General features: G+C 66.6%; 66 protein-coding genes (2 of these 66 only partly in view). 45 read left to right on the top strand and 21 right to left on the bottom strand.

Annotation, left to right across the window (positions count from 1 at the left end):
* From WG901_RS12820 to WG901_RS12795, 6 genes are all read right to left on the bottom strand, one after another.
* Positions 1 to 156, bottom strand: the start of a protein-coding gene (locus WG901_RS12820) for a flagellar protein FlgN (RefSeq protein WP_339587459.1). The gene continues 186 nt to the left of window position 1, outside the view; 156 of the gene's 342 nt are visible here — the first part of the coding sequence; the start codon lies at positions 154 to 156; its stop codon lies off the left edge, out of view.
* On the bottom strand, positions 156 to 434 hold the full coding sequence (locus tag WG901_RS12815; RefSeq protein ID WP_339587458.1) for a flagellar biosynthesis anti-sigma factor FlgM: 279 nt from the start codon (positions 432 to 434) through the stop codon (positions 156 to 158). The genes WG901_RS12820 and WG901_RS12815 overlap by 1 nt, the downstream gene beginning before the upstream one ends.
* Positions 435 to 542: 108 nt before the next feature.
* The gene (locus WG901_RS12810; RefSeq protein WP_339587457.1) at positions 543 to 1,040 is read right to left on the bottom strand and encodes a flagella basal body P-ring formation protein FlgA; all 498 of its coding nucleotides are present in this window, start codon (positions 1,038 to 1,040) and stop codon (positions 543 to 545) included.
* A gap of 16 nt (positions 1,041 to 1,056) precedes the next feature.
* Positions 1,057 to 1,569, bottom strand: coding sequence for a hypothetical protein (locus tag WG901_RS12805; protein ID WP_339587456.1), 513 nt, complete (start codon positions 1,567 to 1,569; stop codon positions 1,057 to 1,059).
* A complete protein-coding gene (locus WG901_RS12800) occupies positions 1,566 to 2,231 on the bottom strand; it encodes a MotA/TolQ/ExbB proton channel family protein (protein WP_339587455.1) in 666 nt (221 codons plus the stop codon). Before WG901_RS12800 ends, WG901_RS12805 begins: the two co-directional genes overlap by 4 nt.
* A 27-nt stretch (positions 2,232 to 2,258) precedes the next feature.
* Entirely contained in the window at positions 2,259 to 2,396 is a 138-nt protein-coding gene (locus tag WG901_RS12795) for a hypothetical protein (RefSeq protein WP_339587454.1), read from the bottom strand.
* 31 nt (positions 2,397 to 2,427) lie between these two features.
* Here WG901_RS12795 and flgB point away from each other — a divergent pair, with 31 nt between their 5' ends.
* The 17 genes from flgB to WG901_RS12710 all read left to right on the top strand — a co-directional run bounded on the left by flgB (position 2,428) and on the right by WG901_RS12710 (position 15,113).
* Positions 2,428 to 2,775 carry a flagellar basal body rod protein FlgB gene (gene flgB, locus WG901_RS12790; protein ID WP_339587453.1) on the top strand — a complete coding sequence of 116 codons (348 nt, stop codon included), beginning with the start codon at positions 2,428 to 2,430 and terminating at the stop codon, positions 2,773 to 2,775.
* A gap of 3 nt (positions 2,776 to 2,778) precedes the next feature.
* Positions 2,779 to 3,180, top strand: a complete 402-nt coding sequence (flgC, locus tag WG901_RS12785) for a flagellar basal body rod protein FlgC (RefSeq protein WP_417602905.1) — start codon at positions 2,779 to 2,781, stop codon at positions 3,178 to 3,180.
* Positions 3,177 to 3,473 (top strand): flagellar hook assembly protein FlgD, encoded by a 297-nt coding sequence (locus WG901_RS12780; RefSeq protein ID WP_339587452.1) that lies wholly within the window; start codon positions 3,177 to 3,179, stop codon positions 3,471 to 3,473. The genes flgC and WG901_RS12780 overlap by 4 nt, the downstream gene beginning before the upstream one ends.
* Positions 3,474 to 3,496: 23 nt before the next feature.
* A complete protein-coding gene (locus tag WG901_RS12775) occupies positions 3,497 to 4,330 on the top strand; it encodes a flagellar hook-basal body complex protein (RefSeq protein ID WP_339587451.1) in 834 nt (277 codons plus the stop codon).
* 6 nt (positions 4,331 to 4,336) lie between these two features.
* Positions 4,337 to 5,086 (top strand): flagellar basal body rod protein FlgF, encoded by a 750-nt coding sequence (locus WG901_RS12770; RefSeq protein WP_339587450.1) that lies wholly within the window; start codon positions 4,337 to 4,339, stop codon positions 5,084 to 5,086.
* Positions 5,087 to 5,147: 61 nt separating this feature from the next.
* On the top strand, positions 5,148 to 5,936 hold the full coding sequence (flgG, locus tag WG901_RS12765; protein ID WP_339587449.1) for a flagellar basal-body rod protein FlgG: 789 nt from the start codon (positions 5,148 to 5,150) through the stop codon (positions 5,934 to 5,936).
* Between the two features lie 92 nt (positions 5,937 to 6,028).
* The gene (locus WG901_RS12760) at positions 6,029 to 6,688 is read left to right on the top strand and encodes a flagellar basal body L-ring protein FlgH (RefSeq protein WP_339587711.1); all 660 of its coding nucleotides are present in this window, start codon (positions 6,029 to 6,031) and stop codon (positions 6,686 to 6,688) included.
* A gap of 68 nt (positions 6,689 to 6,756) precedes the next feature.
* Positions 6,757 to 7,848, top strand: coding sequence for a flagellar basal body P-ring protein FlgI (locus tag WG901_RS12755; RefSeq protein ID WP_339587710.1), 1,092 nt, complete (start codon positions 6,757 to 6,759; stop codon positions 7,846 to 7,848).
* A gap of 1 nt (position 7,849) precedes the next feature.
* Complete coding sequence (locus tag WG901_RS12750) at positions 7,850 to 8,224, top strand: rod-binding protein (protein WP_339587448.1); 375 nt, start codon at positions 7,850 to 7,852, stop codon at positions 8,222 to 8,224.
* Positions 8,225 to 8,227: 3 nt separating this feature from the next.
* Entirely contained in the window at positions 8,228 to 9,583 is a 1,356-nt protein-coding gene (gene flgK, locus WG901_RS12745; protein WP_339587447.1) for a flagellar hook-associated protein FlgK, read from the top strand.
* Positions 9,584 to 9,591: 8 nt separating this feature from the next.
* Positions 9,592 to 10,503, top strand: coding sequence for a flagellin N-terminal helical domain-containing protein (locus WG901_RS12740; RefSeq protein WP_339587446.1), 912 nt, complete (start codon positions 9,592 to 9,594; stop codon positions 10,501 to 10,503).
* Between the two features lie 31 nt (positions 10,504 to 10,534).
* A complete protein-coding gene (motA, locus tag WG901_RS12735) occupies positions 10,535 to 11,398 on the top strand; it encodes a flagellar motor stator protein MotA (RefSeq protein WP_339587445.1) in 864 nt (287 codons plus the stop codon).
* 3 nt (positions 11,399 to 11,401) lie between these two features.
* Positions 11,402 to 12,244 carry a flagellar motor protein MotB gene (locus WG901_RS12730; RefSeq protein WP_339587444.1) on the top strand — a complete coding sequence of 281 codons (843 nt, stop codon included), beginning with the start codon at positions 11,402 to 11,404 and terminating at the stop codon, positions 12,242 to 12,244.
* A gap of 89 nt (positions 12,245 to 12,333) precedes the next feature.
* Positions 12,334 to 13,380: an NAD(P)H-dependent flavin oxidoreductase gene (locus WG901_RS12725; protein WP_339587443.1), complete on the top strand. Its 1,047-nt coding sequence runs from the start codon at positions 12,334 to 12,336 to the stop codon at positions 13,378 to 13,380.
* 49 nt (positions 13,381 to 13,429) lie between these two features.
* Entirely contained in the window at positions 13,430 to 13,705 is a 276-nt protein-coding gene (locus tag WG901_RS12720) for a metal/formaldehyde-sensitive transcriptional repressor (RefSeq protein ID WP_339587442.1), read from the top strand.
* Positions 13,706 to 13,713: 8 nt separating this feature from the next.
* Positions 13,714 to 14,622 carry a CDF family Co(II)/Ni(II) efflux transporter DmeF gene (gene dmeF, locus WG901_RS12715; RefSeq protein WP_339587441.1) on the top strand — a complete coding sequence of 303 codons (909 nt, stop codon included), beginning with the start codon at positions 13,714 to 13,716 and terminating at the stop codon, positions 14,620 to 14,622.
* A gap of 65 nt (positions 14,623 to 14,687) precedes the next feature.
* Positions 14,688 to 15,113 (top strand): nuclear transport factor 2 family protein, encoded by a 426-nt coding sequence (locus WG901_RS12710; protein ID WP_339587440.1) that lies wholly within the window; start codon positions 14,688 to 14,690, stop codon positions 15,111 to 15,113.
* Positions 15,114 to 15,405: 292 nt separating this feature from the next.
* Here the strand turns inward: WG901_RS12710 and WG901_RS12705 are convergent, their stop codons facing one another.
* On the bottom strand, positions 15,406 to 16,230 hold the full coding sequence (locus WG901_RS12705; RefSeq protein WP_339587439.1) for a flagellin N-terminal helical domain-containing protein: 825 nt from the start codon (positions 16,228 to 16,230) through the stop codon (positions 15,406 to 15,408).
* Between the two features lie 91 nt (positions 16,231 to 16,321).
* The gene (locus tag WG901_RS12700) at positions 16,322 to 16,516 is read right to left on the bottom strand and encodes a hypothetical protein (RefSeq protein WP_339587438.1); all 195 of its coding nucleotides are present in this window, start codon (positions 16,514 to 16,516) and stop codon (positions 16,322 to 16,324) included.
* Positions 16,517 to 16,535: 19 nt separating this feature from the next.
* Between WG901_RS12700 and WG901_RS12695 the strand changes: the two genes are divergently transcribed.
* From WG901_RS12695 to WG901_RS12605, 19 genes are all read left to right on the top strand, one after another.
* Entirely contained in the window at positions 16,536 to 17,837 is a 1,302-nt protein-coding gene (locus tag WG901_RS12695; RefSeq protein ID WP_339587437.1) for a sigma-54 interaction domain-containing protein, read from the top strand.
* Complete coding sequence (gene fliE / locus WG901_RS12690; protein ID WP_339587436.1) at positions 17,834 to 18,199, top strand: flagellar hook-basal body complex protein FliE; 366 nt, start codon at positions 17,834 to 17,836, stop codon at positions 18,197 to 18,199. Before WG901_RS12695 ends, fliE begins: the two co-directional genes overlap by 4 nt.
* Before the next feature lie 3 nt (positions 18,200 to 18,202).
* Positions 18,203 to 19,894: a flagellar basal-body MS-ring/collar protein FliF gene (gene fliF / locus WG901_RS12685; RefSeq protein WP_339587435.1), complete on the top strand. Its 1,692-nt coding sequence runs from the start codon at positions 18,203 to 18,205 to the stop codon at positions 19,892 to 19,894.
* Positions 19,891 to 20,919 carry a flagellar motor switch protein FliG gene (gene fliG / locus WG901_RS12680; protein WP_339587434.1) on the top strand — a complete coding sequence of 343 codons (1,029 nt, stop codon included), beginning with the start codon at positions 19,891 to 19,893 and terminating at the stop codon, positions 20,917 to 20,919. The genes fliF and fliG overlap by 4 nt, the downstream gene beginning before the upstream one ends.
* Positions 20,912 to 21,529 (top strand): FliH/SctL family protein, encoded by a 618-nt coding sequence (locus tag WG901_RS12675; RefSeq protein ID WP_339587433.1) that lies wholly within the window; start codon positions 20,912 to 20,914, stop codon positions 21,527 to 21,529. Before fliG ends, WG901_RS12675 begins: the two co-directional genes overlap by 8 nt.
* A 10-nt stretch (positions 21,530 to 21,539) precedes the next feature.
* Entirely contained in the window at positions 21,540 to 22,862 is a 1,323-nt protein-coding gene (locus tag WG901_RS12670) for a FliI/YscN family ATPase (protein ID WP_339587432.1), read from the top strand.
* Positions 22,862 to 23,287: a hypothetical protein gene (locus WG901_RS12665; protein ID WP_339587431.1), complete on the top strand. Its 426-nt coding sequence runs from the start codon at positions 22,862 to 22,864 to the stop codon at positions 23,285 to 23,287. Before WG901_RS12670 ends, WG901_RS12665 begins: the two co-directional genes overlap by 1 nt.
* A 32-nt stretch (positions 23,288 to 23,319) precedes the next feature.
* A complete protein-coding gene (locus tag WG901_RS12660; RefSeq protein WP_339587430.1) occupies positions 23,320 to 24,933 on the top strand; it encodes a hypothetical protein in 1,614 nt (537 codons plus the stop codon).
* 38 nt (positions 24,934 to 24,971) lie between these two features.
* On the top strand, positions 24,972 to 25,574 hold the full coding sequence (locus WG901_RS12655) for a flagellar basal body-associated FliL family protein (protein ID WP_339587429.1): 603 nt from the start codon (positions 24,972 to 24,974) through the stop codon (positions 25,572 to 25,574).
* Positions 25,575 to 25,585: 11 nt separating this feature from the next.
* Positions 25,586 to 26,479 carry a FliM/FliN family flagellar motor switch protein gene (locus tag WG901_RS12650; RefSeq protein WP_339587428.1) on the top strand — a complete coding sequence of 298 codons (894 nt, stop codon included), beginning with the start codon at positions 25,586 to 25,588 and terminating at the stop codon, positions 26,477 to 26,479.
* A 31-nt stretch (positions 26,480 to 26,510) separates the two neighbouring features.
* On the top strand, positions 26,511 to 26,789 hold the full coding sequence (gene fliN / locus WG901_RS12645) for a flagellar motor switch protein FliN (protein WP_264444039.1): 279 nt from the start codon (positions 26,511 to 26,513) through the stop codon (positions 26,787 to 26,789).
* 4 nt (positions 26,790 to 26,793) lie between these two features.
* Complete coding sequence (locus WG901_RS12640) at positions 26,794 to 27,087, top strand: flagellar biosynthetic protein FliO (RefSeq protein ID WP_339587427.1); 294 nt, start codon at positions 26,794 to 26,796, stop codon at positions 27,085 to 27,087.
* The gene (fliP, locus tag WG901_RS12635; RefSeq protein WP_339587426.1) at positions 27,084 to 27,905 is read left to right on the top strand and encodes a flagellar type III secretion system pore protein FliP; all 822 of its coding nucleotides are present in this window, start codon (positions 27,084 to 27,086) and stop codon (positions 27,903 to 27,905) included. Before WG901_RS12640 ends, fliP begins: the two co-directional genes overlap by 4 nt.
* 6 nt (positions 27,906 to 27,911) lie before the next feature.
* The gene (locus WG901_RS12630; RefSeq protein ID WP_339587425.1) at positions 27,912 to 28,184 is read left to right on the top strand and encodes a flagellar biosynthetic protein FliQ; all 273 of its coding nucleotides are present in this window, start codon (positions 27,912 to 27,914) and stop codon (positions 28,182 to 28,184) included.
* On the top strand, positions 28,181 to 28,963 hold the full coding sequence (gene fliR, locus WG901_RS12625) for a flagellar biosynthetic protein FliR (protein ID WP_339587424.1): 783 nt from the start codon (positions 28,181 to 28,183) through the stop codon (positions 28,961 to 28,963). The genes WG901_RS12630 and fliR overlap by 4 nt, the downstream gene beginning before the upstream one ends.
* Positions 28,960 to 30,099, top strand: a complete 1,140-nt coding sequence (locus WG901_RS12620; RefSeq protein WP_339587423.1) for an EscU/YscU/HrcU family type III secretion system export apparatus switch protein — start codon at positions 28,960 to 28,962, stop codon at positions 30,097 to 30,099. Before fliR ends, WG901_RS12620 begins: the two co-directional genes overlap by 4 nt.
* Positions 30,100 to 30,155: 56 nt before the next feature.
* Positions 30,156 to 31,619 (top strand): flagellar filament capping protein FliD, encoded by a 1,464-nt coding sequence (gene fliD, locus WG901_RS12615; RefSeq protein ID WP_339587422.1) that lies wholly within the window; start codon positions 30,156 to 30,158, stop codon positions 31,617 to 31,619.
* Positions 31,620 to 31,630: 11 nt separating this feature from the next.
* Complete coding sequence (locus WG901_RS12610) at positions 31,631 to 32,014, top strand: flagellar export chaperone FliS (RefSeq protein ID WP_339587421.1); 384 nt, start codon at positions 31,631 to 31,633, stop codon at positions 32,012 to 32,014.
* 122 nt (positions 32,015 to 32,136) lie between these two features.
* Positions 32,137 to 32,751, top strand: coding sequence for a response regulator transcription factor (locus WG901_RS12605; protein WP_339587420.1), 615 nt, complete (start codon positions 32,137 to 32,139; stop codon positions 32,749 to 32,751).
* 21 nt (positions 32,752 to 32,772) lie between these two features.
* Here the strand turns inward: WG901_RS12605 and WG901_RS12600 are convergent, their stop codons facing one another.
* Positions 32,773 to 33,495 carry an alpha/beta fold hydrolase gene (locus tag WG901_RS12600; RefSeq protein WP_339587419.1) on the bottom strand — a complete coding sequence of 241 codons (723 nt, stop codon included), beginning with the start codon at positions 33,493 to 33,495 and terminating at the stop codon, positions 32,773 to 32,775.
* A 92-nt stretch (positions 33,496 to 33,587) separates the two neighbouring features.
* On the opposite strand from WG901_RS12600, the gene WG901_RS12595 reads away from it, so the two are divergent.
* Both WG901_RS12595 and WG901_RS12590 read left to right on the top strand, forming a co-directional pair.
* Positions 33,588 to 34,151 carry a TetR/AcrR family transcriptional regulator gene (locus WG901_RS12595; RefSeq protein ID WP_339587418.1) on the top strand — a complete coding sequence of 188 codons (564 nt, stop codon included), beginning with the start codon at positions 33,588 to 33,590 and terminating at the stop codon, positions 34,149 to 34,151.
* Between the two features lie 13 nt (positions 34,152 to 34,164).
* The gene (locus WG901_RS12590) at positions 34,165 to 35,130 is read left to right on the top strand and encodes an alpha/beta hydrolase (protein ID WP_339587417.1); all 966 of its coding nucleotides are present in this window, start codon (positions 34,165 to 34,167) and stop codon (positions 35,128 to 35,130) included.
* 53 nt (positions 35,131 to 35,183) lie between these two features.
* On the opposite strand, the gene WG901_RS12585 is transcribed toward WG901_RS12590, so the two are convergent.
* Both WG901_RS12585 and WG901_RS12580 read right to left on the bottom strand, forming a co-directional pair.
* On the bottom strand, positions 35,184 to 36,659 hold the full coding sequence (locus WG901_RS12585) for an acyl-CoA reductase (protein WP_339587416.1): 1,476 nt from the start codon (positions 36,657 to 36,659) through the stop codon (positions 35,184 to 35,186).
* A gap of 8 nt (positions 36,660 to 36,667) precedes the next feature.
* Positions 36,668 to 38,116, bottom strand: a complete 1,449-nt coding sequence (locus WG901_RS12580) for a hypothetical protein (protein WP_339587415.1) — start codon at positions 38,114 to 38,116, stop codon at positions 36,668 to 36,670.
* Positions 38,117 to 38,351: 235 nt separating this feature from the next.
* Here WG901_RS12580 and WG901_RS12575 point away from each other — a divergent pair, with 235 nt between their 5' ends.
* Positions 38,352 to 39,023, top strand: coding sequence for a TetR/AcrR family transcriptional regulator (locus WG901_RS12575; protein WP_339587414.1), 672 nt, complete (start codon positions 38,352 to 38,354; stop codon positions 39,021 to 39,023).
* 23 nt (positions 39,024 to 39,046) lie between these two features.
* Entirely contained in the window at positions 39,047 to 40,108 is a 1,062-nt protein-coding gene (locus WG901_RS12570) for an aldo/keto reductase (RefSeq protein WP_339587413.1), read from the top strand.
* 130 nt (positions 40,109 to 40,238) lie between these two features.
* Here WG901_RS12570 and WG901_RS12565 read toward each other — a convergent pair whose 3' ends face one another.
* From WG901_RS12565 to WG901_RS12555, 3 genes are all read right to left on the bottom strand, one after another.
* Positions 40,239 to 40,682, bottom strand: a complete 444-nt coding sequence (locus WG901_RS12565) for a nuclear transport factor 2 family protein (protein ID WP_339587412.1) — start codon at positions 40,680 to 40,682, stop codon at positions 40,239 to 40,241.
* A 235-nt stretch (positions 40,683 to 40,917) separates the two neighbouring features.
* Entirely contained in the window at positions 40,918 to 41,499 is a 582-nt protein-coding gene (locus WG901_RS12560) for a TetR/AcrR family transcriptional regulator (RefSeq protein WP_339587411.1), read from the bottom strand.
* A gap of 47 nt (positions 41,500 to 41,546) precedes the next feature.
* Positions 41,547 to 42,347 carry an SDR family oxidoreductase gene (locus WG901_RS12555; protein ID WP_339587410.1) on the bottom strand — a complete coding sequence of 267 codons (801 nt, stop codon included), beginning with the start codon at positions 42,345 to 42,347 and terminating at the stop codon, positions 41,547 to 41,549.
* A gap of 96 nt (positions 42,348 to 42,443) precedes the next feature.
* Between WG901_RS12555 and WG901_RS12550 the strand changes: the two genes are divergently transcribed.
* The 5 genes from WG901_RS12550 to WG901_RS12530 all read left to right on the top strand — a co-directional run bounded on the left by WG901_RS12550 (position 42,444) and on the right by WG901_RS12530 (position 46,476).
* Entirely contained in the window at positions 42,444 to 43,589 is a 1,146-nt protein-coding gene (locus WG901_RS12550; protein WP_339587409.1) for a sulfotransferase family protein, read from the top strand.
* 64 nt (positions 43,590 to 43,653) lie between these two features.
* On the top strand, positions 43,654 to 44,169 hold the full coding sequence (locus tag WG901_RS12545; RefSeq protein WP_339587408.1) for a VOC family protein: 516 nt from the start codon (positions 43,654 to 43,656) through the stop codon (positions 44,167 to 44,169).
* A 13-nt stretch (positions 44,170 to 44,182) separates the two neighbouring features.
* Positions 44,183 to 44,620, top strand: coding sequence for an EthD domain-containing protein (locus WG901_RS12540; protein WP_339587407.1), 438 nt, complete (start codon positions 44,183 to 44,185; stop codon positions 44,618 to 44,620).
* Positions 44,621 to 44,633: 13 nt separating this feature from the next.
* Positions 44,634 to 45,437, top strand: coding sequence for a sugar phosphate isomerase/epimerase family protein (locus tag WG901_RS12535; RefSeq protein WP_339587406.1), 804 nt, complete (start codon positions 44,634 to 44,636; stop codon positions 45,435 to 45,437).
* 31 nt (positions 45,438 to 45,468) lie between these two features.
* Positions 45,469 to 46,476 (top strand): 2-hydroxyacid dehydrogenase, encoded by a 1,008-nt coding sequence (locus WG901_RS12530; RefSeq protein ID WP_339587405.1) that lies wholly within the window; start codon positions 45,469 to 45,471, stop codon positions 46,474 to 46,476.
* 3 nt (positions 46,477 to 46,479) lie between these two features.
* On the opposite strand, the gene WG901_RS12525 is transcribed toward WG901_RS12530, so the two are convergent.
* The 7 genes from WG901_RS12525 to WG901_RS12495 form a co-directional block, all read right to left on the bottom strand.
* On the bottom strand, positions 46,480 to 46,887 hold the full coding sequence (locus WG901_RS12525; protein ID WP_339587404.1) for a GFA family protein: 408 nt from the start codon (positions 46,885 to 46,887) through the stop codon (positions 46,480 to 46,482).
* Positions 46,888 to 46,951: 64 nt separating this feature from the next.
* Positions 46,952 to 47,788: an SDR family NAD(P)-dependent oxidoreductase gene (locus WG901_RS12520; RefSeq protein ID WP_339587403.1), complete on the bottom strand. Its 837-nt coding sequence runs from the start codon at positions 47,786 to 47,788 to the stop codon at positions 46,952 to 46,954.
* Positions 47,789 to 47,843: 55 nt separating this feature from the next.
* A complete protein-coding gene (locus WG901_RS12515; RefSeq protein ID WP_339587402.1) occupies positions 47,844 to 48,596 on the bottom strand; it encodes an SDR family oxidoreductase in 753 nt (250 codons plus the stop codon).
* A gap of 123 nt (positions 48,597 to 48,719) precedes the next feature.
* Positions 48,720 to 49,733 (bottom strand): hypothetical protein, encoded by a 1,014-nt coding sequence (locus WG901_RS12510; protein WP_339587401.1) that lies wholly within the window; start codon positions 49,731 to 49,733, stop codon positions 48,720 to 48,722.
* A 101-nt stretch (positions 49,734 to 49,834) separates the two neighbouring features.
* Entirely contained in the window at positions 49,835 to 50,149 is a 315-nt protein-coding gene (locus WG901_RS12505; protein ID WP_339587400.1) for a hypothetical protein, read from the bottom strand.
* A 51-nt stretch (positions 50,150 to 50,200) separates the two neighbouring features.
* The gene (locus WG901_RS12500) at positions 50,201 to 53,302 is read right to left on the bottom strand and encodes an efflux RND transporter permease subunit (RefSeq protein ID WP_339587399.1); all 3,102 of its coding nucleotides are present in this window, start codon (positions 53,300 to 53,302) and stop codon (positions 50,201 to 50,203) included.
* Positions 53,299 to 54,196 carry the 3' portion of an efflux RND transporter periplasmic adaptor subunit gene (locus WG901_RS12495; RefSeq protein ID WP_339587398.1) on the bottom strand. Its footprint extends 167 nt past the window's final position, so 898 of the gene's 1,065 nt are visible here — the last part of the coding sequence; its start codon lies beyond the right edge, outside the window — the gene reads right to left on this strand; it ends in the stop codon at positions 53,299 to 53,301. The genes WG901_RS12500 and WG901_RS12495 overlap by 4 nt, the downstream gene beginning before the upstream one ends.

Genomic DNA, 54,196 nt, shown 5'->3' with positions numbered 1-54,196 from the left:
GCCCACGCCCGAACCATCGAGCGTGCCGCAGAGCTTCTGCTTGTCGTTCGCGGTGCCCAGGATGGCTTCGAGGTCGAGACCGGCAAGCGCCTGCCGTTCGGCTTCGAGCACGGCAAGCATGTGCCGCAGGGTTTCGCGAAGGGCTTTCGAGTCCATTACTGGCCTTTCGTCAGCAGCATGCCGGCTGCAATGATGCCGTCGGCAATCTTGGCGGGGAAAACGGGATACTGCCCGCTTTCGATCGCCTTACGGATAACTTCGACGCGGCTGGTATCGACCGGGGCAGCGCCAGGATCCAGCACGTCGCTCAGCGCGACGGTGGACTGGGTTCCGCTCTTGGGCTCCGCGGTTTCGCGAAGTCCAGCGGACTGGCGTGCTATCCGGACGTCAACCGCGCCAATCGGGCGCGTGGGTCCCAGTTCGATTGGTGGCATGATGCCGCTCCTTCACTCTCTCGAGCCTCAGAACGGTGCCGGGAAGTTTTCTTTAAGGGTCTGCGCGATTTTTTACGCGCCCTCTCGGAAAACTACCTGTCCTCCCCTTTAGGGTACGGGGATCGCCACCATGCCGGGTCGGACGATCTGCGCACGCAGCGTGTCCTTGTTGGCCGCGGCCGCGGCCGCATTGCTGGAGACCGGTCGAACCCGGATCCAGCCGCCCACGGGGCCCGCTTCGAGCGCTTCGCCTGGTTGCGATACGGTGAAACCGTCGCCCTGGACCGCGATCGTCACAGCGTCGCCGCGAGTCACGGCCGGCAGGGCCTCGGCCGCCACCGCGCCCAGCGTGGCATTGGCCACTTGAACGAAGATTCGCCAGCCACCCGGGCACTGCACGAGCACCGAATCCCGGCGCATGCCGTTCCAGGCTACCGCCAGAGGCGCGCCACAGGACTGCAGGCGGAGGCGGCGATCGACGGGATTAGCTGCACCGCCGGGTGCGCCGATCGGCGCACCGGTGAAGGCCGCGACCTGGCGGTCTATGGCATCGAGATCGGCGAAGCCGGCGGCAGCCGCCAGCGTCAGGCCAAGGGCCAAGCTCATGGTCGTTCCTTTGCAATCAGTTGCTGGGAACGGACTTCTGCAAGCTCTGTGCCATAGTGGCCGAAGTCTGGGGAACAGGGCTGTCGAAAGCCAGCGCGGCGGTGGTCCCGCCTGGCCCCGGCTCGACGACGATACGCGCATGGAGCCCGGCCTCACCGGCGTCCTGCGCGAGCGCAGCGGCCTGGCGCATCGCCTGTGCCTGCTCGCCCGCGCGATATTGCGCGACGATGGTGAGCTGCTGGCGCGCGTCGGCCGACTGGTCGCGCAGCCACTGGTTCAGCGGCGGCGCGCCCGGCGCGGCGCGATAGAGCGCGAGGACCTCGCCTTGGGCGGAAAGCGGAGAGGCCGGCTCTTGCCGGGCGGCAACGACGGGCTTTGCCGGTTTTGCCGGCGCATCTTCGGCCGAGGCGAGCGCCGCGGCGGTGACCATGAACAGGATCAGTGACAGGTCGGCGAGCAGATACTGCCATCCGCTGCCCGCGCGACCGGTAAGCGAAGACCCGGCCGTCAACGCCGAACCGGCGATCATGCCGAAAGTTTCTCGGGCACGAGCTGGGGTCGCACGCGCGCCGGCATGGCGCCGGCGACCTGCTTGGCCAGCCAGTCGACGATCTTCTGGCGCTCGCTCTCCTCCTCGGCCGCGGCACGCTCGACCGCGCGGGCCAGCGGCGCGAGCACCAGGTTGGCGAGCAGCAGGCCGTAGAGCGTGGCGCAGACGGCCATCGAGATCGCGCCCATATAGGCATGCTTGTTGATGCCGTCGGCGGGAAGCTGGGTCAGCGAGAACAGTGTCGCGGCAAGGCCGAACACAGGCGCCAGATCCGCGGCCTGAGCGAGGGTGCGTATCGCTTGGCCGTCGGCAGCCAGGCGGCGCTGCTTGTTCGCCTCGTGGATCTCGAGCAGGCCGGCGACCGAGCGCGTGCCGATCAGTCGATCGGTCGCCTCGTCGAATTCGCGGTCGCCAGAGTGGGCCGGCTGGACACGCAGGACGCCTTCGCGCTGAATCTGCTGGACCTTGACCGCAAGTTCGGACCGGGCCTCGCTCGCGTCGAAACGCTTGCTGCCGAGCCGGCCGATCCCCGCGAGCGCCTGGCCACAGTCGCCCGTGCCACAGCGCAGCACGGTCGCGAGCAGTGTTCCGCCCACGACGATCGAGGCCGACACCGGATCCAAAAGGCTGGCAAGGTTCATCGGAAAAAACACCCCTTCGCGTCCATCCTAGAACGGCAATGCCGGCAGGATTTCAGGCCGAATCGGACAAAATTTGCCGCCGGCACCCGGCAACCCTTTGCCGCATTCACCCCTAACAAATCGCCAAAAACCGCCATTTTCCAGTTTGGCACGGTGCTTGCTCATACAGGCGGGTCATGCACACGGAGCTCGTTCGATGAGTGAAGGCCTGTTCGGAATACATGCTGCTGCGCTGGAGCTCCGCTCCCAGCGTATGGGGCTGATCACGTCCAACATCGCCAATGCCGCCACGCCCGGTTACAAGGCCCGCGACATCGACTTCGCGGCCGCGCTGAAAGCGAAAACCTCGGGCATGAGCACCGACCAGGCCGCCTCGGCAGCCTCGCTCTATCGCGTGCCGCTGATGCCCTCGCTCGACGGCAACACGGTCGAGCTGCCCACCGAGCAGCTCGCCTTTACCGAGAACGCCGTCGGCTACTCGTCCACGCTCAGCTTCATCCGCGGCCGCGTCGAGACGATCACGCGCGCGTTGAAGGGAGACTAACCCATGCCCGCGATGAACATCTTCGACGTCGCGCAGCGCGGCATGTCGGCACAGCTCGTGCGCATGAACGCGGCCTCGTCGAACCTGGCCAATGCCGGTTCGGTCGCCGGCAGCGAGGAAGGCGCCTATCGCCCGATCCGCGCGGTCTTCGCCGAACAGCTCGACAAGACCAGCGGTCTTTCGACGGTCAACGTCCAGTCGGTCATGCGCGAAAACGCCAAGGCCGTCCGCGAACACAATCCCGACCATCCGCTTGCCGATGCAAACGGCGACGTGTGGACCAGCCCGGTCGATGAGAACACCGAGATGGTCGAGATGCTCGATTCCGCCCGCCAATACCAGAACCTGGTCGAGGCACTGACTACCGCCAAGCAGCTCATGCTCGATACGATGAGGCTCAAATGACTTCTATTTTTAGCGGCGTAAACGCAACGTCCTCGGTCACCACCACCGACTCCAAGGTCGGCAAGGGCATGGGCTCGATGGACGGCACCGACTTCCTGAAGCTGCTGACCACCCAGCTCCAGCACCAGGATCCGACCGATCCGATGGATAACAGCCAGATGCTCGCACAGATGGCGCAGTTCACCTCGCTGTCGAACGGGACGGAGCAGACCTCGACGCTGAAGGCCATCGCCGACAAGCTCGATGCCGTCATCAAGAACACTGGCACGCCGACCACCGGCGTCACCGCCTAAGCCCAACAATCGGGAGACCTAAGATGTCCTTCTACACTTCGCTCAGCGGCCTGAAGAACGCCCAGACGGGCCTCAGCGTTACCGCCAACAACATCGCCAACGCCGAAACGCTCGGCTTCAAGAAGAGCCGCACGCTCTTCTCGGACCTGGTCACCGGCAACAACCCCAAGATGCAGCTCGGCATCGGCTCGACCGTGCAGTCGATCACCCAGAACCAGTCGATGGGTCCGATCGAACAGACCGGCGGCGCGCTCGACCTGGCGATCAACGGCGAAGGCTTCTTCACCAAGAAGAACCCGATCAGCGGCGAGACCATGTACACGCGCTCGGGCGCCTTCTCGGTCGACGACGAAGGCTTCGTGAAGGATGGCGTCGGCAACCGCCTGCAGATCTTCGAACAGCCGGCTTCTCCGGCGGTCATCGACCCGTCGACCGACACCCCGGTCGACCTGCAGCTCCCCAAGGACAACAGCCACTTCACCCCGGCCCCGACGACGCCCGCGGCCTTCGCCGGCGTCACGCTCGCCAACGACGGCACGATCAAGGTGTCCTATGCCGACGGCAGCAACGAGACGCTCGGCAAAGTCGCGCTCGCGCAGTTCTCGGCGGCCGATGGCCTCAGGCAGACCGGCTCGTCGAATTGGGTCGCCACCGGTCTTTCGGGCGAACCCGAATACGGCCTGCCCGGCGCCGGCATCTACGGCGGCCTGAGTTCGGGCTCGCTCGAGCGCTCGAACGTCGACATCACCGAGGAACTGGTCGGCCTGATCACCATGCAGCGCTACTTCCAGGCGAATGCGAAGGCGATCGATACGGCCAGCCAGATCTCGCAGACCGTTCTGAATCTGCGGACCTGATAAGCCATGGACCGTCTGATCTACACGGCCGCGACGGGCATGACTGCGGCGATGACGCGCCAGCGCGTCGTCGCCAGCAATCTCGCCAACGCCCAGACCATCGGCTTCCGCGCCGAGATGCTGCAGTCGACGCCGATGACGCTCGACGGTCCCCAGCTCGAAGTCCGGGCGCTGAATTCGACCGCCGTCCGCGGTGCGAACATGCAGGCCGGATCGATCGTCGAAACCGGCAACCCGCTCGACATCGCGCTCCAGGGCGATGCCATGCTCGGCGTCCAGACGCCCGACGGCGGCGAAGGCTATACCCGTCGCGGCGACCTTTCGGTCTCGCAGACCGGCGTGCTGCAGAACGGCGAAGGCCTGCCGATCCTCGGCCAGAGCGGCGCGCCGATCACGGTGCCGCTCGGCAACAAGGTCACGATCACGCCCGACGGCGATGTGATGGTCCAGGACCCGGCGACGCCCGATGCGCCGGCCGCGGCGGTCGACAAGCTCAAGCTCGCAGCCTTTCGCGGCAGCCAGATGGAAAAGGACCTGACCGGCATTTTCCGGGCGCCGAACGGCGGAATTTTGCCGGTCGACGAAACGGCAAAGGTCATTCCCGCCTCGCTCGAGCAGTCGAACGTCAAGCCGACCGAGGTCCTCGTCGAGATGGTCGAAGCCCAGCGAAGCTTTGATATGCGGACGAAATTGATCGCTACCGCCAAGGAACTCGATGAAGGCGGCGCCAGCCTGATGCGGATCACGCCGGGTTGACCCGGCAATTGGCACGCATGTTGCTTAGCTTAGCCTGATACCGTCCTGACGGAGAATTCGAATGCCCACTTCCGCTCTTCACGTCGCCCGTACCGGCCTGGATGCCCAGGATCAGCGCATGCGCGTCATCGCCAACAACCTGGCGAACGTCAGCACCACGGGCTACAAGCGCGACCGCGCCAACTTCGCGACCCTGGCCTATCAGGACTCGCGCGTCGCCGGTCAGCAGTCTTCGACCGAGACCCAGTACGCCACGGGCCTCAACCTCGGCACCGGCGTCAGCGTCCAGTCGACCTCGCGCGTCGAGACCCAGGGCACGATGCAGACCACGGGCAACTCCTACGACCTCGCGCTCGACGGCGACGGCTACTTCCAGGTGCAGATGCCCGGTGGCCAGACCGCCTATACCCGCGCCGGCAACTTCAGCCGCTCGCCCGACGGCCAGCTGGTCACCGCGCAGGGCTATCAGGTGATCCCGGCAATCCAGATCCCCGAAGGCGCGCAGTCGATCTCGGTTTCGTCCGACGGCACCGTCTCGGCAACGATCCAAGGCCAGGCCGACCCGCAGGAGCTCGGCCAGCTCACCGTCGCCAGCTTCACCAATCCAGCCGGTCTCCAGGCCGCCGCGGACAACTTTCTGCTCGAGACCGCCGCGAGTGGCCCGGCGCAGGTCGGCATCGCCGGTCTGGATGGTCGTGGCTCGATCAAGCAGGGCATGCTCGAAGGCTCCAACGTCTCGATCGTCGAAGAGCTGGTCGACATGATCGAATGCCAGCGCGCCTACGAGATCAACTCGAAGATGATCTCGGCCGTCGACGAAATGCTCCGCAACGCGAACCAGACGCTGTAATCGTCATGACCGCATCCGCTCCCCTCCCCCTCGGCCTCCCGACCTGGCGCAAGCGCCGCGCGCCCGCCAATCGCGGCTCGTTTCCGCAGCGCATGCCGCTGCTGGCCGCGACCGTGATCGCCGCCACGGCGCTTTCGGCCTCGCCGGCGCTCGCCAAGAAGCAGCCGAAGGAAACTTTCGAAGCGACGCTGCCCGTCGCCGCGCCCATCGCGGGTCCGGCCACCGGCGGCATCTTCAACGCCTCGATGGGCTATGCGCCGCTTTACGGCGGCACGCGTGCCCGGATGGTGGGCGATGCCCTGACGATCCTGCTGGTCGAGCGAACCAACGCATCCAAGACCGTCGGCTCGCAGAGTCAGCGCGATGGCGGCATCTCGCTGACTCCGCCCAAGGCCGGCCCGTTCTCCGTCAATCCCGACGCTCTTAACGCCTCGAACAATTCGTCGTTCAAGGGTTCTGGCAATGCATCGCAGACCAGCACCCTCAGCAGCACGCTTTCGGTCACCATCGCCGAAGTGCGTCCGAACGGCACCGCTCTGGTGCGCGGACAGAAGCGCATGCTCCTGAGCCAGGGCAACGAATGGGTCCAGGTTTCGGGCATCGTCCGCCTGATCGACATCGACGAGAACAACACGATCGAATCGACCCGGGTTGCCGATGCCAACATCCAGTATTCGGGCAAGGGTGCGCTTCAGCGCGCCAGCAAGCAGGGCTGGCTCGGTCAGTTCTTCAACATGATCAGCCCGTTCTGAGGAATCCTGCGATGACCACGACCTTCAACGCCATCGTCGCCGACGTCCGCTCGCTGATGCGGGATTCCATGATGTGGGCCTGCCTGCTCGCGGCATTCGCTTTCCTCGGTCCGCAGACCGCCCACGCCGAACGCGTCCGCGATCTCGGCACCTACCAGGGCGTGCGCTCGAACCAGCTGACGGGCTACGGTGTCGTCGTGGGCCTCGCTGGTACGGGCGACGACAACCTCGAATATCTGACCCAGGCGATGAAGGGCGTGTCGGGCCGCATGGGCCTGCAGCTTCCCGCCGGCGTCGCGCCGGGCCTCAAGAACGCCGCCGCCGTGATGGTGACGGCCGACCTGCCCGCCTTCGCCAAGCCCGGCCAGCGCCTCGACATCACCGTGTCGACGATCGGCAAGGCCAAGAGCCTGCGCGGCGGCACCTTGATCATGACGCCGCTCCAGGGCGCCGACGGTCAGATCTACGCCATGGCGCAGGGCAACCTGGCCGTCGGCGGCCTCGGCGTTTCGGCCAAGGACGGCTCGATGCTCACGGTCAACGTTCCCACCGTCGGCCGCATCGCCGATGGCGCCTCGGTCGAGCGCGCGGTCGCCACCGGTTTCGAGAACGGCGACATGATCCGCTACAACCTGTTCAACGCCGACTTCCTCACCGCCACGCGCGTGCGCGATGCGGTCAACCGCTTCATGCCCGGCACTGCCGCGATCGAGGACGGCGTGACCATCGCGATGAAGCTGCCGCAGGACGTCAACACCCGCGCCAGCGTGATGGCCGCGATCGAGATGATCGAAGTGACCCCGGCCGAGACCGCCGCCAAGGTGATCGTCAACAGCCGCACGGGCACCGTCGTGATCAACAGCGCGGTGCGCCTGAGCCCCGCGGCGATCAGCCAGGGCAAGCTCACCGTCCGCGTCGACGAAAACCCGACCGTCAGCCAGCCCGAGCCTTTCAGCAAGGGCCGCACGACGACGCAGCAGAACAGCGACATCACGACCACCGACGAAGGCGGCAAGGTCCTCCTGATGAAGCCCGGCGCGTCGCTCGCCAAGATCGTCGATGCGCTCAACCTGCTGGGTGTCGGCGCTTCGGACCTGGTCGCGATCCTCGAGGCGCTCAAGCAGGCCGGCGCGCTCAAGGCCGAGATGGTGGTGATCTGACATGACCACGATCAGCACTCCGACGATCGCTTCCACCACCGCGTCCGCCACCACGGCAGGCGCGGCGGACAGCGGCAAGCTGACCGGCGTCGCCAAGCAGTTCGAAGCGATCTTCATTCGCCAGATGCTCGCCGCCGCGCGCAAGACCAGCTTCGGCGGCGAAGACAGCCTGATGGGCGGCAAGGGCATGGATACCTTCCGCCAGATGCAGGACGAGCGCTTCGCCGACATCGCTTCGGACACCGGCGCCTTCGGCCTCGGCAAGATGATCGAAACGCACCTCGCGCGTCTGCTCGGCAACGACGAGGCCGCGAAGACGGCTGATGCAACGAACACGGCCGACAGTGCCGACACGGCTGTGAAGCAGGGAGCATAAGACGTGGCATCCGACCTTCTCTCGATCGGCAAGAGCGGCGCAATGGCCGCGCGCGCGGCGCTCGACGTCACCGCGCAGAACATCACCAACGCCTCGACCGACGGCTACATCCGTCGCTCGGTCATCCAGGCCGAGGTTTCCTCGGCGGGTGGCACGGGCCGCGCTGCCGACATCTCCCTCTCGGGCGTGCGCATCGAGCGCCTGGTCCGCAACGCCGACATGTTCCGCCAGGCCGAAGTGCGTCGCACCGGCTCCGACTCGGCGCGCGCCAATGCCGAGGTAAGCGGTCTCGAGAACATCGAGGACGCGCTCGAGCAGTCGGGCGTCTACAACGCCGTCGTCGGCTTCGAGAGCTCGCTCCAGCAGCTCGCCTCCGATGCGACCGACCCGGCGCTGCGCGCTTCGGTGGTCGAAAGCGCGCGGACGATGACGCGCACGATGAACATCGCCGCGCAGAGCCTCGACCAGGCGGGTCAGGGCCTGCAGTTCGAGGCGACCGACGGCGTCAATCAGATAAACATCCTCTCGGCCGAACTGGCCCGAGTGAACCTGCGCCTGACGCGCGCCGCGGATGCCAGCTCGGACCAGACCACGCTGCTCGACCAGCGCGATCACCTGCTCGAGGAAATGAGCAAGTACGTCGACGTCGCGACCACGTTCAACGCCGACGACACCGTCTCGGTCAAGGTCGGCGGCGTCGACCTGGTCAGCAACGGCACGGCCAAGACCTTCAGCATGGACGTGAGCGCCACCGACGGCACGATCTCGTTCAAGATCGACGGCGCCGCCGTGACGCCGACTTCGGGCGGGCTCGTCGGCAAGCAGCAGGCGCTCGACAAGCTCAAGGAGGTCCGCACGGGTCTCGACACGATCGCGAGCACGCTGGCCGCCAAGGTCAACGACATCCAGGACGACGGCGAAGATCTGAACGGCGACCAAGGCACTGCGATGTTCACCTATTCCTCGGGAACGGCGATCACCGCGGCAAATATCAAGCTCGCCTTCGAGGACGGCGCCAAGATCGCGACGGCTCCGTTGACTCCGTTGGTCAGTAATGCCGGCAGCCGCGACCAGTCGAACCTCGCCGCGCTGATGTCGGGCATTTCCTCGGTCGATCCCGCGGGGAAGACCGACAAGCTGATCTTCACGATCTCGAGCGCCGTCCAGGGCCGCAAGGTTACGCGCGACGCGCTCGACGCCATCGCCAGCACGGCGAAGATCACGCTCCAGGCTCAGGCCGGCGTCAGCCTCGATAACGAAGCGGCAAACCTTGTGCGCTATCAGCAGGCTTTCCAGGCATCGGGCCGGGTCATGCAGGTCGCGTCGGAAATCTTCGATTCGATCCTGGGCATCAAGTGAGACCGTAGATGACTTCGATCAGCACCAGCACCAGCGCCTTCTACGACCGCGCCAAGAACGACATCGGCGGCCTTCGCAGCCGCGCGGAGGCGTTGCAGGCGCAGTTGGGCAGCGGCGACAAGCTTGCGCGCTCGTCCGACGATCCCGTGGCCGCTTCGCGGCTGCGCATGCTGGCGCGCACCGACAAGCTGTCCAACATCGACGAGAGCAATGCAGGTCGCGCCAGCGCCGACCTGACCTTGGCCGATTCAGCGCTCAAGACCTTTGCCGACTACATCACGAATGCCAAGGTGCTCGCAAACAACGCCGCCAACGGTACGCTTACCGATGCACAGCGCGCCAGCATCGGCTACGAGATCGAGCAGATTTTCGGCAATATGGTCAACCTCGCGAATTCGCGCGATTCCAATGGCCATGCGCTGTTCGGCGGCGAGAGCGCGGGCGATGCCTATCAACTCAACACCGTTACAGGCAAACCTGAATACATCGGCACGCTCAGCGCCGGCGATCTCGCGCTCGGCGATGGTCAGTCGATCAGCCGCGGCCTGACGGGCCGGCAGATCCTCGGCACCGAGCCGAACGACATCCTCACCAAACTCCAGAAGCTGGCCGCCGATCTTCAGACCGGCGTGGGCGATCGCCAGAAGATGGCGAACGACGGTATCTCGATGCTCGAAGGCAGCCTCGATCAGATCACCACCAGCCAGACCCTGGTCGGCTCGCGGCTCAACTGGATCGACCTGACCACGGAGCGGCGCACCAATTTGGGCGAGCTGCGCGCCGACGAGCAGACGCGCATCGGCGCGACCGACCTGCCGTCGACCATCGCCGAGCTGCAGCAGACGATGACCGTGCTCGAGGCCAGCCAGGCCAGCTTCACCAAGCTGTCGAGCCTGACACTGTTCTCGATGCTCAACTGACGCATACTGATCTTCCAAGGGGCCTAATCCAATGTTCGTAGCTATCGGTATCGTGATCCTGCTGGTCATGGTGTTCGGCGGTTTCGCCCTCACCGGCGGTGCCCTCGGCCCGGTCATGCACGCCATCCCGCACGAAATGCTGATCATCGGCGGCGCCGCGGTCGGCGCCATCGTGACGGGCAACTCGATGCACGAGCTCAAGGCCTTCGGCGGTGGCTTCCTGCGCGCGGCGAAAGGCCCCAAGCACAACAAGCAAGATCACATCGACGTCATCATCCTGACGACGCGTCTGATGAAGCTGCTGCGCAGCGAAGGCCCGGTCGCGCTGGAAAGCCACGTCCAGGATCCCAAGAGCTCAGCGATCTTCGCCGAATTTCCGCGCCTGCTCGGCAACAAGCCGCTCGTCGATCTGATCGCCGACACGCTGACCCTGATCGTCGTCTCGTCTGGCACGCTCGAGGTCCACGCCGTCGAAGAGGTCATGGACAATGCGATGAAGACGCATTTCCACGAACTGCACGAACCGCAGCATGCGATCCAGGGCCTGGCCGACGCGCTTCCGGCACTCGGCATCGTCGCGGCCGTTCTCGGCGTGGTCAAGACCATGGGCTCGATCGACAAGCCGCCGAGCATCCTGGGCGGCATGATCGGTTCGGCGCTCGTCGGTACCTTCCTCGGCATTCTGCTCGCCTACGGCATCGTCGCCCCAATCGCCGGACGCCTCAAGCAGGTGAACGAGCAGGACGAGATGATCTTCCACGCGGTCAAGCAGGTGATCGTCGCCTCGCTCCACGGCTGGCCTCAGCCGCTGGTGGTCGAAAGCGCCCGTTCGGGCCTGGGCCACGCCTTCCGTCCGGGGCTCTCGGAACTCCTCGACGCGATGAGAGGCCGCTAAGCCATGGCTGCGCCCAAGAAGGGTGGCAAGCAGGAACTGCCGACACCCGTCATCGTCAAGAAGATCACCATAGTCGCCGCCGGACACCACGGCGGCGCCTGGAAGGTCGCCTATGCCGACTTCGTGACCGCGATGATGGCCTTCTTCCTGCTGCTTTGGATTCTCGGTGCCACCACCGAGAAGCAGCGCAAGGGCATCGCCGACTATTTCTCGCCCACGCTCGTCAAGACGCGCGAAGGCAGCGCGGGCTCGGCCGCCGGCCTGCTCGGCGGCTCGTCGATCACCGACGTCGACAACTACCCGCACCGCGCCGGCCAGACCGGCACCCGTTCGATGACGGTCCCGCGGGACGCCACGGGCGGCCCGAAGGAAGGCAGCGGTCACAGTTCGCGCGTCAAGAAGATGGAGCAGCAACTCCAGGAAAAGATGCAGGCCAGCGAAGCGCTGCGTCGCCTGGCCAAGCAGGTCCGCATGGTCGATACCACGCAGGGCATCCGCATCGACCTGGTCGACAACGCCGACTTCTCGATGTTCATGCTCGGCACCACGGTGCTGACCCCCGATGCCTCGATGCTGCTGAAGGTGATCGGCGATACCGTCGCGCCGCAGGGCGGTGGCCTGACGATCCGCGGGCATACCGATTCGCTGCCATGGAAGTCGGGTGCGGCCAATAACTGGTCGCTCTCCGCCGGCCGTGCCGAAGCGACACGCCAGTCGCTGATGCGCTCGGGCATCGCCGAGGACCGCTTCCGCCGGATCGAAGGCGTCGCCGACCGCGAACTGCTGGTCCGCGACAATCCGCAGGACCCCCGCAACCGACGCATATCCATCCTGTTGCAGGATTGATTGCCCCTCCCCCCGAGGTCGAGCCCCTGAGCTCGGCTTCGGGGGACCCCCCTTCTTGCTTACGGCGCATGCTCGCCTAGATTCAGGCGATGACCTGGATCGCCGAGTTCGGACTGTCGCTTCCTCTCATCCAGGCGCCCATGGCGGGCACCTCGACGCCCGAGCTCGCCGCCGCGGTCTCCAACGCCGGTGCGCTCGGTTCGATCGCCGTAGGCGCGACCGATGCCGCCGGCGCACGGGCGATGATCGCGCAGACGCGCGCCCTCACCGCACGCCCATTCAACGTGAACCTTTTCGTCCACGCGACGCCGCAGCCCGACGCCGCGCGCGAAGCCGCCTGGCTCGCCGAGCTCGCACCGCTGTTCGCCCGCTATGGCGCCGTCCCGCCCCAGGAACTGCGCACGATCTACCAGAGCTTCGGCGATGACGACGCCATGTTGCGGCTTCTGGTCGAACAGGCGCCGCCGGTGGTCAGCTTCCATTTCGGCCTGCCCGATGCCGCGCGGATCGCCGCGCTGAAAGGTGCCGGTAGCCTTCTGGTCGCTACGGCCACGAGCTTGGCCGAGGCCGCGCTGTGCAAGGCCGCCGGGATCGATGCGGTGGTCGCACAAGGCTGGGAGGCCGGCGGGCATCGCGGGGTGTTCGATCCCGAAGCGCCCGACGACCGACTGGGGACGCTGGCGCTCACCCGCCTGCTCGTCGCCCGCGCCGACCTGCCGGTGATCGCTGCCGGCGGGATCATGGACGGCCAGGGCATTCGCGCCGCGCTGGATCTCGGCGCCGTGGCCGCGCAGCTCGGCACAGCCTTTGTCCGCTGCCCCGAAAGCAGCGCCGACCAAGCCTATCGCGAGGCCATGGCCGGCAAGGCGGCCGAATACACGGTGATGACCAGCGTGATCTCGGGCCGGCCCGCGCGGTGCCTGGCGAACCGCTTCACCACATGGGGCGCCGAGGCGGAACGACAGGTGCCCGCCTATCCAATCGCCTACGATGCCGGAAAGGCGCTTAACGCCGCGGCCAAAACCGCGGGCGAGCATGGCTTCGGCGCGCAATGGGCAGGACAGGGCGCGCCGCTGAGCCGCGCCCTGCCAGCCGCCGAACTGGTTGCGCGCCTCGCCGCAGAGGCCGGGCTCTGATCACCAATCATTGCTGTTTTCGCCATATAGGGGTAGGGGGTACCCCTATATGGGACATCTTTCTGAAAAGAGCACGGACCTGCTGCCGCGCGTGCGTCGGATCGCCGGGCAAGTCGGCGCGATCGAACGCGCGCTGGTTGCCGATGCAAGCTGCGGCGACGTGCTCCACCTCGTTGCCGCCGTGCGCGGTGCGGTAAACGGCCTGCTCGACGAGATCATCGCCGATCATCTCGAACAGCATGTCGCCTTGCCGGGCCTCAGCGACGCCGAACGCGCCGCCGGTGCGGAAGAGCTGATGGCGGTGATCCGCCGCTACGCGAAGTGAACGCCCCGATGAGCTCGCTCCCCGACCACGACCACGTCTTCCTCGCCGCCGCGCACGACGATCATGCGCGGCGCACGCGCTGGGTCGTAATGCTGACCGCGCTGATGATGGTGGGCGAAATCCTTGCCGGCTACTGGACGGGCTCGATGGCGCTGCTCGCCGACGGCTTCCACATGGCGACCCATGCGGGCGCGCTCACGGTCGCCGCAGCGGCCTATGCCTATGCCCGGCGCCACGCGCGCGATCCCGGCTTCAGCTTCGGCACCGGCAAGGTCGGCGATCTCGCCGGCTTCGCTTCGGCCATGGCGCTCGGGCTCATTGCGCTGGGCATCGGCGTGGAATCGGCCCTACGGCTGTTCCAGCCGATCCATGTCGCCTTCGGCGAGGCGACCCTGATCGCGGTCGTCGGCCTGGCGGTGAACCTGGTCAGCGCCGCGCTGCTCTCGGGCGGGCACCACCATGGGCATGGGCATGACCACGACCATCTTCATGGCCACGCGCACGCCGGCGACAACAATTTGCGTTCGGCCTACGTCCACGTCCTGGCCGACGCCTTGACCTCGCTCCTGGCGATCGCAGCGCTGCTCGCCGGGCGCTATCTGGGTTGGCTGTGGATGGACCCCGTCATGGGGCTGGTCGGCGCCGTGGTCATCGCGCGCTGGTCCTGGACCCTGATGCGCGACACCGCCGCGGTCCTGCTCGACCGCACCGACGATCATGTCGCCCAGGAAGTCCGCGAACTGGTCGAGGCGCCCGGCGACGCCCGCCTCGCCGATCTCCACGTTTGGCGCGTCGGCCCCGAGGCGCGTGCGGCGATCGTCAGCGTCGTCGCGCGCGCCGGCGTCACACAGGATACGATCCGCGCGCGGCTGGCGCCGGTCCACGAACTGGCCCACCTGACCGTGGAGTGCCGCTGACCCTCTCCCGCTTGCCCGCGCGCGCCGGTGATTGCACGATGCGCGACGAATAAGGGAGAGACACGATGGCGAACACCGGCCCGCTCGAAGACCGCCTGCTGATCCGCGAGCTCTATGGCCTCTACGGCGATGCGAGCTGCCGCGGCGACCGCGAGGCGTGGAACACCTGCTTCACCGAGGCCGGCGAATGGAACTCGCACATGTTCGCCTGCGCCGGCGCGGCCGCGCGCCGGGCCGAGTGGGACAGGCTCTGGGCCGATTGGGACGCGGTCGCCTTCTGGGGCGAGATCGGCTGGATCCGCGTCGATGGCGATGCCGCGGTTGCGCGGTCCTATGCGCGCGAGATCGTCCAGTTGAAGGCCGGCGGCCTGTTCAAGCTGTTCGGCTCTTACGACGATGAACTGGTGCGCGAGGATGGGCAGTGGCTTTTCGTCCGGCGGACCTATGCGCCGATGATCCTCGAGGCGCCGGAAGCGCCGTTGCCGGATTAACCTTTGCCGGCAAAAGGCGGCGAGATCTGCCGCCCGTCCGCAAAAGAAAAGAGCCCGGTGGTCATGGCGGCCACCGAGCTCGAGTGCCGGGAAGGGACCGGCTGTTTTGTCCTGTCGATCGCCTGCTTCCGATGCGAACGCGGGAACTAGTCGCGTTCGGGAGACGGAAACGGGAGCCCGGCGGATCATGGCTGTGACGCCGGGCTCTGGTGTTTCGCGGGGAAGGGACCCGCGGCAGTCGATCAATCGGTTGTGTAGTCGTTGGTTGTCGTATTCGGTCTCGTCGGTGCTCTTAGCGGAGCAGCGAGAGGACGCTCTGCGCCGACTGGTTGGCCTGCGAGAGCATGGCCGTCGAAGCCTGGCTGACGATCTGGGCCTTGGCGAGCGCGGTCGTTTCGGCCGAGTAGTCGGCGTCCTCGATGCGGCTGCGAGCGTCCGACAGGTTCGTCACGTTGTTGGTCAGGTTGTTGACCGCCGATTCCAGGCGGCTCTGGCTGGCACCCAGCGAAGCACGCGTGGTGTTGATCGCGGCGAGCGCCGTGTCGACGTTGCCGACCGTGTCACCGGCCTTCGAAGCGGTCGAGACGTCGAGCGCGGTGGCGTTGACCTTGGTGCCGTCGATGCCCTTGATCTTCAGATCGATCGTGTTGGTCGAGTCCGAACCGGCCTGGATGGTCACGGTGACCGAACCCGACGAGGTCTTGTCGAACAGCGTCACGCCGTTGAACTTGGTGTTGGTCAGGATGTCGTCGATCTGGCTGGTCAGTTCGGTGACTTCGGCCTGCAGGTTGGTGCGGTCCGACGACTGGTAGGTGCCCGACTTCGACTGGATCGACAGCTCGCGGACGCGCTGCAGCATGTTGGTGACTTCGTTCAGCGCGCCGTCGGCGGTCTGAGCGAGGGCAATGCCGTCGTTGGCGTTGCGGATGGCCTGCGTCATGCCGCGGACCTGCGAGGTCATGGTCGTGGCGATCGCGAGACCGGCGGCGTCGTCCTTGGCGCTGTTGATGCGCTTGCCGGTCGACAGACGCTCCATCGCGTTGCCCAGAGCCTTGGCCGCGGAGTTGCCGGCGTTAGCCGCCTTCATCGCGCCGATGTTCGTGTTGATAACTGCCATGTCTAACTCCCGTAGTAGACCCGAAAGGGGGTGCCGACCGAGTGCGTTCGATGCGGCTGCCAGGAGCTAGATCGGCAGGCGAAAGCGGAAATTAAGTGCCGGTTTCATTGCCGGTGCGGCAAATCGTTGCCGGGTCCGCCGCCGCTCGCGGGAGCCCTATATGGGCGATAACGCGCTTGCCGGTCCGGCAAGCGCTTGCCGAAAAAACGGCAAAATAGGGGAAAACACGTAGGCTTAAATTACCGATGTCTTTGCCGTCCATGCGCGAAAGAGGGTTACGCAGCATGGTTAATCCGAGGGTAAAGATGACCGGAATGGAATTCAGCGACGTGGTGGCAAAGCAGCACGCTCCCCTGGTGCAGCGCGCCTCGGCAATTGCCGCAGCGCAGGCCCTGGGGACCACGACGCAACTGCGCGACGTGAACGACCGCTCGCCGCAGGCAGGTCAGGCGCATGTCATCACCCTCGAGCAGAACGCTTCGCCCGAGATCATCCGCGAAGGCGCCCAGCGCTTCCGCCTGCGTTACGACGAACCCGCCGGTGAGGCCGCCCTCGCCGCGCTGCTCGCCTGCGCCGCCAAGCCCGGCATGCCGATCGCCTCGGACACCGAAAGCCTTTCGGTGCTCGCTCTCGCCGATCGCCTGGCCGCCAGCGAGATCCCCGTGCTGATCAACGGCCCGACCGGCACCGGCAAGGAAGTGCTGAGCCGCTTCATCCACGCCCGCAGCCCCCGCGCCGACAAGCCCTTCGTCGCCGTCAATTGCGCCGCGATGCCCGAAGCCATGCTCGAAGCCCTGCTGTTCGGTCACCAGAAGGGCGCCTTCACCGGCGCCACTTCGTCGAGCGAAGGCTTCTTCCGCGCGGCCCACGGCGGCACGCTGCTGCTCGACGAAATCGCCGAGATGCCGATCACGCTCCAGGCCAAGCTGCTCCGCGCGCTCCAGGAAGGCGAAGTCGTGCCGATCGGCTCGACCCTGCCGATCAAGGTCGACGTCCGCATCATCGCCTGCGCCAACCGCGACCTTCCGACCGAAGTCGCCGAAGGCCGCTTCCGCGCCGACCTGTTCTACCGCCTCAACGTCTTCCCGCTGGCGCTCAAGCCGCTGCGTGACCGTCCCGAGGACATCGCCCCGCTCGCTTTCGCACTGGCGCTCCGCCACGCACCGCAAGGCCGCGCCCTGCCCTGGATCTCGGACGCCGCGATCGCGCTGCTCAAGGTCCACGGCTGGCCGGGCAACGTCCGCGAGCTCGAGAACGTGATCCGCCGCGCCCTGCTGCTCGCCGATGGCAAGCCGCAGGTCGGCCCCGAGCACATCGTGTTCGACGGCACTGCCCGCCTGGTCCCCGCCGAAATGTCGGCGCCGATGGGCGTGGGTTCGGTGTCGATGCCCACGATGCCGGCAGCGGCCGAGGCTCAGGCCGGCGGCAAGCGCCTGTCGAACATCGTCCAGCTCTCCGAAGCGCGCGCCATCATGGCCACGCTCGAAGCCTGCGGTGGCAGCCGCGTTCAGGCCGCCCGCCAGCTCGGCATTTCGGAACGTACCCTGCGTTACCGCCTCGCTTCCTTCCGGGAAGCCGGTCTCGCCGTGGCAGGAGGTCGTAGATGAACCCGTTGAGCGGAGCCGGCAACGCCGCCGGCGTGCAGCAGATCATCGCCATGCGTCAGCAGATCATCGACAAGTCGACGATCCTGCAGCAACTCCACGGTCCGCAGGGCGCCCAGGCTCCCGCGCAGACCAACGGTCCGGCCGGCGGCTTCCAGGACGCGCTCAAGTCCGCCCTGGATAGCGTCAACGGCAAGCAGCAGAATGCCGAAGCGATCACCGACGCCTACCAGCGCGGCGAAGTCACCGACGTCGCCAAGGTCATGCTGGCCCGTCAGGAATCGAGCGTCGCCTTCGAAGCCACGCTTCAGGTGAGAAACCGTCTGTTGACCGCATATCAAGAAATTATGCGGATGGGGGTCTGATAAATGAGTGATCTCGTCCCTGCCACGCCGCAAGGCTCGGTCCTGGCGCCGCTCACCGATCCGGCGGGCGGCAACGCCATGTCGCGTCTCAAGACCTTCACCGGCCAGAGTGCGGTCAAGAAGATGCTCCCCGTGTTCCTCGGCGCCTCGGCGCTGGGCGCGGTGGCGCTGACCTACATGACCCTGGCGCCGGCACCGCAGCGCACGCTCTACAGCCAGCTCGACGACAGCGAACGCGCAAGCGTGGTCGACGCGCTGGAAAAGGCCAACATCGGCTACAAGATCAACAACGACACCGGCGCGCTGACCGTCAACGAGGACGATCTCTACAAGGCACGCATGCTGGTTGCCCAGAATGGCGCCGTCGCGGCGCCCGAGAGCGGCGACCAGATGCTCGACAAGCTGCCGATGGGCGCGAGCCGCGAGCTCGAAGGCGAGCGCATGCGCTCGGCCCGCGAGCGCGACATGCAGCTGACGATCATGGAGATCGACGGCGTGGAATCGGTCCGCGTCCACCTCGCCGAAGCCGAGAAGTCGGTCTTCGTGCGCGACAACCTGCCGCCGACGGCTTCGGTCATGGTCCGCCTCACGCGCGGCCGCCAGCTCTCGGACAGCCAGGTCATGGCGATCGTCAATCTCGTCGCGGGCTCCGTCCCCGGTCTGACGCCGGACCAGGTCCGCGTCGTCGACCAGCACGGCCGTCTGCTCTCGGACAAGACGAGCAAGGCCGACAGCGATCGCCTCGAACTGCAGACGCGCATGGAAGAGAAGCTGCGCACCCAGGTTTCGGCGCTGCTCGCGCCGATGCTCGGCGAAGGCAACTTCTCGAGCGAGATCCAGGTCGAACTCGACATGGATCAGGTCACCTCGGCGCGCGAGAGCTACGACAAGCAGGGCGTCGTCCGCAGCGAGACCGAGCAGCAGTCGCAGACCTCCACGGCCCAGGCGGCCGCCGGCATCCCCGGCGTGCTCTCGAACACGCCGCCGCCGCCGACCACCGCCCAGGCCGCGCCGCCGCAGGGCACACCCACGCCGGCACCCGGCGCGCCGACCCCGCAGAGCTCGGACTCGAGCACGACGCGCAATTACGAACTGGGCCGCGAGGTCGCCGTCGCAAACACGACGCCGGGCAAGCTCAAGCGCATCTCGGTCGCGGTCGCGCTCAGCGCCAAGGCGATGAAGAACGGCAAGGCCGCCGACGTCGATCAGATCAAGCAGCTCGTCAGCGCCGCGGTCGGCGCCGATCCGGCCCGCGGCGACCAGGTCGCGGTCATCACCCGCAGCTTCGAATCGATCCCCGACGTCGAGACTCCTTTCTACGAAGCGCCGTGGTTCGCCACGGTGGTGCGCAATGTCGTCGCGCTGATCGCCGTGCTGCTCGTCCTGCTCCTGGGCGTCCGCCCGCTGATCAAAGCGCTGAAGCGCGAGCCCGCCGCCGGCGGCGCCAATGGCGGCGCGGCCGGAGCTGGCGGTGAGGCTGCCGAGGGAAACGCTGAACTGGCGGAAGCCGAACCCATCCCCGCCGCGCTTCCCGCCGAAGCCATGATCGACGCCGAGACCGGTGTGGTCGATGCCGAATTGCTGAGCCAGCAGGTCGGTCTCGCCCAGCGCATCGTCGCCGAGAAGCCCGAAAGCGCGGTCGTCGCGCTCCGCCAGATGCTCAACCAGCCCGCTCCTGAGGCCGTCGCACAATGAACGCCGAAACCACCATCCCCTACGATGACGCCGATCGCGCCGCGGTCATGGTGATGCTGCTCGAGGACGATCAGGCCGCGACGATCCTGTCGCAGCTCGAACCGCACGAGCTGCGCCTCCTCGGCGAGAAGATGTGCGCGCTGGGAGAAATCCAGCCCGAGGTGATCGCTCACGCCATCGCCAACTTCGTCGATCGCACCGAGAAGATGGGCATGATCGTCCACGATCGTGTCGGTCACGTGCGTTCGCTGATGACGCGCGCTGTGGGCGAGATCAAGGCCGACGGCCTGATGCAGCGCATCCAGCCGACGCCCGAACGCGCGCCCAATCTCGAACTCGCGCGTTGGCTGACGCCGAAGTCGCTGATGCCGCTGGTCAAGGGCGAGCATCCGCAGGCGATCGCCGTGCTGCTGGTCCAGCTCGATCCCGAGGTCGCGGCCGAAGTGCTGCACTCGCTGCCGACCGAGATCCAGCCCGAGGTGGTGCACCGCATCGCCACGCTGGGTCCGGTTTCGCCCGAAGCGCTGCAGATGCTCGAAGAGCTGCTGACCCGCAAGATCGGCGAATGCCACGGCGGCGCCGGAGCCGCGCTCACCATGGGCGGCGCCAAGGAAGCCGCGGACATCATCAACAATGCGGGCAAGGCGATGGAAAAGCGCGTCATGCCCGAGATCACGAAGCTCGACAAAATCCTCGCCAAGGAAATCGAGAGCGAGATGTTCAAGTTCGAGCACCTCTTCGTGCTCAACGCGCAGGCGATGGGTTCGCTGCTGCGCGAGGTCGACAACGATTCGCTGATCGACGCGCTCAAGGGCATCTCCGAAGAGGAACGCGAAGTGTTCTTCGCCGCCATGTCGAGCCGCGCCGCCGACGGCGTCAAGGACGAGATCGCGGCGCGCGGCCGTACCAAGCTGGCCGACGTGGTCGCGGCGCAAAAGGCGATCGTCGCGATCGCCCGTCGTCTCTCGTCCGAAGGCACGATCGTGTTCGGTGTTGGTGGTGGTGGCGACGACGAATATGTCTGACGGCCAGTTCACGGCAGGCCTGTCCTTCGGGACGGTCTCGAGCGGCAGCGGTTTCCGCAGCGACGCGCGCTTCGTCTCGCTCAGCGGCGGTGCCAGCTATGCTGCGCCCGAGCCGCAGCCCGAACAGCATTTCGAGCCCGAAGACCCCGTCACGGTCGCTTTCGCCGAGGGCTATGCCGCCGGCGCGGCCGAGGCGCAGGCGCTCGCGGCGCAACAGGCCGCAATCGACGCCGAGGCTGCCGAAGGTCTCGCACTCTCCTTCGCCAGGCTCGACGGCGAGCTCGCCGAGGCCCTGCGCCAGAAGCTGCGCACCACCGTCGCCGCGCTCTGCGAAGCCGCGCTGGCCCCGTTGACGATCGACGAGGACGCGCTGATCCACCGGATCGAACGCGCGGTCGCTCTGTTCTCGCGCGCCGACGACGAACGCGTGGTTCGCCTGCACCCCGAGGACATCGCGCTGATCAGCCAGCGCTTCGCCGAGGAATGGCACGTCGTGCCCGACGGCGCGCTCGAACGCGGCGCGATCCGCGTCGAGACCGCGACCGGCGGTGTCGAGGACAGCCCCGAACTCTGGCGTCGCGCCATCGAAGAGGCCCTGAGCCAATGCTAGGAGGGCGTCAGTGCTGAACCTATTTGACCCTATTCTTGACGATCTTTCTGCCAATCCGGTTAGTCTGACACCGCGCCGGTATGGTATGGTCGTCGCTTGCGACAATGGTCTGCTGGAGGTCAGCGGCCTGTCGATACCGGTCGGCTCGCTGTGTCGCGTGCTCCAGGGCTCGACCGAGACGCTCTCGGCCGAGGTCATCGGCTTCCGCAACGGTCGCACCTTGATGATGCTGCTGGGCGATTCGGTCCTGTTGCGCCCCGGCGCCCGCGTCCGGCCCGAAGGTCGGCCGGGCATGCTGCCCGTGGGCGATGCCTTCCTCGGCCGCGCAGTCGACGGCGAAGGCCAGCCGATCGACGGCCTCGGCCCGATCCACAGCCGTATGGAATGGCCCTCGGGCGGCATCCGCACGGGCGCGCTCGACCGCAGCCCCGTCCGCGAAAGCTTCGACGTCGGCATCCGCGCGCTCAACGCGATGACCACTTTCGGCATCGGTCAGCGCATCGGCATCATGGCCGGCTCGGGCGTCGGCAAATCGGTGCTGCTCGACATGATCGCCCATGGTGCCGAAGCCGAGATCGTCGTCGTCGGTCTGATCGGCGAGCGCGCGCGCGAAGTCTCGGACTTCGTCGAAAAGCACATGAATACCACCAAACGGCACCGCACCGTCGTGGTCGCGGTGCCTGCCGACCACGCGCCCAACCTGCGCCTGCGCGGCGCGATGCTTGCCACTTCGATGGCCGAGCATTTCCGCGCCCAGGGCAAGAAGGTGCTGCTCATCCTCGACAGTCTGACGCGCTGTGCCCACGCCGCGCGCGAGATCGGCCTGCTGCTGGGCGAGCCGGGTGCGGCGCGCGGCTACCCGCCGTCGGCCCTCGCAATGATCACCAAGCTCGTCGAACGCGCCGGCAATTCGGCCGCTTCGGGCGGTTCGATCACCGGGATCTACACCGTGCTCGCCGACGGCGACAGCCAGGACGATCCGGTGGTCGACACCGCGCGGTCGATCCTCGACGGCCATATCGTCCTCTCGCGCGATCTCGCGCAGCGCGGCCAATATCCGGCGATCGACATCGCCGCTTCGCTGAGCCGCGTGATGAACGACATCGTCGCGCCCGAGCACGAGAAGCTGGCCCGCCAGTTCCGTGCGCTCGTCGCCAACTATGAAGCCAACCGCGACCTCGTGCTGATGGGTGCCTATCGCGCCGGCGCCGACGCGCAGCTCGACCGCGCGATCGCCATGCACGAACAGCTCGTCGCCTTCCTCTGCCAGGCGCGCGGCGAAGTCATCCGGCTCGATGACTGCGTCGCCCAGCTCACGCACTTGCTGCAATAATGAAAGCCGAACGCGACCGGCTCAAGCGGCTCAACCGTCTCGAGCGGGTCCGCGCCATCGCCAAGCAGACCGCGGCGGCCGAAGCCGCCCAGGCCGAAGGCACGCTCGCGCAGCTCGAGGCTCTGGCCGAGCGCACGCGTTCGATGGCGGCCGAATACGCCAACCGCACCGGCGTGCGCGATGCGGCCTCGCTCCAGGCGGTCAACTCTTTCGCCCGCGGCCTCGAAGGCATCTCGCGGAACACGTCGAACGACGCGGCCAATGCGCGCCGCATCGCCGACATCAAGATGCAGGCGCTGAGCCAGGCCGAACGCCGCCGCGCAGTCGTCGAAGAGCGCGCCACGCACCAGGCCCGGATCATCGCCAAGGGCAGCGTAGCGCCCGTTCTCAGCGGCAAGAAGAAATCTGGCACGGGTCTTGAATAGTATCCTGCACCAAGTGCGAGGAAATGACTCCGATGATCCAGAATGCCGCCCCGTCCGTCTCCAGCAGCATCTCGCTCGCCACGGCGATCAAAGCTGCGCCGGCTGACGATGCCGCGGCTTCCGGGGACTTTGCCGCACTCCTCGACTCCAAGGTCGCTCCCGATGCCGAAGGCGCCGTCGATCCGGCAGCCGCTCTACAGGCAGCACTGGGCCTGCAGATCCGGCAGGCGGCCGGCAGCGTTGCCGGCAAGAAGTTGCCGGGCGAAGTTGCCGATGCCGCTGCCGCCCTGGCCGATGCCGCCGCGAAGATCGGCGACGGCACCGGCGAAGACGGCGAGACCACAGTCGATGCCGCGCTGACTCTGCCGACCGCCGACATCCTCCTTCCCGGCCTCGTCGTGCCCGTCGCGATCCAGCTGCCACAGACGCCGGCTGCGCCGACCGTCACTCCGACCGCGACTGGCGATGCACTGGGTCAGGGCAGTGCCGCCCAGGCGATCCGCACCATGCCCACGACCAGCCAGCCGGCGATCGCCGCCGCGCTCGCGCTGCAGACGCAGAACACCCAGGCCACCACCCAAGCTGCCGGCCAGCCGCAGACTGCACCGACGGTGACGCTCGACCCGGCCGCCGCCGCGGCGATCCAGGCCGATCCGGCGCTGGCCAAGATGGTCGCCGAGGCCGCCCAACCGACAGCCACCGCCACCGCCGCTGCGACGCTGACGCCGACCGCAGCCACGGTCTCGACCGCTGCCGCGCTGGCCGCACAGGTCAATGGCCAGGCGACCGCATCCGACAGCTCTTCGAAGACGACCGAGGGCCAGCGTTCGGGCAGCCAGGCCACCGGCAAGGCGACCTCGGGCGAACAGCCCTCGACGCTCGCGACGCTGACTACCAACCAGCAGGCGCAGGCGCAGACCCAGGCGACCGAACCGGCCGCCGCCGCCAAGACCGACACCACGAGCCCCGCCCCCAAGGCCGCCAGGGTCGAGGTGACCGCCGACGCATCGCTCCAGGGCGAGAGCAAGAAGTCGGACACGCGAATCGCCGCCGGCGACACGCAGGCGCCGACGACAACGCCCGCCGCCGTCGCCACGCCGACCGTGCTGAACGCACAGGACGGCCAGTCGTTGTCGCAGACCGTGACCTCGGTCAGCACCGCGCCGACCACCACGGCCGTGCAGTCGGGCCATGACTTCGCCACGCTGGTCGACCGCCTGGTCGAAGCGCGCCAAGCCGCGAACCCGAACACGGTCCACGCTTCGCTCAACCACGCCGAATTCGGCCAGGTTTCGCTCCGCATCGACCAGGATTCGAAGGGCCTGTCGGTCTCGATGACCAGCGCCGATCCGGACTTCGCCGCCTCGGTCCAGGCCACGGCCGCCTCCGCCCAGGCGCAGACCTCGAGCGACGACCGCCAGAACCAGCAGCGCCAGGACGCACAGCGTCAGGATACCGGGAGCCAGCTCCAGCAGCAGGGCGCCAGCCTGGCCGGCCAATCACAGTCGCAATCGCAGGCCTTCGGTCAAGGCGATGGCGACGATCGCAGCGGATCGTTCCAGGGAGAAACCCGAACCGTCCGCGCTAACGAGAAATCAACCATAATCGACGATACCGCTGATACGCGCAGCGGCATCTACGCCTGACGCAATCCGGCCCTGATATCCAGCGCTAGAGGAAGACAATGAGCAGCGATAAACCTGAAAAGGAAGCCAAGCCCAAGAAGGGTGGCGGCATGATGATGAAGGTGATCATGGGCGTGGCGCTATTGGGCGTCGGCGGCGGCGGTGCCTTCGGCCTGATGGCTGCGGGCGTCATCGGTGGTGGCCATCACGAGGAAAAGAAGGAAGACAACAAGCCCAAGCTGATCAAGAAGGGCGAAGTCGATCCCTTCGAGGTCAAGAGCGGCGACGCCAAGGAAGGCGAAGGCGCCGGCGGGCCCGAGGTCGAGGGTGAAGGCGGCAGCGAATATCGCACTGCCTACTACAGCTTCGCCGAGGAATTCACGTCGAACCTCAAGCAGTCCGAATCGCTGGTCCAGGTCGCGCTGGCCTGCTCGACCCGTCGCGACGGCCGCGTGCTGATGTGGATCAAGAAGCACGAGCTGGCGATCCGCTCGGCGCTGCTCGAAGTCCTGGCCGATACGCCCGAAGAGGACGTGACGACGATGGAAGGCAAGGATCGCCTGCAGAAGCGAATGACCGCGGCGATCAACAAGGTCCTCAACCAGACCGAAGGGTTTGGCGGGGTCGACGCCGTCTACTTCAAATCCTTCATCATTCAGTGATTTGAGAACAGATGAAGCCTGAGCGCGCCTTTGTTGCCGACCGTATGGCGGCACAACACTGCCCGGAGCTGCTGCGTTCGCAGGACGCCGCGCCGGTCCAGATCGCCCCCGCGCTGACGCGCCTGGGCGATGGACTTGCGCGCGTTCTGTCGGCCGCTCTGGCGCCGCTGTCGGCGGGTGAACCGCCGCTGGTGCGCAGCACCGGCCCGCGCGAATGCACGATGAGCGAACTGGGCGAGACCATCGCCCCGCTCGCCGCCAACGCCCTGCTGACTCTGGGCGCGCCCGACATGTCGGCGCTCGCCTCGCTCGACGCCGAAGCCGTGCTCCGCATGGTCGATAGGGCATTCGGCGGCCGCGGCGTGGCGCCCTCGCCGCTGCCCACGTCCTTCCCGCTTTCGGCCGAACTGATGATCGGACGGCTCGAAGCTGTCGTCGTCCAGGCACTCGGCCAGGCGCTCGGCCTCGGCGGCGCGGTCCAGCCCGTACGCCGTGACGGCTGCATCAACCAGCTCGCCCCCTTTGCCGACGGCGAGGAACTGGGCGTGCTGACGCTCGAAGTCGACGATCCGGGCCGCGCGCCCTGGACGGTCACCGTGGCGATTCCCCGCACGGCGCTGATCAAGATGTTCGGCGAAGGCGAGCGCAGCGCCCCCAAGGTGGCCCGCGCCGGCAATTCGAACCCCGCCCATGAACCGTTCGGCGCGGTGCCGTTGACGATCAGTGCGGTACTGGTCGACATGCGCATCGGCTTCGCCGAGCTGTCGAATCTCCAGCCCGGTCAGATCATCCCGGTGGCTGTGGCGCGCAGCATCCCGCTCAAGGTCGGCGACAAGACCATCGCAACTGGCACGATTGGTGCATTGGATGATCGCGTAGCGGTCCAGGTCTCTCAGGCTTTCTAAAGGACCGGTCACAGCAAGAAGGGATTTTGCAATGACCATCCACCCCCGCGGCTTCGATTTCCTCAAGGACGTCGACGTCCGCCTGTCGGTCGAACTCGGCCGCGTCGACATGAAGCTCAAGGACGTTCTCTCGCTCGGCGAGGAAAGCGTCGTCGTGCTCGACCGCCTGACCGACGAACTGCTCGACGTCATGGTCAACGGCAAGGCTATCGCCAAGGGTGAGATCGTCGCGCAGGGCAACCGTTTTGGCCTCCGCATCGTCGAATTGGCCGGCGCCAGCGCGCCCGCGCCCGCTCTGGGCGGCGAATAAGGCCGTGCTCTGGTACATTCTGAAGCTTCTCATCCTCCTGCCGCTGATCGCCCTCCTCGCCTGGGGATGCCTGAAGCTCGCGCAGAAGATGCAGGAGCGCGCCGGAGCCGGTGGCGGGTCCAAGTCGGTGCGGATCGTCGAAACGACGATGCTCTCGCCGACGCTCAAGCTCGCCGTCATCGAATTCCACGGACGTGAGATCCTCGTCTCCGCCTCGCGCACCGGGCTGACCCGCCTGGCGGAAGCGCCGGCGCGGGCCCGATCGGTCGACGTCACGATCGCGGGAGAAACGGCATGAGGCTGCCGGCAATGCGGCAACGCAAGCGGCAAATTCTTGCCGCCTTGTCGCTGTTCCTCCTGACCGCGCCCGTCGCGGCTTTCGCTCAGGCCGTTCCGGCCGGCGCGCCCGCCGCTCCGACCCCGGCCGCGGCAGCGATTCCCGGCGCGCTCGACCGCGCCTTCAGCGCGATGAACGGTCAGACGCCCACCGGCATGAGCATGTCGCTCCAGCTGCTCCTGATCATGGGGCTGCTGACGATCCTGCCCAGCCTGATCCTGATGATGACCAGCTTCACCCGGATCCTCGTGGTGCTCTCGATCGTGCGTCAGGCCATCGGCCTGCAACAGTCGCCGCCCAACCAGGTGCTGATCGGGCTGGCGCTGTTCCTGTCGCTGTTCGTCATGGCGCCGACGCTCGAGAAGGTGAACGCCAACGCGATCGCCCCCTATTCGGCGGGCACGATCAACGCGGCCCAGGCGATCCAGCTGGGGGGCAACGAGTTCCACGGCTTCATGATCCGCCAGACGCGCGAGAACGATCTCGCCATGTTCGCCGAGATGGCCAAGGCGCCCAAGTTCGCCCGGCCCCAGGACGTGCCCTTCTCGATCCTGCTCCCGGCCTTCGTGACCAGCGAGCTCAAGACCGCGTTCCAGATCGGCTTCATGCTGTTCCTTCCGTTCCTCGTCATCGACCTCGTGGTCTCGTCGGTCCTCATGTCGCTCGGCATGATGATGATGAGCCCCGCGATCGTGTCGATGCCGTTCAAGCTGCTGCTCTTCGTCCTCGTCGACGGCTGGGCGCTCTTGATGGGTTCGCTGGCCTCGAGTTTCGGATAAGCCGCCATGGAACAGTCGCAGCACTTCCTCGCGCTCGCGGACCGCATGCTGTGGGTCGCCGCGCTGGCCTCGGCGCCGATCCTGATCACCACGCTCGCCGTGGGTCTGATCGTCGGCATCGTCCAGGCGGCCACCTCGGTCAACGAGCAGACGCTGACCTTCGTGCCCAAGCTCGCGGTCACCGCCTTCGTCCTGGTCGTCTTCGGCGCCTCGATGATGGGGCTGATCAGCGACTTCACGAAGGAAATCTTCACTCAGATCGCGCAGGTCACCCGGTGATCAACATCGACTTCGGTTTCGGTACGATCGAAGCCGAATTCTGGCGCTGGATGTTCGTGATGACGCGGATCGGCGCGGCCATGATGGCCGCCCCGTTCTTCGGCGCGAACTCGGTGCCGGTGCAGGTGCGTGTCATCGTCACGGGCGCCGTCGCGGTCCTCGTCTGCGGCTGGCTGCCCATACAGGCCCCGCCGGCACTGCTCTCGGCCAACGGCCTGCTGATGGTCATGGGCGAAGTACTCGTCGGCCTGACGCTCGGCTTCGTGCTGCAGTTGTCCTTCGCGGCGCCGACGATCGCCGCGGAGATCATCGGCGGCGGCATGGGCATGGCCATGGCCTCTACGGTCGATCCCAACAGCGGCGTACAGTCGCCCGCACTCGGCCAGTATTTCGCGGTGATCCTGACCCTGATCTTCCTCGCGCTCGGCGGCCACCTCCACTGGCTCTCGCTGGTGATCGACAGCTACACCGTATTCCCCCCGGGCCAGACCTGGCTCGGGCCCGAGAAGTTCGCGACGATCGCCGGCTTTGCCACGACGATGTTCGCCACGGCCGTCGCGATCGCGCTGCCGGTCACGCTGGTCCTGCTCGTCGTCCAGGTGGTCACGGGCGTGCTCAGCCGCTCGGCCCCCGCGCTCAACCTCTTCGCGCTGGGCCTGCCCGCGGGCGTGCTCGCCGGTATCGCCGCGCTGATCATCTCCTTCCCCCTCATCACCGATCGCATGACCGACCTGTCGGCCAATGCCCTCGCCGAAACGCGGAGCGTGCTGGTCAAATGAGCGAGAGCGCCGGCGAAAAGAGTTTTGCCCCTAGTCAAAAGCGCATCGACGATGCCGCGAAGAACGGTGACGTCCTTCGCTCCAAGGAACTCGCCACCGCCGTCGGCATGCTGGTCGGCGTGATCTGGCTGAAGTTCGCCGGCCCCTGGGTGTTCGACGGCATGAGCAACGCGCTGCGCACGGGCTTCACCTGGGACCGCGCCACGCTCGAACATTTCGACTCCGGCCCGATCCTGTTCTCGCTGATGATGATGACGATGCCCCCGGTCCTGCTGCTCGGCGTCGCGGTGATCCTGTTCTCGCTGGTCTCGCAGCTCGGTTTCGGCCCCGGGCGCTGGCTTCCGGGAAATCTGGCGCCCAAGGCCTCGCGCATGAACCCGGCCTCGGGGCTCAAGCGCATGTTCGGCCCCAACGGTCTGATCGAGCTCGGCAAGGGCCTGCTCAAGGTCGGCCTGCTCGGTGCCATGGCCTGGTTCTGGGCGAGCGGCCGCGTTGCCGGCCTGCTGCACCTCGGCCAGGCCAACCTCCATGCACAGCTCACCTATGGCTGGGACGCGCTGATCTCGCTGCTGTTCACCTTGTCCTTCGGCCTCGTTATCATCGCGCTCGCCGATTTCCCGATCCAGCTGATCCGCCGCATGGGCCGCCTGAAGATGACGCTTCAGGAAGTCCGCGACGAAGGCAAGGAACAGGAAGGCTCGCCCGAAAAGAAGGGCGCGATCAAGCGCCGCCAGCGCGAGATCGCGATGGGCGCGATGTCTTCGGCGATGCGCAAGGCCGATTTCGTGGTCACCAACCCGACCCACTTCTCGGTGGCGCTGTCGTACAATCCCGAAGAGGCTTCGGCACCGATCGTCGTCGCCAAGGGCCGCGGCGAAAAGGCGCTCGCGATGCGCGAACTCGCCGCCGAGCTGGCGCTGCCGGTGCTTGAATATCCGGCGCTCGCACGTTCGCTCTACTACACCACGCGCGAGCGCCAGGTGATCCGCGAGGAGCTCTACGTCGCGGTCGCCGCGGTGCTCGGCTTCGTGATGTCCCTGAAACGCGGCTACAGCGTCGCACGCCCGCAGGTCGACGTTCCGACGCTGCTGCGCTTCGACACCGAGGGCCGTCTCGATCCGAGCGCGACGAACTGATCCGCATACCGCATTCAACCTCTTAACGGGAGCGGCGCAAAGCCGTTTTAGAAACCATGGCAACTTCAGTCAGCTCGACCCAGTCGGTCACCCAGACCGCGACGCAGCAGCTTCTCACCTCGCTCGGCGCGGGCAGCGGCGTCGACATGGCGGGGCTGGCGACCAGCCTGGCCCAAGCCCAGTTCGCGGCGAAGAAGGACCGGCTGACCACCCAGTCCGAAAAGCTCGAAGCGCAGATCTCGGCCGCCTCGACGCTCAAGAGCGCGATCTCGAACCTCGCCAGCTCGCTCAACTCGCGCGTCCGCGCCGGTGACCTTTCGTCGCAGCCGCAGCTCGCCAATTCCGCGGTCGCCAAAGCGACGCTGTCGGGCACGACGATCGCCAAGGGCAGCTACTCGCTCGAAGTGACCAAGCTCGCCACCTCGCAGACCCTGGCAAGCGCCAAGTTCGATTCGGCGACCAGCCTGGCTGGCGAGGGCAAGCTGACGATCTCGCTCGGCACGGTCAACGGCACCACCTTCAACGCCGGCACTGCCCCCGCGATCGAAATCGACGTGACCGCCGGCCAGACGCTGACCGACGTCGCCAACCTGATCAATGCGAAGAACGCGGGCATCACCGCCTACGTCTCGAACACGACCGACGGCGCCAAGCTGGTGCTCAAAGGCTCCACCGGCACGGCCAGCGCCTTCAAGATCGACGCGGACGTGACTTCCGGCGATCTCGGCCTACTGGCCGCCAATCCGGCTACGGCAGCCCCCGACCGCCTGATCACCACCGCCGGCGACGCGAGCTTCAAGCTCGATGGCCTGCCCGTCACCTCGGCCAGCAACAAGGTCACCGACGCCATTCCGGGCGTCGAACTGAACCTCACCGGCACCAACACCGGTGTGCCGACGACGGTGACCTTCACCGATCCGAGTTCCTCGATCACCGAGGCGATGACGGACCTGACCGCCGCGCTCAACGAGATCATCACCCAGCTCAACACGCTGACCGATTCGAAGACCGGTGAGTTGTCTCGCGACAGCGGCGCACTGGCGCTGCGACGCACGATGCAGCAGCTCACCAGCAAGGTGATCATGCCGAACGCACCCGAGGGGACGCCGCGCAGCCTCGCGGACCTCGGCGTCTCGATCCAGAAGGACGGCACTTTCACGCTCGACAGCGCGCGCCTGACCGCAACGCTCAAGGCCGATCCCCAAGCCACCGCGGCGATGTTCACCAACGGCCTCAACGGTGTCGACGCGACGATCAGCGAAATTTCGCGCAACATGTCGTCGATCAGCACGGAAACCAAGAGCTACGGCGCGACGCTGGCCAACTCGATCGCCGCGATGACGAAGCAGAAGACCAAGGCCAGCGAAGACCTCACGTCGCTGTCCGACAAGCAGGAAGTGCTGCGCAAGCAGCTCGTAGCGCGCTTCTCCGCTTCGGACAGCCAGGTCGGCGCTTCGAAATCGACGCTGAGCTTCCTGAAGAACCAGATCGCCGCCTGGAATGGCACGAACAACAACTAAAAGGCTGAACCGTGCTGGCGATCCGATCCCCCAATGAAGCCTACCGCCGCGTCGACTTCGACGCACGCGTCGAAGGCGCCGACCCCAGGCATCTGGTCGGGCTGTGCTACGAACAGCTCGTCTCTTCGCTGGGCTCCGCGATCTTCGCGCAGGACCGCGGCGACAACAGCCTCAAGAGCAAGGCCTTGACGCGCGCACTTTCGGCCATCACGGCGTTGAAAATGGGCGTCAGCGGCAGTGATGCGACGGCGCAGGCCCTGACTCACCTCTACGAGGCCGCCCGTCGCGCGATCCTCGACAGCGCGCTCAATTTCGATGCCAAGGTCCTCGGCACGATCCGTCAGGACTTTCTCGAGATCTCGCAGGCGATGAACCTGTCCAACCAGACGAACTGATCTTCCTGCGGGCGAATTAGCTTTCGCCCGCGCGAGGATATACATCCGCTATCGAGCAATTCGACCGGTCAACCGGACGAATTTCGCATCCATCCCGCGCAGAACTTGCTAGGGTGCATCGGATGGACAGTGCGAGGCACATCATCCTTGTGGATGGCGATCTGCGGCGCCGGGCGGCCATTTCCCACTATCTTTCCGGTCGCGGCGTCCATGTCGAACCGTTCGAAACGGTCGCCGAGCTCGGCGGCCACTGGCCACGCCAGGGCCTGATCATGATCCACGACAACGGTACGGCTATCGTCCAACTGACCGAACAGCTCGTGCAGTCGGGCAACTGGCTGCCCGTCGTCGCCTTCGGCGAGAAGCCGGCCCCGCGCCGGATCGTCGAAGCGGTGCTGGGCGGCGCGATCGACTATCTGGCCTGGCCGTTCGACGATGCCGAGCTCGATCACATGCTGATGACCGCCGACGACCGCGCCGAGAACGTCGGCCACGCGCGCCTGCGCGAAGCCGTTGCGCGCAGCCGGATCGAGCGCCTGACCCAGCGCGAGCGCGAGGTGCTGGTCGGCATGGCCGCGGGCCATTCGAACCGATCGATCGCCGAACAGCTCGCGATCAGCCCGCGCACCGTTGAGATCCACCGCGCCAAGATGCTGACCAAGATCGGCGCCGCGCACACGTCAGAAGCGATCCGCGTCGCGATCGAGGCCGCGCTGGTGCGAGAGACCTCGCACTGATCGCATCGGTCGGCCGGGAATTCACCCCATCGTCGCAGCGACCTCGAGCAGGCGCTCGGTCACCCAGTCGGGCTCGGTCAGCATCAGGTCGTGGCCGGTGTCGATGTCCCAGACGCGGCCCTGCGAACGCGCGCGCAGCAGGTCCATGTCGCGGCCGGGGATCGTCGGGGTGCAGATGATGTGGCTTTCGGGCAGCGCGCGCATCGCCGCTTCGTTGCGCAGCACCAGTTTCTGCGAGAAGCAGGCCCACGGCTGTGGCGTCAGGCGTTCGTAGGTCCACTGCGCGAGCGCGGGATCGTGGATGCCGAAGAAACCCGGATGGATCGGATCGGGCTTCATCACGAGCTCGACGCCGTTCTCGACATAGAGCCCCTGCCGCGCGCCCTCGATGTTGGCGAAGGCATGTTCGTGCAGCGATTCCCCGTCGCGCGGATAGGCGGCGTCGAGGTAGACACGGTGGCCGACGCGCTGTGGCGCCCGGTCGGCTACACCGGTGATGACCATGCCCCCATAGGAATGACCGACGAGGATGGCCTCGGTCAGGTCCTCCCACTGCAGCAGGGCGACGACGTCGTCGATGTGCGTGTCGAGGTCGATATCGGGATGGCGCTGGTGCGTGTGCTCGCCCATGCCGGGCAGCGACGGGGCGTAGACGATGTGCCCTTTGGCCTGGAGCCGTCGCGCCACGGGCTGATAGCACCAGCCGCCATGCCCGCCGCCATGGACCAATACGAAGGTCGCCATTCTCACACTCCCCGGAAAAGTTATCGATCGATAACTTGTCCTCCGCTTGCGCCCAAGTCAAGGATCGCGCTAGCACGCAAGGCGTGGATGCCATGACGACACCTCCCCGCAAGCGCGACGCCGCCGCGACCCGCGCGCGCATTCTCGAGGCGGCGCAGCGCGCTTTCTCCGAGACCGGCTATTCGCACACGGGCATCCGCGAAATCGCCGGCATGGCCGGCACGAGTTCGACCCTGCTGCTGCGCTACTTCGGCTCGAAGGCCGGACTGTTCGAGGCGGCGCTGACCGCGGCCATGCCGATCGACGCGGTCTTTGCGCAGCCGCGCGAGACGATCGGCCGCAGCCTGGCCGAAGCCCTGCTCGATCCCGCCAATGCCGTCCGCCCGCCGCTGATGATTGCGCTCGCCGCCGGCGATCCCGAGGCCGCGACGATTGCGGCAAAAGTCTTCGAGAGCCAGACCGTGGCCCCCGTCGCCAAGTGGCTCGGTGGCGCCGACGGCCGCGCGCGCTCGCTCGAGATGGCGATGCTGGCGACGGGGCTGGTCAGCTATCTGCGGCAATTGCCGCTGCGTCCGCCGAGCCCGGACGAACGCGAACACATCGTCGCCTGGTTCGCCGGCGCCATTCAGGCGATCGTCGACCAGACAGGACGATAACCGGGAGATACCGATGACCGACCGCCTCGACCTGGTCGCCCCCGAACTCCGGGCGGCGCTCGACTATTTCCCGAAGATCGATTTCGGCGCCGGGATAGAACCCTACCGCGGCAACATCTTCGGCGCCGAACGGCCGCCGCTGCCGCCCGAGCTGGTTGCGGTCGAGCACGAGGAGCGCCTGATAGCGGGGCATCCCGGCGATCCCGACGTGCGCATCCTGATCTACACCCCGCCGGGCGTCGCAACCGCGCCCCGCCCGGCGATCCTGGAAATCCACGGCGGCGGCTTCGTCATCGGCAATGCCGACATGGGCGACGCGGGCAACCGCGCGCTCGCCCTGCAGCTCGGCTGTGTCGTCGTTTCGGTCGATTACCGGCTCGCGCCCGAAACCGTGTGGCCCGGCGCGCTGCACGACTGCTACGCCGCGCTGACCTGGCTGCATGACAATGCCGGAGCACTCGGCGTCGATCCGACGCGCATCGCCATCGCCGGCGGCAGCGCGGGCGGCGGTCATGCGGCAGCGCTGGCGATCCACGCGCGCGACCAGGCCGGCCCGGCGATCTGCTTCCAGCTGCTCGACTTCCCGATGCTCGACGATCGCACCTGCAGCGCCGCCGATCCGCATCCCTATTGCGGCGATTTCGGCTGGACGCCGGAGATGAACCGCTTTGGCTGGCGCTCGCTGCTCGGCACCGAGCCGGGCGGGCCGGACGTATCCGAAGCCATGGCTCCGGCGCGGACGCGCGACCTCTCGCGCCTGCCTCCAGCTTACATCATGGTGGGCGCGCTCGATCTCTTCCTCGAGGAGGATCTCGAATATGCCCGCCGCCTGGCGCGCGTGGGCGTGCCCGTCGAACTGCACGTCATTCCGGGCGCCTACCACGGTTTCGGGCTCGCGCAGACCGCGCCGCAGACGCAGCAGGCGATCCGCTGGCGCATGGACGCTCTGGCGCGGGCGCTGGGTGTGACCTTGGCCTGACGCCAGAAGGGGCGGCGCGATGGCCGCCCCTGTCCCGTCCTCTCGTCCCCGCGCTACGCCAGCATCTTCACGTCCTTGGCGGTGTCGCCCCAGAGCGGCACCTTGTCGGCCGAAGGCTTTTCGGAAACGATCCACTTCACGATCCGGCGCATCGGCTCGATGCCGTCCTGCGGGCCGACCAACCCGGCGCCGTTGAATCCGTAGCCCAGCTCAACGAAGCGCTGGCCACCATGCAAGGCGCCTTTGTGCCGGACCGTATCCCATAGGTTGTCGGGCCAGACGCCGACGGTCTGGGTATAGGCGTCGACCACGTCGAGCACCTCGTCGAGCGTGTCGACCGGGATAATGTTGATCGTCCGGTCGCCCAGGTATTCCCAGAACTCGACACGGTCAGAAGTGTGCGAGATGAGGATCGCCCCCTCACCGTCCTTGCCGCCGATCACCGTATAGAAATCGTCGTTGAGCCGCAGGGTATCGACCTGTCGCTTGAGATCGGGATCGTAGCGCTTGGGCTTGGTCGAGATCACCTCGGGCAGGCTCATCATCGCGTCGTAGGTCGCCTGGCCGAGCTGCTTGAGCTTCTCGATATCCTCGTCTTCCGTTCCGCACATCACGTAGACGAGACGGCTCGACGAGCAGGCGACCTGGTTGCCGGGGGCGAAGTCGGCGGCGATGCGCGCGCCGACCTCGGCCATCGTCTCGGGGCTTTCAAGTGCTTCCTTGCCGATGATCGAGGCCGAACGCTTGGGATCGAGGCTGATCAGCTCGATGCCCGGCTGGATGTACTTGGTGACGTGCTTGACCGAGGCGAAGCCGCCCCAGGCGCAGATCTTCTCGATGTTGTGCGGCTGGTAGATCCTGCTCTCCAGCGCCTCGTCGCCGCCGCGCCAATAGGCGACCGCGAGATGCTTGGTGATCGGATGATCGGGCGCCATGTCGACCATCGTGCGCGCGATCGCGCCCGTGGTGAACGGATCGTTCGACGGCACCTTGACGATCATGTCGCCGCGCGTCACCGCGCCGCGGATCACCGTCAAGGCGCCGAGCACCGGACCGTTGCCCGCGACGATGTGGAGCTGGCGCGAACCGTAGGCGCGGATGCCGACGGTGCAGCCGTTGAGCTGCTGCTCGACCCAGCCTTCGAGATGATCGATGCCGATGTTGAAATCGACCATCTTCCGAATCCGCTCCTTGTCGAACATGAACGGCAGGTCGTGGTAGAAGGCATCGACGATCGGCTTGGTCGAAGGCGCGGTGTCGTACGAATATTCGAGCGCCTCCTGCATGTAGGGGTTCCGGCTGAGCTCGAGCCGCGGCCCGAGCTCGGCCAGGTAGTCGAGGATGCCGTCGAACGGGATGGAATACATGTCCTCCATCAGCCGCGGGCTCGCCAGCGGAATGCGATCGGAGATCTTGTGCGGATCGGGCGCGAGGAAGGTGATGTCGCCGCCGCGGCCGCCGAACTCGATCAGATCGGTCTCGACGACCTCGCCGCGCAGCACGGCGTAGGAAATGGGTCGCTTGGCCATCATGTCGCTCATCCTCCAAAGCCCGTCAGGAATTCCATCGCCTCGGCCTGGGCCCCCGGCGTGGCGGCGCAGGAGATCTTGTCGTCCCCGCCCTGGATTTCGCTGACGCGGTTGATCTTCTTTTCCATCGCGTAGGACGTGCGCCCGCATTCGCAGGGATGGTCCCAGTCGATCGTGACGAGGTCGCCCGTGACGAGCCCGCCCCAGCACGATTCCGCGGTCATGTCGAAGAAGGCGGCGCGGCCGGTCTGCTGGCCCGAGCGCGGCAGCGGCTGGCCCCTGTCGAGATCGAGCAGATAGGGCGTGACCCAGGGCAGCACGTGATAGCGATCGTGTTCGCAGAGGACCGAGAACGAATTCATCTCGGTCATGCCGTAGGACGAGATCATCCGCTTGGTGTTGAAGAACCTCTCGATCACCTCCTCGAGGTCGTCGGGCAGCGGCACGCCCTTGGCGCCGCCGCCGCCCATGAACACCGAATCCGGCGCAAAGACCCCCGACAGGCCCTCTTCGAGCCCACGCTTGGCCGCGGCGTAGAGCAGGTTCGACGTGCTCATCACGAAGACGCGCTGGCCCTGCAGCTTGCCGATCATCTCGTTGACGAAGGCGAGCTGCTGGGCGGGCATGTTGGCCTGCTGCTGCTCCCACTCGGCGCGGCGCGCGAGCAGGGTCGCGGGCACGTCGACCTTGGAGACGTCGCCCTTGGCCGCCGCGGCGCGCAGGCGCGCGGCCAGCCACATCAGGTCCGAGCTCAGCTTGAAGTCGAAGCAGTAGTGCCAGAAATCGGGATCGCCCTTGGCGAAGATCTCGCAGCTATACTTGCCGAAGGCGCCCATCGAGGCGTGACCGTCCTTGTAGAGCGGGATGATCGCATGGATCTTGCCGTCGATGTCGCCGGGCTGGGGATCCTCGCCGAACTTCTGCGCGAGCTGGACCCGCATGCCCATCATCGACAGGCGGTAGTCGCGCTTCGACTTCGGGTAGAACGAGCAGGTGCCCGAGCTGCCCGACGAGGCGCCGACGTCGAGCGGGGTCTCGTCGCGGATCTTGGTCAGCCAGGAATCGATCGAATCGCACTGCGAGACGTCGACCCCGCTCAGGTCGTGCCGCGTCAGCTTGCCGAGCCAGCCGTTGAGCTTGCCGAACTGCTGCTTGGCGAGCAGCGAGGTCGGGTAGGACTTGTAGATGTCGTGCGGCATCAGCAGCGGCGCGAGGCCTTCGAGGCTCGAAACTTCGTCGATCCCCTGCGCGTCGGCGAGCTTGGCGAGCATCTGCACTTCGCCGCGGCGCTCCTTGAGCCGCAGGTTCATCGCGGCGAGCTGGACAGCTTCGACTTCCTCCCGCGGCAACGAATGGATGCGCGTGTTGTGGTATCCGAAGTGCTCGTAGGGATCGTTCATCCAGCGCTCGGCTTCGCGCTCGACGGTATTGTCCTTGGGCGGGGCGGTTGTCGCCATCTGTGCTCTCCCGTGCCTGTTGTTCAGGACTTCCAGGCCGCCTCTCCGGCAGCGCGATTCGCATCATGCGACCACCTTGGCATAAAATCAACCAAATGGTTGGTTGTATCTGGCAGACCGTCTTGCTAGTCGTGCCATCACCGCGAAGTCGCGGACCTTTGGCCTTTGCGCGAAGCTCGCGTAACGATCCGAAGGAGGTTCCCGCCTTCGCGGGAGCGACGACAAGGGATTGCACGTGGACTCTGCGAAGAAGGCCCCAAAGGACACGACCAAGAACCGCCCCCGCCGCGCCTATCTGCCGGCAGCCGAGCGCCGCAAGTCGATCATCGCGGCGGCGCAGGAGGTCTTCTCGCGCTCGAACCTCAAGGGCGCGCGCACGCGTGACATCGCCGCCGCCGCCGCGGTCAACCAGGCGACGATCTTCGAGCATTTCGAATCGAAGGAAGCGCTGTTCCAGGAAGCCGTGGTCCAGCCGCTGATCGACGCCATGCGCGGCATGCACGCCCGGCGCGAGACCTACGAGGCGGCGACCTCGCCCGACGAACTGGCGGCCCTGGCCCAGGTTTCCGCCACACGGCACGTCGAGGACATGATCCGCATCTTCCCACTGTTCACCGCGGCGCTGTTCAGCGACCCCGACCTCGGCCAGCAGCTCTACCGCGAGCACATCGCGCCGCTGATCCACAAGCGCGGCGAGATTCTCGAAGGCCTCGTACGCGACGGGCTCGACCTCGACTTCGTCGGCCTGACGATCTTCGGCATGACCTTCGCGATCGCCATGGATCGCCACTTCGGCGAGGACGGCACCGTTGCGCAGGCCGATTTGTCCGAAGTGGCAAGGCAGTTCACCCGCATGTCGACAGGCGGTTTCGCGCGCGACAGGGCGGACCCGGACAAACCAGACTGAAGACAACTCTCGGGAGAATGACGATGCCGCTGCAACTCGACGACTATCGCCTGCTGGGCCGCTCGGGCCTGCGCGTGTCCCCGCTGGCGCTGGGCACGATGACCTTTCGCGTCGGTCAGGGTTCCTGGGGATCGAGCGACGAGGAGGCCAAGCGCCTGGTCGATACGTTCACCGACCGCGGCGGCAACTTCATCGACACGGCCGACTTCTACGGCCAGCACGGCGGCTCGGAGACCCTGCTCGGCGAACTCGTCGCCGATCGCCGCCACCGCATGGTGATCTCGACCAAGTATTCGCTGACCACCGAGCCGGGCAATCCCAACGCCTCGGGCAACCACCGCAAGAACATGGTCCGCTCGGTCGAGGACAGCCTCAAGCGGATGGGCACCGACTACATCGACCTGCTCTATCTGCACATGTGGGACTTCCGCACGCCGGTCGACGAGATCCTGCGCAGCTTCGACGACCTCGTCCGCGCGGGCAAGGTTCTCTACATCGGCCTGTCGGACACGCCCGCCTGGCAGGCGAGCCGCATGCAGGCGATCGCCGAACTGCGCGGCTGGACCCAGTTCTGCGCGCTGCAGATCCAATACAGTCTGGTCGAGCGCACGGTCGAGCGCGAGCTGATCCCGATGGCTCAGGAAATGGGCCTCGGCGTCTCGCCCTGGGCGCCGCTCGGCCAGGGCATGCTCACCGGCAAATACACGCGCGCCGATCTCAAGCCCGGCGACATGAGCGACATCTCCTCGCGCAAGGCGATCAACGCCGTCACCGGCAAGCTGACCGAGCGCAACCTCGACATCGCCGACGTGGTGGTCGAAGTCGCCAAGGAAATCGGCTGCACCCCGGCGCAGCTCGCCGTCGCATGGACCCTGACCAATCCAGCGGTCGCCTCGCCGGTGATTGGCGTGCGTACGCCCGAGCAGCTCGAGGACAACCTCGGCGCACTCGCGGTCGACATCTCGGCCGATCAGCTCGCGCGGCTCGAGGCCGTCAGCGCGGTGCCGCCGGTTTTCCCGATGGACGTCCTGCGCGGGCCCGCCGAAGGCATGATGTTCGGCGGCGTGAAGGTGCAGGAACGCTGATCCTCCCCAGTACGAGGAGCTGACAGCCCGCAGGGCTGACGAAGGGGAGCTCGGCGGAACACAACGCCAGCCGAGCCCCCTCCACCACCGACTGCGTCGGCGGTCCCCCTCCCCGTGCCGGGGAGGATGCTCAAACCGCCGAGGCGTCCTTATAGATCGTGAACAGCCGCGCCTTGAAGTACCAGCGCCCGTCGACCCGCTGGCAGACGTCGCGGTACTCGCCCATCGTCGTATGCGGCGTGCCGTAAATCTTGGCGTCCATCACGCTGTTCGCCATGGCCGTATCGCCATCGATTTCGACGATCAGGTTGCGGATCAACGGCAAGGGGTGTCGACGCCCCTTGGCCGGCGCCATGTAGTCGTGGACCTCCTGCGCACTGCGATGGAATTCGCGGACGGTGAATTCGGGTTGGTCGGGATGACCGTCGCGGATCTCGAACGTGCCGTCGGGCAGGAACAGCGCGGAAACCTGATCGGGCTCGTCACGACGGATGTGGCGGGCATAGGTGTAGATCAGTTCCGCCACCGCATTGCGCGCTTCGAGGCGGTCGAGCCGCTCGGCCAGATCGGTCATGACTGCTCGCTCCCCGTCGTTTGTGACAGTCTATCCACGCGCTGCCCGGCAGCCAACAGGCGCGCGAAAGAAAGCTGTCGGCTTTCAAGCGCTTGCGTCGACGAGCCGGTCAGTGAAGGCCAGCTCGGGTTTCGCCGACGCGACGGTGCGGACCTTCTTCGACGCCTGCCCCAAGGCGCTCGCGCATTTACAGCGGTTCGAAGGACCGCTCCGACGCCGAACTGCTGAGCGACGCCTAACTCTTCGCCGTCACCCCGTCGCGCGCGAGAACGCGCTGGTGCTCACGGACGAATTTGGCGACGATCTGCTCGGTCGTCGCCGCGGGGTTGACGCTGTTGCGATAGACCCGCGGACCGATGACCGAGGCGGCGATCAGCATCACGCAATAGACCTCGGCGTCGATGTCCTCGTCCGGATGCTCCTCGGCCAGCCGCTGGGCAGTCCCTTCCACCAGCGCGTTCCATCCCGAATAGCTGTCGCGAATGTCCTTGCCCGAGACGAAATCGTCGATCCATAGCTTGATCAGCTCGGGGTTCTCGATCGCGAAGCGGCTAATCAGCCCGATGCGCTCGGGCTGGCTCAGGTTGACGTCGGTGCCGCGGCCGAGCTGCGCGGTCGCCCAGCTCGATACCGCGTGGAGCAGCGCCTCGCGGCTATCGAAATGATAATAGACCGTCGTGCGATTGATACCCATCTCGCGCGCCAACGCGGCGATCGACAGGGCATCGACCCCACGCTCGGAGATCAGCCGCACCGCGGTTTCTAGCAGTTCCTGGTGGGTCTCGTCGAAGCCCTTGTTGCGGCGGGGTGCGTCCATGCCACCGGCCTAGCCGCGCCACCTGCGCGAGGCGAGTCCCATGCGCGTCAGAACACCGCGCCCTGCTCGGCACTGGCCGCGGCGAAATCGGCGGCGATCGCGGCGTGGCGCGCCTCGATCATCGGCCACATCTCGGGATGAGTCAGGATGTAGAGGCGGTTCGCAGCGATCCCGCGCGCAACGATCTCGCCCGCCTCCGTCGGACTCATACCCGTGCCCGGAACCGTGTCACCATCATAGTCGCTGGCGATTCCGCTCAGGCGCGCGGTGTTGGCTATGATGTTGGTCGCCACGAAGCCCGGGCAGAGCACCGAGACGCCGACACCGTGCGGTGCGAGCTCGCTACGCAGGGTTTCGCTGAGCGCGACGACGCCGAACTTGGCGACGGCATAGGCCGAAACCCCCGGCGCGCTGGCGAAGAGCCCCGCGACCGAAGCGACGTTGACCACATGGCCGCGCCCCGCGGCGCGCATGTCGGCCGCGAAGGTCGCGACGCCGTTGAACACGCCGGTCAGGTTGATGCCGATGATGCGATCGAAGCTCTCGGGCGTCAGGTCGGCGATCGCCGCGCCGTCGGGGCCGATGCCGGCGTTGTTGACCAGCACGTCGACCGGACCGAGCGCCGCCTCGGCTTCTGCCTTGGCGCGCACCCAGCCCTCGCGGTCGCGCACGTCGAGCACGACACCGCGGAAGCGCTCACGGCCGGCAGTCGCCAGTGCGAGGGCAGCGGCGTCGATATCGGCGAGGGTCACCGCCGCGCCGCGCGCCGCCAGGGCCTCGGCTATGCCCAGGCCGATGCCGCTCGCGCCGCCGGTGACGAAAGCATGCCGCACGTCGCTCAGGTCCATGTCCGCCCCTTCTTCGCATTCATGGCCGTAATTCGATATTATGTCTGGCGGCCGCGATAGACTCGATCCTAGCCGGCGGGCCAAGATCAACACAACATGACCATCGAAAAAATCATCGCCGCCGCGTCCGCCCAAACCGGTCTCACCGATTTCGGCGATCCTTCTGTGCTCGAAGGCCTACGGCGCCTGCTCGAAGCCTATGCGACCGAGGCCCGCTTCACCGAGCGTGGCGCCGCCATGGCCGAGGGTGACCTCGTCACCTACATGGGCATCCGCATGAAGATCGAGGACTGGCTCGCCAAGCATCCCGAACTGCTCGAAGCGCCGATCGAAAAGCCGATGTTCGTCTTCGGCCTGCCGCGCACGGGCACGACCTTGGTGATCAACCTGCTGAATGCCGATCCCGCGCGCCGCTCGTTCCTGCGCTGGGAAGCCTACGACCCGACCCCGCCCGCCCAGCCGCACGAGCTCAGCGCCGGTCCCCGCTATCAGAAGATGCAGGACAAGACGCAGATGTCGCTGCAGTACATGCCGCAGATCGCCGCGATCCACTACGAGGACGCCGACAGTCCGACCGAGTGCCAGTTCCTGATGACGCCGAGCTTCTGCGCGCAGGTCTACGAATCGCAGGCGGACATTCCCAGCTATCGCCAGTGGTTCCTCCACGAGGCCGACTATCGCCCGGCCTTCCGCCACCACAAGCGCACCCTGCAGGCGCTGCAGCAGAACACCAAGGGTCGCTGGACGCTCAAGAACCCCTGGCACCCGCTCTATCTCGATGCGCTGCACGAGACCTATCCCGACAGCCAGCTCGTCATGACGCATCGCGATCCGGCCGAAGTGGTCGGCTCGATCTGCAGCCTGATCAAGCACGTCCGTGCGATCTACAGTGACTCGGTCGATCTCAAGGGCATCGGCGAGACCTTCATGGACACGTTCCAGGTGATGATCGACCGCGCCGACGCCTTCAAGGCCAAGCATGGCGAGAATGCGATCCACGACGTCCAGTACGCCGACGTCGTGCGTGACCCGATCGGCGTGGTCCGCGGCATCTACGACCGCTTCGACGAGGCGTTCACGCCGGCCGCCGACGCGGCGATGCAAGCCTACATGGCTAACAATCAGAAGGGCAAGCACGGCAAACACTCTTACGATCTCGCCGAATACGGCCTGACGAAGGAAGGCGTGCGCGAGCGCTTCCAGAGCTATATCGAGCGCTACGACATTCCCGTGAAGGATTGAAGCCCACGAAGGGTTGACTGGCAGCTTAGATAGCGCGCACTGTTTTCATCGAGGGAGACAATCGATGACGATAGGTGCGCGCTACGGCGAGCTGTTCCAGATGAGTTACATCACGCGCGATCTCGACGCGGCGATGGATCATTGCCGCGAGCACCTGGGCATCACCGAATTCCACACGACCGACGCCGAGATGGAGCTGATGTCGTTCGGACAGATGCGTCCGCTCAAGGTCCGCGCAGCAATGGCCAACGTCGGGCGCAACCAGTTCGAGATCATCCAGCCGGTCGCGGGCGCGATCGAGATCTACACCGACGAGGTTGATCTCGACGCGCACATCCTCAACTACCACCACATCGCCATCGCCGTGCGGGGCGGGATCGACAACTGGCTGGCGCTGCTCGCCGAGGTCCGCGCCAGCGGCGACGAGTTCGCCTACCTGTTCCCCGCCGAACCCGGCCCCGACGACAAGCTGTGCTTCTGCTACGTCGACACCCGCAAGCGGCTCGGCCACTACACCGAATACCTGTGGGTCGACGAGGGCATCAAGCCGATCCCGGCGATGCCCGACCTCGACGCCTGAGAGGGAGCGGCCGATGTACAAGGTGCTCCATTTCATCAAGCGCAAGCCGCACCTGACCCACGCGCAGTTCAAGGACCATTTCGAGCGCTCGCACGCGGCGATGGCGCTCAAGTTCTGCGGCCACCTGTTCAGCGACTATCGCCGCAACTACGTCGACACGGCCTGGTTCGGCGGGGACTCGCGCGTCGCGGGCAGCGGCTATGCCCAGCAGGACTGGACCTGGGACCTGATCTCCGAATGGATCCTGCCCAGCGAGGACGCGCTGCAGGAAATCTACCAGATCATGCAGGAGCCCGACAAGGACCACCTGTTCCGCGCCGACGAGGACCGCTTCATCGATCGCACCGCGACGGTCACCGTGATCTGCGACGTCCACGATGTCGGCACCGCGTTCGACCCGAAAGGCACGGTGTTCGACACGCCCAGCGGCGAGCCGCACTGGGACGACTGAGCGCGGCGCCGCGATGAATCCTCTCGGCATCGAGTGCCTGAGCACTTTCGGGCTCGATCCGGTCGCGCTGATCGAACTGACCGGCGACCTGGGTTGCAGCCACGTCACGCTCAACCTCGGCCGCCCGGCGAACCGGCTACCGTCCTATCCGGCGGTCTCGTTCCGCCACGACGCGGCGCTCCAGCGCGAAATGAAAGCCGCGCTCGCCGACAGCGGCGTACGCATCGGGCTGGTCGAAGGCTTCGCGATCCTGCCCGACAACCAGGCGGACGATTTCGCGCGCGATCTCGACATGGTCGCCGGGCTCGGCGCCGCGGCGATCTGCGCGGTCAGCCTCGAGCGGGATGTCGCGCGCAGCCATGCCCAGTTCGCGCGGCTGACCGAGCTCGCCGCCGAACGCGCGCTGGTCGTCACCAGCGAGCTGGGCGCTGGCGGACTGCGGCGGCTCGACAAGGGGCTGGCGGCGGTCGCAGCGGTGTCGCACCCGGCTTTCAAACTGCTCGTAGACACGATGCACTTCTTTCGCTTCGGCGGCACGGTCGCGGATTTCGCGGCGCTCGACCCGGCCGTGATAGGCCATATCCAGCTCTGCGACGTCCCGATGCCCGCGCTGATCGACGACTACATGATCGAAGCCCTCTACGAACGCCGCGCGCCCGGCGACGGCGATCTGCCGCTGGCCGATTTCCTGCGCCACGTGCCTGCGGGCGTCGTCGTGGGCCTCGAAGTGCCGATCCGGTCCGAGGCCGAGCGCGGCCTGGGTCCACGCGAACGGCTGGCGCGCTGCGTGGCCCAGGCGCGGGCGCTGATGGCTTGACCGCAAAGCCGAAGCGCGGGACCATCGGGCCATGCGCATCGCCGTGTTCGGAACCCAGCCCTACGATCGCCGCTCGCTGATGGCGGCGAACACCGCCGGCGCACACGAACTCGTGTTCCTCGAACCGCGGCTCGACGCCCATACCGCCGCGCTCGCCGCGGGCTGCGACGCGGTCTGTGCCTTCGTCAACGACAGCCTCGATGCCGGAGCGCTCGCCGCGCTCGCAGGCCTGGGCGTTCGCGTGATCGCCTTGCGCTGCGCGGGCTTCAACAACGTCGATCTCGCCGCGGCCGAACGGCTGAACTTGCCCGTGGTGCGCGTACCCGCCTATTCGCCGCACGCCGTCGCCGAGTTCACTGTGGGCCTGCTGCTCGCGCTCGACCGCAAGATTCACCGCGCCTGGGCGCGCACGCGCGAGAACAATTTCGCGCTCGAAGGTCTCGTCGGGCGCAATCTCCACGGCAGAGTCGCCGGCGTGGTCGGCACGGGCCGGATCGGCGCGCTCGTCGCCTGCACTCTACGCGCGGGCTTCGGCTGCGAAGTGCTGGCGAGCGACCCCGTCCAGGATCCCGAGCTCGTTGCGATGGGCGTGCGCTACGTGCCGCGCGACCAGCTGCTGCGCGAGAGCGAGATCGTCACGCTGCATTGCCCGCTGACACCCGAAACGCATCACCTGATCGACGCTGGCACGCTCGCAGAAGTCCGGTCTGGCCTGTTGATCGTCAACACCAGCCGCGGCGGACTTATCGACACCGCCGCGCTGATCCAGGCGCTCAAGCAAGGAAAGCTCGGCGGGGTCGCGCTCGACGTCTACGAGCAGGAAGGCGATCTGTTCTTCCGCGACCTGTCGGACCAGATCGTCCAGGACGACCTGTTCCAGCGACTGCTAACTTTCCCCAACGTGCTCGTCACCGGTCACCAAGCCTTCCTTACCGAAGAAGCCCTGACCGCGATCGCCGAAACAACCTTGACGAGCCTCGACGATTTCGCGGCTGGCCGCCCGCTTTCCCACCGGATCGGCCCTGGACACTTGCGCTGAGGGTCAGCCTTCGGGGCCGGCCGGATAGCGCTCGAACTGTGGCAGGTCCTGCGGGTGTTCCATCCAAACGATGCGCTCGGCCGTCTGGATATGGCATTGCAGCGGCAGCGTGCCGGGATCGTCGAGCGTTGCGCTCTGAATGTCGATCTGGCCGGGGAACACGCTCTCGTTGGTATAGAACAGGCTTGTCCCGCAATCACCGCAGAAGTGGCGCCGGGCCTGTTCGGACGAGGCGTAGGCCTTGGGTTCGCCCGCGATCGTCACCGCCTCTCGCGCGAACAAGGCCCAGGACACCCCTGGTGCCCCGGTCGCGCGGCGGCAGTCGCTGCAGTGGCAGAGCGCGTGATAGACGGGCTCACCCGCAACGGCATAGCTGATAGCCCCGCAATGGCAGCGGCCTTTGGCTTGCATGATGTCCTCCGCTTCGAATCAGGGCGGCAGCCTAACCCGAACCTAGGAACATACAAGGAACAAATTAGCTGCCGTCGTCGTTGACCGAGGTCATGCCCGGGCGTTCGGCGCCCATGCCCGAGAAGCCGATCGAATAGCCGCCGTCGACGGGCAGGATCACACCCGTGACATAGGCGGCTTCGTCGCTGGCGAGATAAAGCGCGGCATTGGCGATGTCCCGCGCTAGGCCCCAGCGGTCCATCGGAATGCCCGCGAGCTTGGGGAAGTCGGCCGGCGGCTCGGCATGGGTCTGCGAGGCGCCGACGAGGCCGGTCCACATGGTGCCCGGGGCGATCGCGTTGACCCGGATGTTCTTGTCCGCATAGTCAAGCGCGGCGGTCTTGGTCAGCTGGTTCACGCCGGCCTTAGCAGCGCCGTAGACCGAGTGGTGCTTCCACCCGACCACGCCCGAGGCCGAGGTCGTGTTCACGATCGCGCCGCCGCCGGTCTTCATCATCGAGATGATACCGTATTTCATGCCGAGCCAGGCGCCCTTGATGTTGGTGCTGTGGACCTTGTCCCAGATTTCGCTGGTCTGCTTGTGCAACGGCGCCATCGGGCCGCCGAAGCCGGCGTTGTTGCAAAGGATGTCGAGCCGGCCGAACTCCTTCTCGGCCGTGGCGATCATGTTTTGGACGTCGTCCTCGTTCGAGACGTCGCAGTGCACCCCAATCGCGCGGACGGCATTGGCACCCGTGCCCGCTGCGGCGTTGATCGCGGCGGCGACTTCGTTCTGCTTGCCGCTGATGTCGGCGAGCACGACCTGCGCGCCCTCGGCCGTGAACAGTTCGGCCATCGCCTTGCCCATGCCCGAACCGGCGCCGGTGATCACGGCGATCTTGTTCTCGAGTCTTCCAGCCACTGCATCTCTCCTTGGTATCCGATCCGGCCTCGCGGCCTCGGCTTTGTCTTTGTGATCAGGCAGTCGTATCGATCGTCGGCCGCACGGTGATCTCGGATATGTTCACGTGGCGTGGCATCGACAGCATGAAGACGATCGCCTCGCCGATCTCCGACGGTTGGACCGCGCCGTCCTTGGCAACGTGGGCGGCGATCGCGTTGCGCCAATTGGGGTTCGATATGCCCGAGGCGACCTCGGTGCTCGTCGCGCCCGGCATCAGGTAAGCGACGCGCACGTTCTTGCCGCCGAGTTCCTGGCGCATGGCGTCGGTCATCGAATTGGCCGCATGCTTGCTTGCCGAATAGGCATTGGTCTCGGGACCGCCCTTGCGGCCGGCGAGCGAGGTGATGTTGATGATGTCGCCCTCGCCCTGTTCGAGCATGTGCGGCACGGCTGCCGACCACGAATAGAGCGTGGCGAAGACGTTGATGTCGAAGACGCGACGGTATTCGGCGATGTCCACGCCCTGGATGCCGCCGGCCTGCATGACCCCGGCGGAGTTGATCAGGATGTCGATCCGGCCGAAGGCGGCGACCGTATCCTCGACCGCCTTGATCGCCTCGGCCTCGACCGTGGCGTCACCGGGCAATGCCAGCGCCTTTCCGCCGATCGCTTCGATCTGCGCGACGAGTTCGGCCAGCCTGTCCGCGCGGCGCGCGGAGAGCGCCACGGTGGCGCCTGCCTTGGCCAGTTCCAGCGCGGTGCCCGCGCCGATGCCAGAGGATGCGCCCGTTACGAGCGCGACTTTACCGACCAGCGTCTGTGCCATGTTGCCATTCCTCGCCCGGCGCCAAAATGTATCCAATGCGCCTGTCTCGTGCTTCCTTGTCGATCGTGTCGAGACTGTCAATCCCGATACTGAACAGATGTTCAAACCGGGCCGTCGCGCCCGCTAGAAGCGGAACCGGAAGCCCAGGGTCGCACGCGTGCTGTCGCCGGCGATCGCGCCGAAGCTGCGCTGGATTTGACCGTCTAGCCAGAGTCGCCGATTCAGCTGGATCGTACCCGAAGCCTCGAGTTCCTGCCAGTTGTCGGGCGTCCGCACGAGTACGAGGCCGGTCGGTGCGCCGCCGATGACATCACCCCCATCGGGCGGCGGCGCAAAGGGTTTGCCGCTATCCGTCACCCCGCCGACCGCGATGCCCGCAGGCGAGGCCAGATAGAGCTGGGTAAGGCCGGTGTTGGTGCGATGATGCGAGGCGGCGATCCCGAAGTAGTTCTGTTCGTAGCCGCCGAAGGTGCGATCGAGCCGCAAGGTCGCCGCGCCGGTCCAGATGTGCTCGTTCACCTCGATGTCGATCGGCCGACCGAGATCGAAGCCGTGGTGCAGCGACTTGGTATCGACATATTCGACCTCGACCGTCGGCGTCAGATAGAGCCGCGCGGCGGGCCGGATCACGCGCCCGAGACTGACCCCGGCGGCGGCATAATTGGTCGAAGCATAACCGCTCTTGACCGTCGTCATCGCGGTGCGGATCAGCCCATAGTGCTGCTGGCCATAGCTGACGTGGGCGTCGAGAACCCAGTCGTCGAAATTGCCGCCGGCGCCGAGCGAGCCGATGTAATAGGTCGAGGGCAGCGGCGTATCGACCTGCCGCAAGGTGCTGCGATAGACGGTGAAGGCCGCGCGCAGATAGGTCTGCTGGCTGTAGCGCGTGATCGAAGCCGTGGCATAGGGACTGTTGGCGCCGCCGTCGCGATCGATGAGGCCGCCTTGAAGGCCGGCCATCCAGATCGCATCGGCGGTGACGGGAACCGGCTCGATCTCGATCCTGTCGGCTTCCTCGGCCGGGCCGACCGGATCGATGCTCACCCATTGCGCATGGACGATCCCCGGCGTGAGCAGCCAGAGCGAAAATGCCAATGCGATGTGCCGGTGGGCCTGCATGGCGGCGGTATCTGCCACCAAGCATCGGCAAGGTCTAATCCGATTGCGCCGAGGCCGTGGAAATCGCGGCGCGGGACAAGAGCGGAGGCGCACGCAGCACCTCCGCTCTCGCGCAGCGATCAGTGGCTGTGCAGCTTGTCGAGATCGGCCTGGATCGCGGCCAGCTTCTCGTCGGTCAGCGCGTCGCCGGCGAAGCCCTGGAGCTGCTTGAGGGTCATGCCGCGCGCCATGGAGATCTGTTCGTTGTTGATCATGTCGGGAATGTACTTGGCCAGCACGGCCTTGGCGCCGGCGTCGTCGAGCAGGGTGCCGAGGTCGGTGGTCTCGACCGAGAGCTTGGCGGCAGCAGCCGGAGCGGCGGGCTCGGCGGCGAAGACCGGCGCGGCGAGAACCGGGGCAAGCGCGAGCGCGGCGGTGAGAAGGACTTTACGCATTTCAGGTCTCCTTGGATTAAATGGTTTATAAGTTGAACGACTGGCCATGGCTTAACCGGCATGTGCTTCTTCGGGAAGCGGATCATCGTCACCGGGCTGCTTGGGCGTGACGAAACGGGCGAACTTGGGCCTTATGCGCATATCGAACATATCGATGATCTCGTAGATCACCGGCACCAGGAACAGCGACAGCGCGGTCGAGGTCAGCATGCCGCCGATCACCGCCACGGCCATCGGCTGGCGCGACTCGGAGCCTTCGCTGACCGCGAAGGCCGTCGGCAGCATGCCCGCGATCATTGCCACAGAGGTCATGATGATCGGCCGCGTACGCTGGGCACAGGCTTCCATCAGCGCGTCGCGCATCGAGGCGCCGGCGCGCTCGGCCTCGATCGCGAATTCGACGAGCAGGATCGAGTTCTTGGCGCAAAGCCCCATCAGCATCAGGAAGCCGATGAACACCGGCAACTCGAGCGCGAAACCGCCGAGCTTGAGCGCGGCGAAGGCCCCGACCATCGACAGCGGCAGAGCCCCCATGATGACGATCGGCTTGAAGAAGCCGCGGAACAGCAGGACCAGCACGGTGAAGGTCAGGCCGATGCCCGCGACCAGCGCCAGGAAGAAGCCGATGACCAGCTCGCCGAGTTGCTGGTTCACGCCCTGATCGGCCTCGTGGATGCCCGCGGGCAGGTTCTTCATGATCGGCAGCTTGCGGACGTCGGCCAGGGTCGTGCCGATCACCGCGCCCACCGCGAGATCGGCCTCGACCGAGATGCGGCGCTCGCGATCGAAACGGACGATGCGGCCGGGGCCCGACTGGAAGCGGAAGTCGGCGACGCTCGACAAGGGCGTCGTCCGGCCGTCCCGCGTGGGCACGCGCAGTTGGGCGATCGTGTCGAGATCGTCGCGCGCCTGTTCGGGCAGGCGAACGCGGATCGGCAGCAATTGCTCGCCCGCGGGATACTTCGCGACCGTCGCGTCGATGTCGCCGATCGTGGCGATACGCAGGACGTTGGCCAGGGCGCGGCTGTCGACGTTGAGCCGCGCGGCTTCGGCCGGGCGCGGCGTGACGATCAGCTCGGGACCGGGTGCCGAAGGGCTCGGCCGCGGATCGGAGACCGAGGACAGCCCGCGCATCTCGCGCAGAAGCTGCATCTGCACGCGCTCGAGCGCCGCGCCATCCTGACCGGCGAGAACCACCGAGACCGCTGCCTGGCCGAAATTGCCCTGGTTGTAGAATCGCGCCTCGGGAATCTGACGCAGCTTCGGCGCGAGCAAGGCCTGGAATTGCTCGGAACTGTGCTCGCGCTCGTGCTTGAGCACCACGGTCAGCGTTCCGTTGCGCAGGTCCGAACCACCGCCGCCGAAACCGCCGCTGGTCGAGCCGACCTGCGCGAAGACCGAGACCACGTCGGGCTCCTGCCGAATCATCTGCGTGGCCTTCTGCACGGCCTCGCTCATGTCCTCGCGGCTGGCGCCCGGTGCGCCCTCGACCGCGAGATAGACGTAGTTGCGGTTGGGCACGGCCTGGAAGCCGAAGGGCAAGGTCGCGCCGAGCGCCAGCGACAGAACGAACAGCCCGCCGCCGATCGCGGTGCAGGTCCAGGGCCGCGCCAAGGCCCAGTCGAGCAGGCGTTTGTGCTGCGGATGGAGCCCGCCACCCGTGCTGTGCGATCCGCGCTGTTCGAGCGGAAGCAGGAAATAGGCGGCCATGACCGGGGTGAGCAGGCGCGCGACGACCAGCGAGAAGGTCACGGCCGCAGCGACGGTAAGGCCGAACTCCTTGAAGAACTGGCCGATCTCGCCCGGGATCGCCGAGACCGGCGCGAAGACCGCGATGATCGTCGCGGTCGTGGCGATCACCGCAAGGCCGATCGAATCAGCACCGATCAGCGCCGCGCGGTAGGGCGATTCGCCACGTTCGATACGCTTCTCGATGTTCTCGATCTCAACGATCGCGTCGTCGACGAGGATACCGATCACCAGAGTCAGCGCGAGCAGGGTCAGGCCGTTGAGGCTGAAGCCCATGGCAGCCATGAAGATGAAGGTGGGGATCAGCGACAAAGGCATGGCCGTCGCCGCGATCGCCGTGGCGCGCCAGTCGCGCAGGAACAGGTAGACGACGACGATGGCGAGGACGATGCCTTCGACCAGCACGTCGAGCGTGGCGTGGAATGCGCGGCGAGTCTGGTCTGCGGTCGAGACGATCTCGGTGAAGGTGACCCCGGGATGCGCCTTCGCGAGCTTGGCGACGCCGGCCTTGACCGCATTGTCGACCGTCACGTCGCTGGCGTTGCTCGTCTTCGAAATCTGGATCGCGACCACCGGCCGGCCGTTGAGCCGCGCGAAGCCGCGCACCTCGCCCTTGCCGTCGCCGACTTCGGCGATGTCCGAAAGGCGCACGTAGCGCCCCTGGACGGGGATCGTCAGGTCGCGGATCGCGGCGACGTCCTGTGCAGATCCGATCACGCGGATCGTCTGCTCGACCGAGCCGATCGTCGCACGGCCGCCGGGATTGTCGCTGTGGAAGGCGGCGAGCGCCGAATTCACCTGCGACGCGTTGATGTCGAGCGCGGCCATGCGCTCGGGATCGAGCACGACGACGATCTCGCGCGCAGCGCCGCCGATGCGCGAGACCTGGGCCACGCCGCTCTGCGCTTGGAGCACGCGCGCGACGTCGTTGTCGATGAACCACGCGAGCTCGGTCTCGCCCATCGCCGGCGCAGAGACCGCATAGGTCATGACCGGAGCGCTATCGAGGTCGAGCCGCTGGACCGAAGGCGGATCGATGCCCGAGGGCAGCTGCACGCGCGTGCGCTCGACGATCGTGCGGACGTCATCGACCGCCTTCTGCAGATCGGTGCCGAGTTCGAATTCCAGTGTCGTGCTCGACACGCCCGTGGTCACGGTCGAGCTGACGTTCTTGATCCCGGCGACGCCCGTCAGCGCGTTCTCGAGCGGCCGGGTGATCTGGTTCTCCATCTCGGTCGGCGCGGCACCGCTCTGGGTGACCGAGACCGTGACGATCGGCAGCTGGACGTTGGGGAACTGCTTGATCGGCATCCGCAGGAAAGCCACGGTGCCCGACAGGGTCAGAATGATGAAGAGCAGGACCACCGGAATCGGGTTACGGATGGCCCAGGCGGAAATTTTCATTTCGCGACCTTCACCTTGTCACCGTTGAGCACGAAGGCACTGCCCTTTACGGCGACGCGCTGTCCGGCGGCGAGGCCCGAGACGATCTCGACCAGTCCCTGCGCGCGGCGGCCGGTGCGTACGCGCAGGCGGCTGACCTTGTCCTTGGCGTCGATCACCTGGACCGAAGCGCCATCGGCGTCGAAGTGAACGGCGGCCTCGGGCACTGCAAGGACCGAGAAGGTCCGCGTGAAGCGCGCCTGAGCGAAGCCACCCTGGCGCAGCTCTGGATCGCGCGGCAAGGTTATGCGCGCGATCGATAGCCCGGTCTGGGAATCGACGCGCATGCCGATCAGGCGCACCTGGCCCGTCAGCCGGCGGCCCGAGGCAAGCACGACCTCGGCCGGATCGCCGACCGAGATGCGCGCGATGTCGCTCTCAGGCAGTTCGGCATAGAGCTCGATCTCGCTGTCGCGCGCCATGCGGAACATGGCCGTGCCCGTGCTCGAAGTGTCGCCGGGACGCACCGTGCGCTCGAGCACCACGCCGTCAGCCGGCGCGCGGATGGCCAGGTGGTTCTGGCGGGTCAGCAGGTCGTTGAGCTGCGCGCGCGTCGCAGCGGCGGCGGCGCGGCTCGAACGCACCGCGAAGCGGCGATTGTCGATCGCCTCTTTCGAGAGCACGCCCTGATTGTCGAGCCCGTCGACACGGATCGCTTGCGCCGCGGCCTGCTCGGCCGCGACCTGCTGCTGCGAAAGCGTTGCGCGGACCTGGTCGATCTGCGAGCGCAGCAGGCTGTCGTCGAGCACGGCGAGCACCGTGCCGCGGCGCACATAGGCGCCTTCCTCGACCGTGACTCGCGCGACGCGATAGCCGTTGAGATCGGCGGCCACCGCCATTTCCTCGCGCGGGATC

Origin of the sequence: Novosphingobium anseongense (assembly GCF_037482895.1) — a bacterium.
GTDB lineage: Bacteria > Pseudomonadota > Alphaproteobacteria > Sphingomonadales > Sphingomonadaceae > Novosphingobium > Novosphingobium anseongense.
The sequence above is the reverse complement of the archived record's forward strand: the minus strand, read 5'-3'. Positions and strand labels throughout refer to the sequence as shown.

Coding starts and splice junctions, on each gene's coding strand:
- WG901_RS12815 (WP_339587458.1), bottom strand. CDS start 434: ATGCCACCAATCGAACTGGGACCCACGCGCCCGATTGGCGCGGTTGAC.
- WG901_RS12810 (WP_339587457.1), bottom strand. CDS start 1,040: ATGAGCTTGGCCCTTGGCCTGACGCTGGCGGCTGCCGCCGGCTTCGCC.
- WG901_RS12805 (WP_339587456.1), bottom strand. CDS start 1,569: ATGATCGCCGGTTCGGCGTTGACGGCCGGGTCTTCGCTTACCGGTCGC.
- WG901_RS12800 (WP_339587455.1), bottom strand. CDS start 2,231: ATGAACCTTGCCAGCCTTTTGGATCCGGTGTCGGCCTCGATCGTCGTG.
- WG901_RS12795 (WP_339587454.1), bottom strand. CDS start 2,396: ATGAGCAAGCACCGTGCCAAACTGGAAAATGGCGGTTTTTGGCGATTT.
- flgB (WP_339587453.1), top strand. CDS start 2,428: ATGAGTGAAGGCCTGTTCGGAATACATGCTGCTGCGCTGGAGCTCCGC.
- flgC (WP_417602905.1), top strand. CDS start 2,779: ATGCCCGCGATGAACATCTTCGACGTCGCGCAGCGCGGCATGTCGGCA.
- WG901_RS12780 (WP_339587452.1), top strand. CDS start 3,177: ATGACTTCTATTTTTAGCGGCGTAAACGCAACGTCCTCGGTCACCACC.
- WG901_RS12775 (WP_339587451.1), top strand. CDS start 3,497: ATGTCCTTCTACACTTCGCTCAGCGGCCTGAAGAACGCCCAGACGGGC.
- WG901_RS12770 (WP_339587450.1), top strand. CDS start 4,337: ATGGACCGTCTGATCTACACGGCCGCGACGGGCATGACTGCGGCGATG.
- flgG (WP_339587449.1), top strand. CDS start 5,148: ATGCCCACTTCCGCTCTTCACGTCGCCCGTACCGGCCTGGATGCCCAG.
- WG901_RS12760 (WP_339587711.1), top strand. CDS start 6,029: ATGCCGCTGCTGGCCGCGACCGTGATCGCCGCCACGGCGCTTTCGGCC.
- WG901_RS12755 (WP_339587710.1), top strand. CDS start 6,757: ATGATGTGGGCCTGCCTGCTCGCGGCATTCGCTTTCCTCGGTCCGCAG.
- WG901_RS12750 (WP_339587448.1), top strand. CDS start 7,850: ATGACCACGATCAGCACTCCGACGATCGCTTCCACCACCGCGTCCGCC.
- WG901_RS12740 (WP_339587446.1), top strand. CDS start 9,592: ATGACTTCGATCAGCACCAGCACCAGCGCCTTCTACGACCGCGCCAAG.
- motA (WP_339587445.1), top strand. CDS start 10,535: ATGTTCGTAGCTATCGGTATCGTGATCCTGCTGGTCATGGTGTTCGGC.
- WG901_RS12730 (WP_339587444.1), top strand. CDS start 11,402: ATGGCTGCGCCCAAGAAGGGTGGCAAGCAGGAACTGCCGACACCCGTC.
- WG901_RS12725 (WP_339587443.1), top strand. CDS start 12,334: ATGACCTGGATCGCCGAGTTCGGACTGTCGCTTCCTCTCATCCAGGCG.
- WG901_RS12720 (WP_339587442.1), top strand. CDS start 13,430: ATGGGACATCTTTCTGAAAAGAGCACGGACCTGCTGCCGCGCGTGCGT.
- dmeF (WP_339587441.1), top strand. CDS start 13,714: ATGAGCTCGCTCCCCGACCACGACCACGTCTTCCTCGCCGCCGCGCAC.
- WG901_RS12710 (WP_339587440.1), top strand. CDS start 14,688: ATGGCGAACACCGGCCCGCTCGAAGACCGCCTGCTGATCCGCGAGCTC.
- WG901_RS12705 (WP_339587439.1), bottom strand. CDS start 16,230: ATGGCAGTTATCAACACGAACATCGGCGCGATGAAGGCGGCTAACGCC.
- WG901_RS12700 (WP_339587438.1), bottom strand. CDS start 16,516: ATGCTGCGTAACCCTCTTTCGCGCATGGACGGCAAAGACATCGGTAAT.
- WG901_RS12695 (WP_339587437.1), top strand. CDS start 16,536: ATGACCGGAATGGAATTCAGCGACGTGGTGGCAAAGCAGCACGCTCCC.
- fliE (WP_339587436.1), top strand. CDS start 17,834: ATGAACCCGTTGAGCGGAGCCGGCAACGCCGCCGGCGTGCAGCAGATC.
- fliF (WP_339587435.1), top strand. CDS start 18,203: ATGAGTGATCTCGTCCCTGCCACGCCGCAAGGCTCGGTCCTGGCGCCG.
- fliG (WP_339587434.1), top strand. CDS start 19,891: ATGAACGCCGAAACCACCATCCCCTACGATGACGCCGATCGCGCCGCG.
- WG901_RS12675 (WP_339587433.1), top strand. CDS start 20,912: ATGTCTGACGGCCAGTTCACGGCAGGCCTGTCCTTCGGGACGGTCTCG.
- WG901_RS12665 (WP_339587431.1), top strand. CDS start 22,862: ATGAAAGCCGAACGCGACCGGCTCAAGCGGCTCAACCGTCTCGAGCGG.
- WG901_RS12660 (WP_339587430.1), top strand. CDS start 23,320: ATGATCCAGAATGCCGCCCCGTCCGTCTCCAGCAGCATCTCGCTCGCC.
- WG901_RS12655 (WP_339587429.1), top strand. CDS start 24,972: ATGAGCAGCGATAAACCTGAAAAGGAAGCCAAGCCCAAGAAGGGTGGC.
- WG901_RS12650 (WP_339587428.1), top strand. CDS start 25,586: ATGAAGCCTGAGCGCGCCTTTGTTGCCGACCGTATGGCGGCACAACAC.
- fliN (WP_264444039.1), top strand. CDS start 26,511: ATGACCATCCACCCCCGCGGCTTCGATTTCCTCAAGGACGTCGACGTC.
- fliP (WP_339587426.1), top strand. CDS start 27,084: ATGAGGCTGCCGGCAATGCGGCAACGCAAGCGGCAAATTCTTGCCGCC.
- WG901_RS12630 (WP_339587425.1), top strand. CDS start 27,912: ATGGAACAGTCGCAGCACTTCCTCGCGCTCGCGGACCGCATGCTGTGG.
- WG901_RS12620 (WP_339587423.1), top strand. CDS start 28,960: ATGAGCGAGAGCGCCGGCGAAAAGAGTTTTGCCCCTAGTCAAAAGCGC.
- fliD (WP_339587422.1), top strand. CDS start 30,156: ATGGCAACTTCAGTCAGCTCGACCCAGTCGGTCACCCAGACCGCGACG.
- WG901_RS12605 (WP_339587420.1), top strand. CDS start 32,137: ATGGACAGTGCGAGGCACATCATCCTTGTGGATGGCGATCTGCGGCGC.
- WG901_RS12600 (WP_339587419.1), bottom strand. CDS start 33,495: ATGGCGACCTTCGTATTGGTCCATGGCGGCGGGCATGGCGGCTGGTGC.
- WG901_RS12595 (WP_339587418.1), top strand. CDS start 33,588: ATGACGACACCTCCCCGCAAGCGCGACGCCGCCGCGACCCGCGCGCGC.
- WG901_RS12590 (WP_339587417.1), top strand. CDS start 34,165: ATGACCGACCGCCTCGACCTGGTCGCCCCCGAACTCCGGGCGGCGCTC.
- WG901_RS12585 (WP_339587416.1), bottom strand. CDS start 36,659: ATGGCCAAGCGACCCATTTCCTACGCCGTGCTGCGCGGCGAGGTCGTC.
- WG901_RS12580 (WP_339587415.1), bottom strand. CDS start 38,116: ATGGCGACAACCGCCCCGCCCAAGGACAATACCGTCGAGCGCGAAGCC.
- WG901_RS12570 (WP_339587413.1), top strand. CDS start 39,047: ATGCCGCTGCAACTCGACGACTATCGCCTGCTGGGCCGCTCGGGCCTG.
- WG901_RS12565 (WP_339587412.1), bottom strand. CDS start 40,682: ATGACCGATCTGGCCGAGCGGCTCGACCGCCTCGAAGCGCGCAATGCG.
- WG901_RS12560 (WP_339587411.1), bottom strand. CDS start 41,499: ATGGACGCACCCCGCCGCAACAAGGGCTTCGACGAGACCCACCAGGAA.
- WG901_RS12555 (WP_339587410.1), bottom strand. CDS start 42,347: ATGGACCTGAGCGACGTGCGGCATGCTTTCGTCACCGGCGGCGCGAGC.
- WG901_RS12550 (WP_339587409.1), top strand. CDS start 42,444: ATGACCATCGAAAAAATCATCGCCGCCGCGTCCGCCCAAACCGGTCTC.
- WG901_RS12545 (WP_339587408.1), top strand. CDS start 43,654: ATGACGATAGGTGCGCGCTACGGCGAGCTGTTCCAGATGAGTTACATC.
- WG901_RS12540 (WP_339587407.1), top strand. CDS start 44,183: ATGTACAAGGTGCTCCATTTCATCAAGCGCAAGCCGCACCTGACCCAC.
- WG901_RS12535 (WP_339587406.1), top strand. CDS start 44,634: ATGAATCCTCTCGGCATCGAGTGCCTGAGCACTTTCGGGCTCGATCCG.
- WG901_RS12530 (WP_339587405.1), top strand. CDS start 45,469: ATGCGCATCGCCGTGTTCGGAACCCAGCCCTACGATCGCCGCTCGCTG.
- WG901_RS12525 (WP_339587404.1), bottom strand. CDS start 46,887: ATGCAAGCCAAAGGCCGCTGCCATTGCGGGGCTATCAGCTATGCCGTT.
- WG901_RS12515 (WP_339587402.1), bottom strand. CDS start 48,596: ATGGCACAGACGCTGGTCGGTAAAGTCGCGCTCGTAACGGGCGCATCC.
- WG901_RS12505 (WP_339587400.1), bottom strand. CDS start 50,149: ATGCGTAAAGTCCTTCTCACCGCCGCGCTCGCGCTTGCCCCGGTTCTC.
- WG901_RS12500 (WP_339587399.1), bottom strand. CDS start 53,302: ATGAAAATTTCCGCCTGGGCCATCCGTAACCCGATTCCGGTGGTCCTG.